The sequence below is a fragment of the Burkholderiales bacterium genome, assembly GCA_036262035.1.
Taxonomy (GTDB): Bacteria; Pseudomonadota; Gammaproteobacteria; order Burkholderiales; family SG8-41; genus JAQGMV01.
This window is the reverse complement of record DATAJS010000001.1, coordinates 230,687-280,867: the sequence shown is the minus strand read 5'-3', so window position 1 is coordinate 280,867 and position 50,181 is coordinate 230,687. Positions and strand designations below refer to the sequence as shown.

The window sequence follows — 50,181 nt, the reverse complement described above, 5'->3', positions numbered from 1 at the left end:
GCTGCTTGCAAGTGACGGGCGGTTGAACGAGTCGAGCTGGTGCGGCGAGTTCGCAGCGCCGTCCTTGTCGGGCGTCGCAGGGTTCCGATGCCGCAGCGGCAGCGCAGGCAGCGGCGCGAGGAGGGCGGGAAGGGTGTGGGGATGCGGCGACAGGTGTGGGGATGAAGCGAAACTAAAGGGCGGCGTCAGTGATCCGCCCGCACCCGATCGGTCGGCCGACTAATCCTTGCACGCGAACACGGAGCACCACGCGCGCTTCATGCCGCCCATGAAGCCGCTCTCCGCCGCTTCGCCTTCGCTTGCGGCGCCGTTCTTCGGCACCGGGCTTTCGGAAGGCTTAGCCTCCACCTGCTGCGGCGTGGGCATCGTCGAAGGATCCCAGCCTCCGCCGAGCGCCCGCACGAGCTGAACGCTCGCCGCGAGCCGGCGGCTCTGCAGGTCGACCGCGGTGCGCTCGCTCGTGAGCGCTGTCGTCTGCGCCGTGAGCACATTGAGATAGCTCACGATGCCCGACTTGTACTGGTTGAGCGCGAGCTCCACCGAGCGCCGCGCGCCGGCGAGCGCTTCGTTCTGCACGGTCGATTCTTCTTCCAGGATGCGCAAGCTCGCGAGGTTGTCCTCGACTTCCTGGAAGCTCGTGAGCACGGTCTGGCGATATGCGGCGACGGTCTCGTCGTACAGCGCGACCTGCTGCTGCACGCGCGCGCGGCGCGCGCCGCCGTCGAAGAGCGTTTGCGCGAGCGCGGCGCCGAGCGACCAGAAGCGCGCGGGCGTGGAGAAGAGATCCCCGATCGTCGAGCTCGCGAAGCCCGCGGAGCCCGACAGCGTGATCGTCGGGAAGTACGCCGCCTGCGCGACGCCGATCTGCGCGTTCGCCGCCGCGACGCGTCTCTCCGCGGCGGAGATGTCGGGACGGCGCTCGAGCAGCTCCGACGGCAGGCCCAGCGGCACGCGCGGCGGCGCGATGCCGTCGAGCGGCGCGCGCGGGAGGTTGAGCTCGGCCGGGGGCTTGCCGACCAGCACCGCGATCGCATGCTCGAGCTGCGCGCGCTGCACGCCGACGTCGATCGCCTGCGCCTGGGTCTGGCGCACCTGCGTCTCCGCCTGCACCACGTCGACGCGCGCGACCACGCCCGCGTCGTAGCGGTTCTGCGTGAGCTTGAGCGAGTCTTCGAACGCTTTCACGCTCGCCTGGAGCAGGCGCTGCTGCGAGTCGACCGCGCGCAGCGCGAAATACGACTGCGCGAGGTCGGCCTGGAGCGAAAGCCTCGTCGCTTCGATGTCCGCGGCCGAAGCCTGTGCGCCGGCCGCCTGCGCTTCGACGCTGCGGGCGATGCGGCCCCACAGGTCGGGCTCCCACGACGCGTTCACGCCGATGCGGTGCGCGTTCTGCGCGCCGCGCGAGCCGATCTCGCCGCTGCCGCCTTGTCCGGCTTTGGCGCGCGTGCTCGTCGCGTTGAGATCGAAGAGCGGGAAGTATTCCGAGCGCGCCTGCGCGACGAGCGCGCGCGCCTGGCGATAGCGCGCCTCGGCCTGCGCGAGCGTCTGGTTCGATACGCTCACCTGCGACACCAGGTCGTTCAGCACCGGATCGCGGTAGGTCTCCCACCAGTTGCCGCGCAGCGCCTGGTCCTGCGGCTGGGCGCTCTTCCAGCCGGGCGGCGCTTCCTTGTACTCGGCGGACACCGGCGCTTTCGGGCGCGCGAAGTCGGGGCCGAGGAGCTTGCATCCGGGGATGAGGACGAGCGCGCTCGCGCTGAGTGCAATGACAAAACGGTTCATCTGATTTCGAGCGTCTCGGGGTTGCTTCGTCGCATTGCGCCTCGCAATGACGTCAGGTGGCGTGCGCGGGCGTGAGCGCGCGGCGGTCGCCGCGGCGCTTGGCCCACAGCCGCGCGCGGTCGAGGTAGAGGTAGACGACCGGCGTCGTGTACAGCGTGAGGAGCTGCGACAGCGCGAGGCCGCCGACGATGGCGATGCCGAGCGGACGGCGCAGCTCCGAGCCTTCGCCGAAGCCGATCGCCAGCGGCAGCGCGCCGAGCGCCGCGGCCATCGTGGTCATCATGATCGGGCGGAAGCGCATGACCGCCGCGCGATAGATCGATTCGCGCGAGGAGATGCCTTCGGTGCGCTCGAGCTCCAGCGCGAAGTCGATCATCATGATCGCGTTCTTCTTGACGATGCCGATCAGCAGGATGACGCCGATCATCGCGATGATCGTGAACTCGGTGTTGAAGAGCAGCAGCGCGAGCAGGGCGCCCACGCCCGCCGACGGCAGCGTCGAGAGGATGGTGATCGGGTGTATGAGGCTCTCGTACAGGATGCCGAGCACCAGATAGATCGTCACCAGCGCGAGCAGGATGAGGATCGGCTGGTTCTTCAGCGACTGCTCGAAGACGCGCGCCGTCCCCTGGAAGTTCGCATGGATCGTCGTCGGCACGCCGATGCGGGCGAGCTCCTGCATCACCGCCTCGCGCGCCTGCGAGAGCGAAACGCCTTCGGTCAGGTTGAACGACACCGTGGTCGCGGGGAACAGGCCCTGGTGCGGCACCGACAGCGGCGTGTTGGTCATCTCGTAATGGCTGATCGCCGACAGCGGCACCTGCCCGCCGTTCGGCAGCACGATGTAGATGCTTTTCAGCGCCTCGGGGCTCTGCCAGTACTCGGGCGCTGCCTCCATGACGACGCGGTACTGGTTCAGCGGGTTGTAAATCGTCGACACCTGCCGCTGCCCGAAAGCGTTGTTGAGCGCCGCATCGATCATGCGCGGCGTGATGCCGAGCCGCGACGCGGTGTCGCGGTCGATGACGAGGCTCGTCTGCAGACCCTTGTCCTGCTGGTCGGTCGAGACGTCGGCGAGCTCGGGCAGGCCCGCGAGCGCGCGGCGCACGCGAGGCTCCCAGCGCCTCAGCTCCTCGAGATCGTCGGCGAGCATGGTGAACTGCCACTGCGCCTGGCCCTGACGGCCGCCGATGCGGAAATCCTGCGCGGCGGTGAGAAAGAGGTTCGCGCCCGGCTCGCGCTCGAGCTGGCGGCGCAGCCTTGCGATCACCTGGTCCGCGGTGACGTAGTCGCGATCGGCGCGGGATTTCAGCGTCACGAACATGCTGCCGCTGTTGCGCGCGCCGCCGAAGCCGCCGCCGCCGCCGGTCGACGCGCCCACGAGCTCGACCGCGGGATCGGCGCGCACCACTTCGACGAAGCGGTTGAGCTTCTCGCGCATCGCCTGGAACGAGATGCTCTGGTCGCCGCGGATGAAGCCGAAGAGCCTTCCGGTATCCTGCTGCGGGAAGAAGCCCTTGGGCACGATGGTGTAGAGCCAGACGTTCAGGCCGATCGTGACGAAGAGCGTGATCAGGATCAGCAGCGAGTGCCGCAGCGACCACGCGAGCGACTTTTCGTATCCGCGCAGGAACCAGTTGAAGACGCGCTCCGCGCCGCGGTCGAAGCGCCCGCGCGCCTTCTCCTGCTTCGGGCGCAGGAGCTGCGCGCACATCATCGGCGTCGTGGTGAGCGAGACGAGCAGCGAGATCAGGATCGCGCCCGACAGCACCATCGCGAACTCGCGGAAATAGCGGCCGACGACGCCGCCCATCAGCAGGATGGGGATGAAGACCGCGATGAGCGAGAGGCTCATCGAGATCACGGTGAAGCCCACCTCGCGCGTGCCTTCGAGCGCGGCCCGCCACTTCGGCACGCCGGCTTCGAGCTTGCGCGAGACGTTCTCGAGCACGACGATCGCGTCGTCGACGACGAAGCCCGTCGCCACGGTGAGCGCCATCAGCGAGAGGTTGTTGAGGCTGTAGCCGCAGAGGTACATCACCCCGAAGGTTCCGAGCAGCGACACCGGCACCGCCACGCTCGGGATCAGGGTCGCGCGCACGTTCCTCAGGAACAGGAACACCACGAGGATGACCAGGCCGATCGAGATCACCAGGGTGCGCTCGACCTCGTGCACCGAGCCGCGGATCGTCGGCGTGCGGTCGAGCGCGACCTGAAGGTCGATCGCATTCGGGATCGACGAGCGCAGCTCGGGCAGCAGCGCGCGCACCCGGTCGACCGTCTCGATGATGTTGGCGTTCGGCTGGCGCGAGAGCGTGATGAGCACCGACGGCCGCCCGTTGAACGAGCCGGCGTTGCGCAGGTCCTGCACCGAGTCGACGACCTCGGCGATGTCGCTCATGCGCACCGGCGAGCCGTTGCGGTAGCTGATGATGAGCGGGATGTAGTCGGCCGCTTTCTTCGCCTGGTCGTTGGCGCCGATCCACCAGCGCTCCTGGTCGTTCTCCAGGAAGCCTTTCGGGCGGTTGACGTTGGTCGCGGTGATCGCGGTGCGCACGTCCTCGAAGGCGATGCCGTACTTCTGGAGCGCGAGCGGATTGAGCTCGACGCGCACCGCGGGCAGCGAGCTGCCGCCGACCGAGACCTGCCCGATCCCTTCGATCTGTGCGAGCTTCTGCGCGAGCACGGTCGCCGCGACGTCGTACATCTGCCCCTGCGTCATCGTCTTCGACGTGAGCGCCAGGATCAGGATGGGCTGGTCGGCGGGGTTGACCTTGCGGTAGGTCGGGTTGTTCGGAAGGCTCGTCGGCAGCAGCGCGCGCGACGCGTTGATCGCCGCCTGCACGTCGCGCGCGGCGCCGTTGATGTCGCGGTTCAGATCGAACTGAAGCACGACGCGCGAGGAGCCGAGCGAGCTCGACGAGGTGATCTCGTTGACGCCGGCGATGCGTCCGAGCGCGCGCTCGAGCGGCGTGGCGACGGTCGCGGCCATCGTTTCCGGGCTCGCGCCGGGGAGGTTGGCGGTGACCGAGATCGTCGGCAGGTCCACCTGCGGCAGCGGCGAGACCGGCAGCAGGTTGAAGCCGATGATGCCGGCGAGCGCGATGCCGATGGTCAGCAGCGTCGTCGCGACCGGGCGCTCGATAAAAGGCCGGCTGATGTTCACGGCCGCGCCTCCTCAGCCGCGCCGCCGATCCCGTGCGCCGCCAGCTTCGCGCGCGTGCGCCGCGACAGCCGGTCGAAATAGAGATAGATCACCGGCGTGGTGAAGAGCGTGAGCACCTGGCTCACGAGCAGGCCCCCGACCATGGTGAGACCGAGCGGATGGCGAAGCTCCGAGCCGACGCCGGTGCCGAGCATGAGCGGCAGGGCGGCGAGCAGCGCCGCCATGGTGGTCATCAGGATCGGACGGAAGCGCAGCAGGCACGCCTGGAAGATCGCCTCGCGCGGGCTCTTGCCCTCGTGGCGCTCGGCGTCGAGCGCGAAGTCGATCATCATGATCGCGTTCTTCTTGACGATGCCGATCAGGAGAATGATGCCGATCACCGCGACGATGCCCAGATCGTTGCCCGACAGCAGCAGGGCGAGCAGCGCGCCGACGCCTGCGGTCGGCAGGGTCGACAGGATCGTGATCGGGTGGATGTAGCTCTCGTACAGCACGCCCAGCACGATGTACATCGTCACGATCGCCGCGAGGATGAGGAGCAGGGTGTTGGTGAGCGAGCTCTGGAACGCCGCGGCGGCACCCTGGAAACGCGTGCGCACGCTCGGCGGTGCGCCGAGCGAGGCTTCGGCTTCGCGGATCGCCTTGGTCGCTTCCCCGAGCGAGACGCCTTTCGCGAGATTGAACGAGATCGTCGCCGACGGGAACTGGCCGAGATGGTTGATCACGAGCGGCGCGGCGCGCTCGGTGATGCGTGCGATCGAGGACAGCCGCACCGGCTCGGGCGGTTGCGAGGTGACCGTGGTCGAGCCCGCGCCGGTCTGGGTCGTGCTCGACGAGCCGCTCGGCACCACGTAGATGTGATTGAGCGCGTCGGGGCTCGCGCGGAACTGCGGCTGCACTTCGAGCACCACGCGATACTGGTTCGACGCGGTGTAGATGGTCGAGATCAGGCGCTGGCCGAACGCGTTGTACAGCGCGTTGTCGATCGCGGCGGTGGTCACGCCCAGCCGGCTCGCGGTGGCGCGGTCGATGTCGACGTACGCCTGCAGCCCCTGGTCCATGAGGTCGCTCGCGACGTCGGCGAGCTGGGGGAGCGTGTGCAGCTTCTCCACGATGCGCGGCACCCACGTCGAGAGCTCGTCGGGATTGGCGGACTCCACGGTGAACTGGTACTGGGTGCGCGACACGCGGCTCTCGATCGTGAGGTCCTGCACCGGCTGCATGTACAGCGTGATGCCTTCGAGCCTGGCGAGCCGCGTCTGGAGCCTCCGGATGACGTCGGTCGCATGGTCCTTGCGGTTTTCGTGCGGCTTCAGGTTGATCAGCATGCGGCCGCTGTTGAGCGTCACGTTGGTGCCGTCGACGCCGATGAACGACGAGACGCTCTCGACCGCCGGGTCTTCTAGCACGGCTTGCGCGACCGCCTGCTGGCGCTGCGACATCGCGGCGAACGAGATCGACTGCTCGGCTTCGGTGATGCCCTGGATGACGCCGGTGTCCTGCACCGGGAAGAACCCCTTGGGCACGAAGATGTAGAGGAGCACCGTCGCCGCCAGGGTCACGACCCAGACGAGCAACGTCGCCGCCTGCCGGTCGAGCACCCACTCCAGCATCTGCCCGTAGCGCGCGATCACGCGGTCGAACCATTCCTGGCTCTTGTGATAGAAGCGGCTCTGCTTGTCGGGCGGCGTGTGCTTGAGGAGCCGGGCCGACATCATCGGCGTCAGCGTGAGCGACACCAGCGCCGAGATGAGGATCGACACCGCGAGCGTGATCGAGAACTCGCGGAACAGCCGCCCGACCACGTCGCCCATGAAGAGCAGCGGGATCAGCACCGCGATCAGCGAGATCGTCAGCGAGATGATGGTGAAGCCGATCTGCGCCGAGCCCTTGAGCGCCGCTTCGAGCGGCGTATCGCCTTCCTCGACGTAGCGCGAGATGTTCTCGATCATCACGATCGCGTCGTCGACCACGAAGCCGGTCGCGATGACGAGCGCCATCAGCGTGAGGTTGTTGATCGAGAAGTCGGCGAGATACATCACCGCGAAGGTGCCGACCAGCGACACCGGCACCGCGATGCTCGGGATGATCGTGCCCGACACCGTGCGCAGGAAGAGGAAGATCACCAGCACGACCAGCGCGATGGCGAGCATCAGCTCGAACTGCACGTCGTGCACCGAGGCGCGGATGGTCACCGTGCGATCGGTGAGCAGCGTGAGCTCGGCGGCCGCGGGCAGCGTGGACTGGAGCTGGGGCAGCAGCTCCTTGATGCGCTCGACCACCTGGATCACGTTGGCGCCGGGCTGGCGCTGCACGTTCACGACGAGGCCGGGGGTGGCGTTCGCCCACGCCGCGAGGTGCGCGTTTTCCGGTCCCTCGATCACCTCCGCGACGTCGGAGAGGCGGATCGGCGCGCCGTTGCGGTACGCGATGACCAGCGACCTGTATTCCTCCGGCGAGCGGAGCTGATCGTTGGCGTCGATGGTGGAGGCGCGCGCCGGCCCGTCGAAGCTGCCTTTCGCCTGGTTGACGTTGGCGTTGCTCACCGCGGTGCGCAGCTCTTCGAGCCCGAGGTTGTACGCGGCGAGGGCGCGCGGGTTGACGCGCACGCGCACCGCGGGGCGCTGCCCGCCCGAGAGCGACACGAGGCCCACGCCCGGCAGCTGGGCGATCTTCTGCGCGATGCGCGTGTCGACGAGGTTCTGGAGCTGCGTCATCGGCATCGAGCGCGACGTCACCGCCAGCGTGAGGATCGGCGTGTCGGCCGGGTTGACCTTGCTGTAGGTCGGCGGCGTCGGCAGATCGGTCGGCAGCAGGTTCGATCCCGCGTTGATCGCCGCCTGCACCTGCTGCTCGGCGACGTCGAGCTTCATCGACAGGCTGAACTGCAGCGTGATCACCGACGCGCCGCCGGAGCTCGTCGAGGACATCTGCTGCAGGCCCGGCATCTGCCCGAACTGGCGCTCGAGCGGCGCGGTGATGGTGGACGTGACCACGTCGGGGCTCGCGCCGGGGTAGAGCGTCACGACCTGTATCGTCGGGTAATCGACCTCGGGCAGCGCGGACAGCGGCAGCACGCGATACGCGACGAGGCCCGCGAGCAGGATCGCGAGCATGAACAGCGACGTCGCGACCGGCCGCAGGATGAAGATGCGGGAAGGGTTCATCGACCGTGCGTCACGGGATCGCTTCGGCGTTCCTGCCGGAGCCGCCTCGCGATGACGTCATTGCGAGGAGCGCCAGCGACGAAGCAATCTCGACACGGTCGGTCACTGCTGGCGCTCCCGCTCCTCCTGCCGCTTCCTGCGGAACTCGGCCTTCTCCGCGTCCGATTTCTTCGCCCACTCGGCCCTGCGCCGCTCGCGTTCCTCGTCGGTTTCGCCTTCGCGTCTTCTGCGGCCTTCGCCCTTGCGCGCGCCGTCGCCTTCCGCGGCGGGCGCTGCCGCGGGCGGTTTCGGCGCCGGGGCGGCGGCTTCGCCTTTCGCGCCTTCGGCGCTCTTCGCGGGCGGTGCGGCTTCGCCGCTCGGCTGGGCTTCGCCTTTACCCTTGCCTTTGCCCTTACCTTTGCCTCGCTCCGGACGTGGCGTGCGGTCCGCGATCTCGACGCGCGCGCCTTCGCGCAGGCGGTCGGCGCCGTCGGTGACGACGCTCTCGCCGACCTCGACGCCCGATTCGATCGCGACGAGCTCGCCGGAGGTCGGGCCGAGCTTCACCGGACGCACGGTCGCGGTGTTGTCGGGCTTGATGACGTAGACGAACGTGCCCTGGTTGCCGCGCTGCACCGCCGCGCCCGGTATGACCGTCGTGCCCTGCATCGTGTCGACGAGCATGCGCGCGTTGACGAACTGGTTGGGGAAGAGCGCGAAGTCGTCGTTCGCGAAGCGCGCGCGCAGCTTGACCGTGCCGGTCGCGGTGTCGATCTGGTTGTCGATCGTCATCAACTGGCCTTGCGCGAGCTTCGTCTTGTCGGCGCGGTCCCAGCCTTCGACCGGCAGCTTCTCGCCGGACTTCAAGCGGCGCATCACGCTGGACACCACGTCTTCCGGCAGCGTGAACATCACGCTGATCGGCTGGAGCTGGGTGATGACGACGAGGCCGTTGGTGTCGCTCGCGCGCACGATGTTGCCCGGGTCGACCTGGCGCAGGCCGATGCGGCCGGCGATCGGCGCGGTGACGCGCGAGTAGGTGAGCTGGAGCTTCGCGCTCTCGACCGCGCCCTGGTCGGCCTTGATCTGCGCTTCGTACTGCCGCACCAGCGACGCCTGCGTATCGAGCTGCTGCTTGGCGATCGAGTCCTGCGCGAACAGCGTCTTGTAGCGCTCGAGGTCGGTCATCGCGTTCTTGAGCAGCGCCTGGTCCTTGGCGAGCTGGCCTTCGGCCTGCGTGAGCTGGACCTGGAACGGCCGAGGGTCGATCTCGGCGAGGAGCTGTCCCGCCCTCACCGACTGGCCTTCCTGGAACAGCACCCGGATGAGCTGGCCGTCGACGCGGCTCCTCACGGTGACCGTCGCGAGCGGCGTCACGGTGCCGAGGCCGGTGAGATACACGGGGATGTCGGCGGTGCGCGCGGGCGCTGCGAGGATGGGCACGGGACGGTTGCTCTGGCCTTTGCCTTTGCCTTTACCTTTGCCTTTGCCTTTTCCTTCTGTCGCGGCTTCGGGCGGTGGCGGCGTTCGCAGGTAGAAATACCAGTACGACGCGCCGGCGGTGATCAGGACGAGGACCGCGACGATGATCCAGGTGACCCTGCGGTCGCGTCGTGTCGGTTGAAGCAGCGCGTCGAGCGGCTCGTCGCGCCGCGCGCTCTCGACCGCGTCGTCGAGCGTTCGATGCTGGGAATCGGGATTGTCGGCCATGCGTGGGTGGTCTTATTCGACGCTCAAACGGTCCGGCGCAAGTAGCACGAGGCGTGCCGCGAATGACGTGCAATTATCCACATCCGGCCTCGCACGGCGCGTCGGTTTTTTGTAATGGATTGTAAAAGACGCGAACCTTACCACCGACGAGACGCGAGCGAGACGGACTCGTGCACTCACGCAGGGTCCGACTCCGGCTTTATCGGGGTCAGACCCTGGTTTGCCAGCTGCCGAGCGTATGGACGCGCTCGTCCTGCAGACGATCGTCGGGCATGGGCAGAGATGACGCACGTTCGATGACGCCCGGCGCGACGGCGGCGAGTCCCGCGCGCGTATCGGCATCCTCCGCCGCGCCGCGCAGGCGCCCGGCATCCGCCGCGATGGCCGATCCCGCTTCGAGCGCGAGATAGACGCGGCCGCTGGCCGCATCGGCGAAGCTCACGCGCCGGAAGCGCGCGACGCATTCGCGCAGGAACGCGAGATTGTTCTCCGGCGCGAGCAGGGACTCGTCCCTGAAGAGATCGTCCGGCGCCCTCGCGTTGATGTCGACGCGCCGGTAACGCTCGACGTCGAGCAGGCATTGCACGCTGAAGATCGTGAGCCGGTCGTTCCAGCCGAAAGCCACCGTGCGCGGAGGCTCGCCGAGCGGCACGGTGTTGTCGAGGAATTCGAAGTGCACGCGCTTGTCGGTGCGCTCGATCCACGTGAAGAAGAGCTCGGGCATGCCCGAGTACGCTTCGACCCCGTGCGCGAGCGTGTCGTCGACCGCCTTGTAACGGCCGACTTCGAGCCCGCGGTTCCACGCGCGCTCCACCAGCGAAGCGGGCGGCGTGATCATGAAGAAGAGATAGACGATCTGCCCGAAGCGCGTGAGCAGGTTGCTGCCCGCGACGTCCGAATCGGGCGCGAAGCTGTCGAAGCGGAAGCGGTCGATCAGCAGGTGCGACATGCCGCCGCGCGTCGCCTTGCGCGCCATGTAGTGGTCCAGCTTGCGGTCGATCACCTGGAGCTCGTCGCCGGTGAACGCGCCGGCGTACTTGTAGTGCACGCCGAGGCTCGCGTAATCGAGGAGCTGCTTCCTCCAGATGTCGGGGCTGATCAGCGCGAAGTCCTGCCAGTCGGTGCCGATCTCGCCGGCGAGGCGCCGCTGCAGCGGCCGTATCGTGCTCTTGCCCGACGCCGACGCGCCCTTGGTGTTCATGACGACGGGGCGCTCCTGGCGCGGCAGCACGCGTAAAGCGCGCTCGCGGACCGCATCGGCGAGCCAGGGATCGAGCGTGCGTCCGATCTCTTCGGCGGCGTGCTCGTTCAGCGCGAGGGTGAGCGCGACCGCGGCGAGCAGGTCGGGCGTTCCCCACAACCGGCCGTGCTTCGCGATCACCGCCGAGACGGTGCGCGCGACCGCGCGCAGCGCCGCGCGGCGCACGCCGTCGGCGGCGTGTGCTTCGCGCTCCCATCTCGCGATGGCTTCGCGCGGCTGCGTCGACTCGAAGGCGGCGCCGAGCTCGGCGGTGACGATCGCCGCCAGCTTCCCGCGGCACGCGGCGTAGACCGCCGTGACCTCGTCCAGGCGCGGCTCGATGTATCCGGCGAGCACGTCGCGCACGATCGCGCGGAAGTTGATGCCGAGGTCTTCGATCTTCTCGCCGTCGGGCACGGTGAGGTCCGCGCTGACGCGGATCAGGAGCTCGTGCAGCGCGAGGCGCTCGGGGCGGAACGCGACGAGCTCGATGTAGTCGAGTCCCGTGAAGCCGCGCAGCTCGTGCGCCTCCTCGTAGCGCGTGTACGAGCTTTCGCGCCGGAACACCGTGCACAGATGGCGCAGCCGGCGCGGCACCGGTGACTCGATCCCGGGGTCCCACGGGCCGGAGGATGTGGCGTCGTTCATCGCGCGGCACGATTGTAGAGGTATGCTACGAACACCGCCTGCCGGCCACTATTCCGCATGTTGAGCCGCGTTACCTATCCGTGCATCGCCGTGTTGACGTGCGCGCTCGTGGCGTTGCCGCGTACGAGCGGTGCCGGGCTCGATACCGTTCGCATCGACGCCTGCCGCGGCGCCAAGTGCGCGATGAGCGGTGCGAACGGGTCGACCGCGGTGGAGGTGGCCGTCCGGGCGCCGGCCCACGCGGGGCGCATGCTGGACCTCAAGGTGTACCACGCCGCGACCTACGAGATCGTGTACTACGACACCGCCGAAGCGCCGCCCTCCGGCGCTTTCACGTTCCGCATCCCGCTGCGCAGCCTGCGCCCGGGGAGCTACACCTTCACGGTCGGACCGAGATACGGCGAGGTCCTCGCCCTCGGAGCGTTGAACGACGCCGCCCCCGGCCTGTTGCCTCCGGTTCCGGCGTGGCCCGCGCAGGACAGCCGCGTCTCAGAATAGCTTCACCTTCATCGATTTCACCTGCTGCTCGACCTCGACGTATTCCTTCGCGAGCTGCGCCCTGAACTCATCGGGCGTGAGCTTCTCGCCGGGCTGGGCGCCTTCGGCCGTGAGCTTCTGCACCATCTGCGGCGAGCGCATGCCTTCGCTGACCACCTTGTTGATCGCGTTGACGATCGGCCTGGGCGTGCCCGCGGGGGCGAAGAGGTTGTAGCTGTTGACGATCTTGAACCCGGGCAGGCCCTGCTCGGCGATCGTCGGCACGTCGGGCAGGGCGGCCACGCGCGTGAGGCCCATGACGCCGAGCGCTCTCACCTTGCCGGTCTTCATCGCGGCGGTCGCCGAGATCGCGCTCGCGGGCACCATGTGCACTTCGCCGCCCATGGTGCCGACCAGCGCCGGCGCGGTCCCCTTGTACGGCACGTGAACGAAGTTCGCGCCGGTGAGCATCGCCATGCGCTCCATGCCGATGTGCACCATCGTGCCCACGCCCGAGCTGCCGTAGGAGAGCGGCTTCTGCTTCGACAGCGCGACGAGCTCTTTCACGTTCTTCGCGGGCAGCGACGGGTTGACCACGAGGATGTAGGGCTGCGAAGTCATGATCACGATCGGCTCGAACGCCTTGCGGATGTCGAACGTGACGCGCTTCATCGCGCCCAGGAGCATGATCGTGTCGGTCGCCGACAGGAGGGTGTAGCCGTCGGGCGGCGCCTGCGCGCCGAGCTCGGTCGCGATGACGGTGCCGCCGCCGGAACGATTGTCGACGACGACGGTCTGTCCGAGCCTGTCGGCGATCATCTGTCCCGCGGCGCGCGTGATCGTGTCGTTGCCCGCACCCGGCGCGACGGGGCAGATCAGGCGGATGGGGCGCAGCGGGTAGTTGGCGGGCTTGTCCTGTGCATGAGCAGCCAGGCTCGCGAGCGCCAGCCCGACCGAAACGCACAACGACTTTTGCAACGGGTGCATCACTACTCCTCGGTTCGTTATCGTTGTCTTCGATTGTAGGGGGTATGCTCGTAGGGTGCGTGGTAACGCACCGCAAAAGGCGCGGTGCGCTCGCGCGCACGCTACGGGATAAACATCAGCGAATGTTCCGGTATTTACAATCCCGCATCCGCGGCACCGCCAGCACCGGCCCGGGCACGCCGCCGCCGGGGCTGGTCGCGTTCTACCGGCACTTCGCGCTCCAGACGAAGCAGTGGTACGGGCTCATGTTCGTCACGAGCCTCGCGGTCGCGCTGGTCGACACCGTCATACCGCTCTTCATCGGCAAGCTCGTGTCGCTGATGGAAGCGCCCGACCGCATGGGCGCGCTGCACGAGAACGCGTTCATCCTCGGCGGCATGGTCGTGCTCATCCTCTTCGTGCGGCCGCTCATCGTGCTGACCGACGTCGCGATCCGCCAGAACGCGCTGCTGCCGGGCGTGACGAGCATGATCCGCTGGCAGAGCCACTGGCACGTGGTGCGCCAGAACCTGCCGTTCTTCCAGAACGATTTCGCCGGGCGCATCGCCAGCCGCGTCATGCAGACCGCGAACGCGCTGCGCGAATCGGTGATGTCGAGCATCCGCGGCGTGTTCTACATCGCCGCGTACGGCGTGTCGGCGCTCGCGCTGATGGCGGTGTCCGACTGGCGTCTCGCGGTGCCGACGCTGCTGTGGTTCATCGGTTACGGCTTCTTCCTGCGCTATTTCGTGCCACGGATGCGCGACCTCGCCAAGACGAGCTCGGAAGCGCGCTCGCACGTGCTCGGCCGCATCGTCGACAGCTACACCAACATCCACACGGTCAAGCTCTTCGCGCGCCTGGCGGACGAAGACGCGTACGTGCGCGAGGTGATCGACGAGCACCAGGACGCGATGGGCGCGCACATGCGCGTCATCTCGCAGTTCATGTTCTGGCTCGCTCTGATGAACGCGGGATTGCTCACGTCGACCGCGGCGATCGGCATCTGGCTGTGGGCGACCGGGGCGGTGAGCGCGGGCGTGGTCGCGACCGCGCTGCCGCTCGCGTGGCAGATCGCCAACGTCGCGGGCTGGGTGAGCTGGGAAGTGACCGGCATCTTCGAGAACATCGGCGTGGTGCAGGAAGGGATGCAGACCATCGCGGTGCCGCTCACCGGCGTCGACCGCGCCGACGCAGTCGACCTGAACGTCACCCGGGGCGAAGTGCGCTTCGAGGACGTGTTCTTCAGCTACGGGCGCAGCGACCAGCAGGCGGTGCTCGACGACCTGAACATCACCATCAGGCCGGGTGAGCGTGTCGGGCTCGTCGGACGCTCGGGCGCGGGCAAGTCGACGCTGGTCAACCTGCTGCTGCGCTTCTACGAGCCCGAGCGCGGCCGCATCACGATCGACGGCCAGGACCTCGCGGGCGTGACGCAGGAGAGCCTGCGCGCCGCGATCGGCATGGTGACCCAGGACACCTCGCTGTTGCACCGCTCGATCGCAGCGAACATCCGTTACGGCCGCCCTGATGCGACCGACGCGGAAGTGGAAATGGCGGCGAAGCGCGCGCATGCGCACGAGTTCGTCACCGGCCTGCGCGACTGGAGGGACCGCACCGGGTACGACGCGCACGTCGGCGAGCGCGGCGTGAAGCTCTCGGGCGGGCAGCGCCAGCGCATCGCGATCGCGCGCGTCGTGCTCAAGAACGCGCCGATCCTCGTGCTCGACGAAGCGACCTCCGCGCTCGACAGCGAGGCCGAGCTCGCGATCCAGGAGCAGCTCAAGGACTTGATGGAAGGCAAGACCGTGATCGCGATCGCGCACCGCCTGTCGACGATCGCGCGCATGGATCGCCTCATCGTGCTCGAGCAGGGACGCATCGTCGAGGAAGGCTCGCACGAAGACCTGCTCGGTGCGGGCGGGCATTACGCGCGGCTGTGGCGGCACCAGTCGGGCGGCTTCCTCGCGCCGGACATCACGGTCGAGGAGACCGAAACCGAGCTGCCGGATGAATCCAAACCCGACGAAGCGCACGCCGAGCCGATGGCCGAGGCGGGGACCGACGATGCGCCGGTGGTGACGAAAGCGTAGGGTGCGTGCTAACGCACCGCAAAACGGCGAGGTGCGCTTGCGCACACCCTACGAATAGCGGGTTGGCAGCGGGACGCCGAGCTTTTCGGAATAAGGCCGCAGCGCCGCGATGATCTGCGGCTTGAGGACGACACCTTCTTGGAGCTGTTTCCGCCGAAGCTCCAGCCCGCGCTCGCCGGGCAGGCGCACGCGCTCCACGCCTTTCGCGGGCGGGTTGGAGCGGCACGCTGCGGCGATCCAGTCCATCTGCTCCTGGAACGCGGGAAGGCCGCTGAAAGCCTCGGGATCGAGCACCTGGACGAAGATCGTGCCGCCCATGCGCGGGCCCGGATCGGAGCGGCCGTGCCCCGCGAGACCGGCGGTGAGCGCTTCGACGATCAGCGACAGGCCGTAACCCTTGTGGCCCGCGTCCTTGCCGCCGACCGGCAGGATCGTCCCGGTGCGCGGCGCAGCGAGCACCGTGGGGTCGTCGGTCGGCTCGCCGGTCTCGTCCATGAGCCATTGGGCGTGCAGCTTCTTCCCTTCCTTCTGAAGACGGCCGGTGAGGCTGTTGGTCGTCAGCGAGGTCGAGACGTCGATCAGGATCGGATCGCCTCCGGTCGGTATGCCCATCGCGACCGGGCTCGGCGAGAACAGCGCGCGCGTGCCGCCGAACGGCGCGACGCTCGAGCCCGCGGGCGCGGAGGTGTAGAGGAGCAGCGCGAGCCCCTGTTCGGCGACGCGGCGCGCGTATACCGCGAGGCATGCGATGTGATAGCTCTTGCGGATGCTGACGCTGCCGGTGCCGTAGAGCTTCGCGCGCTTCCCGGCTTCCTCGATCGCTCGCAGCACGAGCCACGGACCGGGCAGGCGATGGCCGTCCCACGCGAGCACCGCGGGGCGGTCGTTGAGGACCGTCGGCTCGCCTTCCAGCGTCATGAGGCCCTGCTCGATGTGCGCGAGATAGCCGGGCAGCAGCTCGAGCCCGTGGGTGTCGTGACCGAGGAGGTCGGCTTCGACAAGTACGCTGGCCACGTCGGTCGCACGATCGCGCGGCATCTTGGCGGCTATGAGGAGATTCTCTGCGTAGGTGGTGAGCGCTTCGGCGTCGAAGCGCTGGGCGGGAAAAGAGCTGTCGTTTGCCACCGGTGATCCTTGCGAGTCGGGACGCCGATGGTACCCGCAAACCGCGGCTGGTCGACGAGCGGATTCCCCTCCCCTTCAGGGGGAGGGCTAGGGTGGGGGTGGTCCTGCTTTACGCCGCTCTAATGCGCTTGGCCAATCATCACGCCGTGCGCCGCATCACCCTCGGCCTTCCCGCCCGACTCGTCGCCGCTGCTAGCGCTTGAGCTGCGCAGCGGTTCTCCCGCGACGCTCGTCAAGGGCGGCGACTGCGGAACAGACGCGACGCAAAGTCGCGTCGTCCCGGACGCGTGCGCGATAGCGCGCGCGATCCGGGATCCATCTTGACTTTCGAGACCTCAAAGCTTCGTCCTTGCCGAGCGTCGCGGAGGCGTACTTCGTCTGATTGGGCGGGAAGGCCATGGGCGATACGGCGGTTGCGCTGGCAAGAAGTGAGGGCAGTGTCGTCGTAGTCCCGTTGTCGGCGAGGAGCGGTCAGTCCGCGCGCAGACTTGCCCCCGTCGCCTTGAGAATCTCAATGAAACGCCGGGCCGCCGGCGAGAGGTAGCTGTCCTGCCGATAAGCGACAGCGACGCGGCGAACCCAGTCGCTGTGTTTGATCGGCAAGATCTTAAGACGTAGTCGCGTTGCGACTTCCTGAACGTTCGGCTTGACGGCGATCCCGAGCAGATCGGACCGCGCCACTGTTCGGAGTCTCGACATCACGAGGTCGGAAACGAGCGAAATACGGGGCGCAGGTAAGCCGCGTTCGGCAAACGCGTCGCGCAACACCTGCAACGGTCCGAAGGCGCCCGATGCCGAGGCCGCTGCTGCCCACCGCTCGTGCGCGAGATCCTGCAGCGTGATCGAGTTGCGCTTGGTCAGCCGGTGATTGGCGGCGCAGTAGACGACGAATTCGTCCTCCCGAAACCACTCCATCGCGACGTCCGCTTGTGAGAGCTTGCGAGTGTGCGTAATTGCGATGTCCAGCTCGCCCGCGCGCAAGGCCGGCAACAGGGCGTCATTGTCGAACACGGCGACGTTGACCGTAATCTTGGGCCCTTCCATTAAAAGTTGGCTGCAGGCTTCCGGCAGGCCCACGTCAGCGTTCGAGGGGCTCGCGCCGATGCGAAGGTGCCCCGCGCGTCCGTGCGCGAGATCGGCCACCTCACGAGCGAGATCATCGCGCGCGAGACGTAGCTTGCCCGCATGCGAAAGGAGCGCGGCGCCTACTGCCGTGAGCTCGACGCCTTTAGGTGTGCGTCTCACCAGCTTGGCCTGAGCGGATTTCTCGAGACGGCGCAGGCTCATGCTCAATGCAGGTTGGCCGAGTCCCAAGGCCTCCGCGGCGCGTCCGAGATGCCCGTGCTGCGCCACCACGGTGAAATACTCGATGTCTCGCAGGTCCATACTATCAACGGTATTGATGGAGATTTAATTCTCACACAATTGCGTGAATCGTGTTGAGCGCTCACCATCGATGCGCAACTTTCAACCACGAGCGATAGGGACCAAAGCCATGCGCCCGATGAGGCATGCTGCACCAGTGTTGCTGCTTGCGGCCATGCCGTTGGCGGCCGCTTGCGCCGCCGCGCAGACTTACCCGGCAAAACCGGTGCGCATCATCACCGGCGGAAGCGGCACTTTCCACGACATCGTGACGAGACAACTCGGCCAGCGTCTGACCGAGCGCTGGGGCCAACCGGTGGTGGTCGAGAATCAGGGTGCGGCCGCTTTGACCGTCGGCACCGGCATGGCGGCGAGAGCGACGCCCGACGGCTATACGCTAGTCATGTCCGACCGTTCCGCGCTCGCCGTTGCGCCCCACCTTTACAGGAGCATTCCCTATCACCCCGTCCGCGACTTCTCGCCGATAACGCTCGCGGCACTGACGCCCACGTTGCTGGTCGCGCACCCTTCCGTGCCGGCCGCCACGCTCCACGAATTCCTCGCATTTGCGAAAGCTGAGCCGCGTGAGATCCATTTCGCTACAGCCGGTCCGGGTACCAACAATCACATCGCAATGGAGTTGCTGAAGCAAGCGGCCGGCGTAAACGCCGCGCCGATTCATTACAAAGGCGGTGGTGCATCGACGCACGCGATCGTGAGCGGCGAGGTGAAGATGGGTTTCGGCGCCTTGCCCAGCATGCTGCCTCACGTGAAGGCGGGGCGAGTCAAAGCATACGCCGTCACCGGCAGCGAGCGGTTCCCGGGGGTGCCCGACATTCCGACCGCAGCGGAATCGGGCCTGCGGGGGTTCGAGCTCGAGTTCTGGATCGGCCTGCTCGCCCCCGCCCGTACGCCGCCGGCTCTGGTAGCGAGACTGAATCACGACATCACAGAAGTCCTGCGGACGCCCGCGATGCACACGACGCTGCTGACGCAGGGCGCGAGAGCTGCGCCCGCGGCGCCCGGCGAGTTTGCGGCTTACATCGCCACTGAATCGGAAAAGATGAAGCGGCTCATCGATCGCACCGGCATGCGCGCTGAGTAACGGGAGCATGACATGAGCGACAGGCTTGAAACTTTGAAGGCCGATCTGGAGAGCTTCGGCGAAGCGCACGACGCCGCGACAGCCGCGCGGAACCGGCGCATGTTCAACATCACGCGTGATACCGGCCAATTGCTGGCGATACTCGTGCGCGCGACGGCCGCACGGCGCGTTCTGGAAATCGGCACGTCGAACGGCTACTCCACACTCTGGCTTGCAGAGGCCGCAAAGGCAATCGAGGGATCGGTGACGACCGTGGAGGTCGACGCTTACAAGATAAAGCTCGCGTCCACCAATTTCGCGCGATCCGGGCTTGCATCGTTCATCACCCAAGTCCACGAAGATGCCGGCCGTTTCCTGAACGCAAGCGAGGAAGGCGCATACGACCTGGTCTTTCTGGACTCGGAACGCTCAGAGTACACGCGCTGGTGGCATAAGCTGCGTCGCGTTCTGCGCCCAGGCGGCTTACTCGTGGTCGATAACGCCACGTCTCACGTGGAGGAACTTGCTCCCTTGCGCGAACTGATGATGGCCGACGGTGACTTTGCAGGTTGCCTGATACCGATAGGCAAAGGCGAATACGTCGCCGTCAGGACATCGACGTAGCGGGCTCCGTAGCCGGCGACACAAGAGGTTCTTGATTCAGTTTGGGACTATTGCTGAGCCGCTGCAATCGGCCAAGAGCGGCTATTCAAACGTATGGCACTGGTCCTTCGCGACCGGACATCCATGGCGTAACCTGAAAGCATTAGCTTCGTCCGAGCGCATCAGGGATAAGGTATGACCAAGGCTATCGCAACCCGTTTGTTGGAGCAGGGTATGACTGCGGATGCAGCGAGACAGACTGAATCGATGCTGCGGAATGTTATCGAATCAAGCAAGGCCGATGTGGCGGAGGGGCGTTGCACTTCCGAACAGGCCTACCATGAGATCGAGACGAGGCTACGCGACTTCGGGTTGTCGATGCACGACCTATTCGACTATCCGCCTACGGATGTCTGGGAGAAAGGTTATCAGCTAATTACGTCCGCGATCAGCGAGTGTCGCGAGCGCGGCGATATACCGACCGGCCACTTCTGGGTTATCGACGAGATAGGTGAAGAGAAGGCGCATGGCGTCATCGTGGCGGACTTCGCCCAGGCGACCGAGAAGCTGTTAGGAGCACTGCAAGAGCTTCTCCGTGAGCATCTTCCAGAGTGGTTCATCGTCATCTCCTCAGAGCATCCATCGGCTGACTATCGGATCTACGTGCGCGCCGCGGAAATCACGCGCGAACCGCTGAGCTGACGAGGAATCTCCGAGGACGGCTTTGGGTCGCTTGCGGAACTTCAACGTCCCGTGTCTTACCGCAGCGCAACCGCCGTATCGCCCATGGCCTTCCCGCCCAATCAGACGAAGTACGCCTCCGCGACGCTCGTCAAGGGCGGGGTTTCGACGAGGACTGTCGAGCTTCCCCGGTGGTTACAAGCACGATGCTCTTGCCGAGTTAAGGGGCGGTTGATCGAAGTCGAGCCGGTGCGCGAGTTCCGCAGTCGCCGCCCTTGACGAGCGTCGCGGGGGAACCGCTGCTCGCTGCGGCTGCGCATGCAGACGCAGGGGAGCAGCGGCGACGAGTCGGGCGGGAAGGCCGTGGGTGATGCGGCGCACGGTGTGATGATCAGGCGCCGTCGTTGGGCGGCGGTTTCGGCGCCGGCAAAGACGGCGCTCGATATCAGCGCCAGGCTAAGGCGAGATGAATGCGATACTCAGGATCTTGGAGGACGCGACGATATCCGCGCGGTAGGGAGAGAACGTCGTCGCGAGGCGCGCGTCAGCGCGACCTCGCGATCTCGTCGTTCGCAACGGGATTGCTTCGTCGCTGTCGCTCCTCGCAATGACCAGGGAAGAACATGCCATTCGACGAACACGCCTCGGGCGTCTATACCATCGCCGCCACACCGTTCCATGCGGACGGCAGGCTCGATCTCGAATCGGTCGATCGGCTCACCGATTTCTATGTCGAACGCGGCGTCACCGGCATGACCGTGCTCGGCGTGATGGGCGAGGCGCCCAAGCTCGACGCGGACGAGTCGATCGAGCTCGTGAAGCGGTACGTCAAGCGCGCCGGGAACTTGGCCGTAATCGTCGGCGTGACCTCGCCCGGTTTCGCGGGCATGCGCAAGCTCGCGCGCGACGCGATGGAGGCGGGCGCGCAGGGCGTGATGATCGCGCCCCCGTCGACGCTGCGGACCGACGATTCGATCGTGGCCTATTACAAACAGGCGGCCGAAGCGATCGGCGCGGACGTGCCTTTCGCGCTGCAGGACTATCCGCTGGCGTTCAGCGTGGTGATGACGCCCGCGGTGCTAAAGCGCATCGTCACCGAGATTCCGTCGTGCAAGATGCTCAAGATCGAGGACTGGCCCAGCCTCGAAAAGCTCAGCGCGATCCGCAAGCTGGAACGCGAAGGCATGCGCAGGGTGTCGATCCTTACCGGCAATGGCGGCGTGTTCGTGAACTACGAGCTCGAGCGCGGAGCCGACGGCGCGATGTGCGGCTATGCCTTCCCGGAGATGCTCGTCGAGCTGGTGAAGCTCTCCAAAGCCGGCGAGCGCGACCGCGCGCACGATCTCTTCGACGCGCACCTGCCGCTGATCCGCTACGAGCAGCAGCCGGGCGTGGGCCTCGCGGTGCGTAAATACATCCTCAAAAAGCGCGGGGCGCTCGCCTCCGATGCGCAGCGCGCACCGGCGTCGCCGCTGAGCGAGACCGCGCGCGCGGAAGTCGACTACCTGCTGGCGAGGCTCGCGCGGCGCTGATGACGTACGATGCCATCGTCGTCGGCATCGGCGGCATGGGCAGCGCCGCGTTGTACCACCTCGCACGGCGCGGCTTGCGCGTGCTCGGCATCGAGCGCTTCGACGTGCCGCACGAGCTCGGCTCGTCGCACGGCGAGAGCCGCATCATCCGGCTCGCGTATTCCGAAGATCCTCGCTATGTACCGCTGCTGCGCAGCTCCTACACGCTATGGCGCGAGCTCGAGGCCGAGACGGGAGAGCAGCTCCTGATCATCACCGGCGGCGTCGACGCGGGGTCGGAAGACAGCGCGACGGTGCGCGGCTCGCTCGCCTCCTGCGCGCTGCACGATCTTCCGCACGAGCTTCTCGATGCCGCCGAGCTTGCGCGGCGCTTTCCGGGCTATCGCCTGCCCGGTGACAGGGTCGCGGTTTACCAGCCCGACGGCGGCTTCCTCAATCCCGAGCGCTGCGTCGCTGCGCATGCAGCCGCGGCGCAGAGGCTCCGCGCGACGCTGCGCACTCGCGAGCGCGTGCTGCGCTGGCACGCGGTCGACGCCGGTGTAGAGGTCGAGACCGAGCAGGGCCGCTATCGTGCTAAGAAACTCGTGATCTCCGCAGGACCGTGGGCGCGCACGCTGGTGCCGACACTCGACAAGCTCGCCGTTCCCGAGCGGCAAGTGATGCTGTGGACCAAGCCGTTGAAACCGGAATACTTCGGGTGCAGCGCGTTCCCGGTGTTCAACATGGAAGCACCCGAAGGGCGCTTCTACGGCTATCCGATCTACGGCGCCATCCCGGGATTCAAGATCGGCAAGTACCACCATCGGCGCGAGCGCATCGGCGATCTCGAGCGGATGGACCGCGCGGTCGGCACCGAAGATGAAGAGACGCTACGCGAAGGGATACGCCGCTACTTCCCCGACGCCGACGGCCCGGCGCTCGCGATGAAGCCGTGCATCTTCACCAACTCGCCCGACGAGCACTTCATCCTCGACGTGCTGCCCGATCACCCGAACGTCGCGGTCGCGGCCGGATTCTCGGGACACGGCTTCAAGTTCTGCAGCGTCGTCGGCGAGATCATGGCCGACCTCGCCGTCGACGGCGCGACGAAGCACGACATCGCCCTGTTCAGGCTCGCGCGCTTCGCCTGATCAGACCGCGCGCTTCTCCTTCAACGCCGCGATCGCGGCGGCGTCGTAGCCGAGGTCCTTGAGGATCTCGTCGGTGTGCTCCCCCGGCTCGGGCGTGTGCTTGAGCTTTTCGGGCTGCGGGTAGCGCGAGAGGTGGATCGGCTGGCCGACCACTTTCTGCGGCCCGTACACCGGATGGTCGATGGGCGTCGCGATCTTCAGGTGCTGCACCTGCGGATCGGCGAACGTCTTGTCGATCGTGTTGATCGGGCCGCACGGCACGCCGACCTTGTTGAGCGTCTCCACCCAGTGCGCGTTGGTGTTGCCGCGGATGATCTCTCCGATCTTCGCGAGAATCTCCTTGCGGTGCTTGCCGCGGTCGGCGGTGGTCGCGTACTTCGGATTGGTGAGGAGGTCTTCGGCTTTCGCCGCCTTGCAGAACTGCGCCCACAGGTTGTCGCCGGTCGCCGCGACGTTGATGTAGCCGTCGGACGTCTGGAACATGCCGGTGCCCGAAGCGGTGGGGTGGCTGTTGCCTTCCTGTCCCGCGACTTCGCCCGCGATGAGATAGCGCGCGGCCTGGAAGTCGAGCATGTAGATCTGCGCTTCGATGAGCGAGGTCGAGACCCACTGGCCTTCGCCGCTGCGCTCGCGCTCGAGCAGCGCGAGCACGAGGCCGTTGGCAAGCAGCAGGCCGGCGGAGGTGTCGTTGATCGCAATGCCCACGCGCACCGGACCCTGTCCGGGATGACCGGTGATCGACATCAGCCCGCCCATGCCTTGCGCGATCTGGTCGACGCCCGGCCGGCCTTCGTACGGGCCGTCCTGCCCGAAGCCCGAGATGCTGCCGTAGACGATGCGCGGATTCACTTTCTTCACCGACTCGTAATCGATGCCGAGCTTGAACTTCACGGTCGACTTGAAGTTCTCGACGACGACGTCGGCGGTCTTCACCAGATCGAAGAAGATCTTCAGGCCTTCTTGCGACTTGAGGTTGAGCGTGAGGCTGCGCTTGTTGCGATGGAGGTTCTGGAAATCGGGGCCGCTGCGCTTGCTGCCGGTGGCGTCGCCGGCGGCGCCGCCGGGCGGCTCGATCTTGATCACGTCCGCGCCCCAGTCGGCGAGCTGGCGCACCGCGGTCGGGCCCGCGCGATGCGCGGTGAGGTCGATGACTTTGAAACCGGTGAGGGGGAGGCGGGTGGTCATGGTCTATGCTTTCGTGAAGGACTCGTGCGAATGATCGCACAAGGAGGAGACATGGAACGCAAACGCGTCAACTCGAGCCGCATCCGCTCGGCCGGATACGACGCTCAGAAACAGGTGCTGGAGATCGAGTTCGGCGACGGCAGGATCGTGAGCTACCGCGGCGTCTCCGCGGAAGTTCACCGGCAGTTCGTGAATGCGCCGTCGCCGGTGAGCTTCTACGAGGACAAGATCGCGGAGAACTATCCCGAGACGCGGGTGAGGTGAGTTACTTCTTGGCGCGTCCTTTGGGCGACCAGCGGTAAGCCTTTTCGCACGCGCCGCCCATCAGCATGGCGCGCTCGCTGTCGCTCAGGCGGTTGGTCTCCAGGAAAGGCTTCGTGGCCTGCTCGTAATTGCACACCGCGAACGCGCGCGTCCAGTCGGAGCCCCACAGGCAGCGCTCGAAACCCCACGCGTCGAACACGCGCTGCAGCGGGTCCCAGATGTCCGGGTAGGGATACGGCTCTTTGGACAGCGTGCACGCGCCGCTCACCTTGATCACCGCGTTCTGCCGCTTCGCGAGGTCGAGCACCTTCGGCAGGTCGGCCCACGGCTCGGCCGGGGCCGGCGGCGTGCGCGGCTGCATGAGCCCGAGGTGGTCGATGATGAAGCGCGTGTCGGGATGGCGGTCGACGAGTGCGATGCCCGCGTCGATGTTGCCCCAGCACAGCATGTTGAGCGGGAAATCGTGGCGCACCGCTTCCTTGCAGATGCGGTCGAGTCCGGGATCGCCGGGCTGATGCTTGCCGTCCCTGGCCAGCATGATGCGGATGGCGACCGTGCCGGGCGTCTTCTTCCAGTCGGCGATGACGTCCGCCACCGCGGGGTCCGCCGGATCCACCGGCTTGATGATCGCGAAGCGGTCGCCGTGCTTCTTCTGCACTTCGACCGCATAGCTGCCGTCGTAGCGGTACATCGCGAACGCCGAGATGAAGATCGCGCCGTCGATGCCGAGCTTGTCCATCTCCGCGATCATCTCGTCGCCGGTGACGTGGGCCGGCCAGTTCGGCGTCGAGGCCCAGGGGCGTTGCGGCGTGTTCGCCTCGTAGGCGTGGACTTGGGAGTCGATGATGGGCATGTTTCTCTTCTCTCAAAATAAACCGGGGTCTGACCCCGGTGAACCTGGGGTCAGACCCCGAGAATGATCGGGTCTGACCGATGAAACCGGTCAGACCCCCACGTTATTCCTTCTGGCCTTCGAGCAACAGCTGCACGACCTGCGGCGTGACCGCTTCCGCGGCCGCGTCGAGCTGCTCGTCCGTCAGGTTCGCGATCGGGTGCGGCATCGCGATGAAACGGAAATCCGGCAGGCCCCAGGATTTAGCCATGGCCGCGCCGGTCGCCTTGAACACGTCGGTGATGATCGAAGCCGACGGAATGCCGTGTTGTTCGAACACGATGCTGTCGAGGACACTCCCCGACGAGCACGACCCTCAGTCGCCGACGCCGGCGACGATGATGTCGCACGACGCCTTGTACTCGTCGACGATCTCGGTGTGAGGCGCCGCGCCCGAGCTCTTCTTCCTCTTGATCAGGTGCGCTTTCGCGCCGTGCTTCTCTTCGAGGATGTTCGCGATGCGCAGCAGGATCGCGTCCGAGTTGTGCTTGGTGTTGTCGACGAGGCCGATGGTCAGGCCTTCGAGCGTTCCCGGGCGCGGTGCATACGCGATGCGCCGTGGGTTCACTTCGGTGGTTGGGTCGAGGATCTGGACTGCCATGCTGACCTCCTTTCGTTGATCGTCATTCCCGACGCGCGTCAGCGCGGTCGGGAATCCATCTTGACGTTCGAAAAATGGATCCCCGCCTGCGCGGGGCTGACGGTGGTCAAGGAACTCGAATCTCTTTGGTCACACTCTGCGACCCCGCTTTCCCGCCCCAGCCGGGGATGAACGCGGACTGCACGCCCGCCATGCCGCCGGCGGCGAACACGAGCAGGTCCTGCGGTGTTTCCACGATCGCCATCATGTTCTTCTCGTCGTCGGCCGCCGGCTCGCCGGCTTTCATGTGCAGGCGCTTCAGCTCCGCGACCGAGATCTTGGCGTGCTCGAAGACGTAGCGCTGCACGTCCTCGCGCGCCCAGCCGGCTTTCTTCATGATGGCCTGGTGCTCGGCCGGGAAGACCATCGCGTACTGCGGCTGCCGGCCCGAGCCCGCGGACACTTTCATGTGCGCGCACGCGGTGTCGAGCAGTCCTTCGGGCTTCGCGCTCAACTGGTTCGAATACTGGTGCGGCGCGAGCGCGGCGAAGACGGTCACCGCGCTCTGATCGGCCTTGAAGCCGCGCGTGGTGTGGAACGGCGGCCACGGGCTGCTGTCGGTCTCGTTTTCGGCGATGCAGAACGAGTACTTGCCGCCGTGCCCGAGCGAGCTGCGATCGAGCGTGCCCGGCAGGGTCCCGATGACATTGCGCATCGTGAGGCGGATCGCGCGGCCGATCGTCGCGTTCGCGCGCCAGCCCGGACCGAAGAGGTTGTCACCCGAGTTGATCTCGAGCTTCTTCGCGATGGGTCCGTTCACCACCATGAACACCGCCGAGCCGCCGGTGCTGGTCGCGGGACCGTGGTAGCCGTAGAGCGGATCGCCGATCGCTTCGATCGCGGCGGCGACGACCGGCATGTATTCGGCCTTGCAGCCGGCCATCACTGCGTTGATCGCGACTTTCTCGGCAGTCACCGAGACCTGGCGGTTCTCGATGAACGCAAGCTGCTTGTCCGGCTCCAGTCCCGCGGCTTCGAGCATCGCGCTGACGAGGCCCGGCGTGGGCGGCACGACCGGCAGGCCGTCGGTCCAGCCGTTGGTGTAGCAGAGCTCCATCGCGCCTGCGATGTCCTGCGCGGTGTGCTTGCGTGACTTCAGCTCCGTTGCCATTGCTTCCCCCTATGCGGCCTGTGCTTCGCCGGTGGCGTTCTCGAATTCGTACGGGACGTCGATGCTCGTCGCGCGGCGAAGCTCGCGCGGATGCTGCGAATCGTCGAAAGCGACGCCGCGATGCATCGTCGCGAGGTTGTCCCAGATCACGAGGTCGCCAGGGCGCCAGTCGTGGCTGTAGACGAGGTGGGGCTGCGTCGCGAGCGCCATCAGCTCCCAGATGAGGAGACGGCCTTCGGGTACCGGCCAGTCGATCACCTTGAATGCGTGCGAGGCGACGTACACCGACTTGCGTCCGGTGCGCGGGTTGACGCGGACGATCGGGTGGATCGCGCCTTTCAATGCTTCCTGCTCCGCCGCCGAGAACTCGAAGCCCAGGGTCTGGCGCGAATACGCGATCGAGTGGTGCGCGTGCAGCGCTTCGATCGTCTTCTTCATCGCGTGGTCGAGCGCGTCGTACGCCGCACGCATGTCGGCGAACTGGGTGTCGTTGCGCACCGGCGGGATGTTGACGGCGAACAGCGCCGAGTAGCGGCCGGCCGGATCCTGGAACGAGCCGTCGGTGTGCCACAGGCGGTTGGCGAGCGAGTACTGGCGCTTGCGGTCCTCGCGCGGCAGGATCTTGCCGTCGGAATCGACGTTCGAGATGTCGCCGAGCGGAACGTCGCCGAGGCGGTTCTTCATCAGCGCCGAGATGCCGGTCTTGGTGTGCATGTGACCGTCGAGGCGCTTCACGAAGTCCACCTGCTCCTGCATGGTGAACTTCTGGTCGCGGAACACCAGCACGGCGTGCTCGTCCATGCCCGCGCGGATCGCAGCGAGCGTGTCGCGGTCGCGCACCTCGCGCAGGTCGATCGGACCGACCTCGGCCGCGAAGAGCGGGTGGAGCTTTTTGAAGGTTATCGACATGTGGACTCCTCCTGCGTCGAAAGATCGAAAGTAGCACAGAGCAGCGGCCGTCGCGAGGCGCGCGGCGATTGATCGACGGCTGCGGGGCGGGCTAGCATCGCTTGCCCGCGGAAAAGACAAGGATGGAGGTGAGCCGTGCCGTTCTACACGAGAGGCGACGCCCGAATTTATTACGAAGAAGCCGGATCCGGTTTTCCCCTGTTCATCATCTACGGCGGGGGACTGAATTCCAGAGTCTCCTATCCCAACGGTCCGTTCGACGCGGTGGCCGAGTTCAAGTCCGAATACCGCTGCATCACCATGGACCTGCGCAACGCGAACGGCGGCCAGTCCACCGGACCGCTCGATTTCGAGCACCCCTGGGACGCGCACACCGACGATCAGCTCGGGCTGCTCGATCACCTCGGGGTCGACAAGTTTCTCGTGATGGGATTCTGCATCGGCAATCCGCTGATCTGGAACATCATGAAGCGCGCGCCGGGACGCATCGTCGCCGCGGTGCCGGCGCAGCCGAGCGGGGTCGATCCCGAGCTTCCGGACTTCTTCATCAAGAACAATCTCGCGAAGTGGGCGCCGGGTCTGCTCGCCAGCCGGCCGGACATCAGCATGGAGATGGTCCAGCGCTATCTGAACGCGATGTACAAGGGCGTCGATTTCGTGCTCACGGTGTCACGCGACTTCGTGCGCAATTGCCGGACGCCGTTACTCTGCCTGCCCGACAACGTTCCGGCTCACCCGTACAAGACCGCCATGGAGATGGTGCACCTCGCGCCGAACTCGCAGGTGAGCCTGTTTCCGTGGAAGGACTCGAAGGAGAACATCGCGCTGGCGGTGCGGCACGTGCGCACCTTCCTGCGGGCGAATTGTCCGGCGGGCTGACGCCCGTGCGTCACGCCTACGCAGGCGTAGCCTGCGTTCGTTCTCCGGCCGGCAGGCTGCCGAAGGCAGCCGCGTCGCTAGGCTCCTCGCGATGACAGCCGCTACACCGTAGCGGCTGTCAGCTTTCCGGCGGCATCGGCCGCGAACTCGCCGCTGGCTGCGCCTTCGACCTCTCCGCTCTTAAGCCAGCTCTCGGTCGCGCGATAGAGCAGGTGCCGGCCGCGCTCGAGCTGCATGAAGTGCGACGCGCACGCGACACGGATGAAGAGCTTCTGCGGCGCGCCGAGGCCGTGCCAGGCCTCGATGCGTTTCGCGTAGTTGTCGTATTCGCCGAGCAGCATCAGCGTCGGTGCGCGGATCGCTGCGAGATTGCGCTTCCAGCCGAAGTTCATGCGGTTGGGCGCGCGCATGATGCCGCGGCCGTCGGCGGCCCAGCGCGCGCCGATCTCGTCCAGTTGCATGAGCTCGCGCCACATCGCGTTCGGCACCTCGGGATCTTCGAGCTGGCCTTCGCATTTGACGTGGTCCTGCCAGCGGCGGTGCAGCAGGAACTCGCGCGTTTGCAGGATCGACGGCGCGCCGGGCTCGGGCATCTCTTTCGGCGGTTCGTCGGTCGGGAAGAACGGCGCGGGACCGAACAGCACGAGCTTGTCGACCTTGTCGGGGTGCAGCGCCGCGATGCCGCCCGCGCGCGGCGCGCCGGTCGACCAGCCGACGAGGCTCACCTTGTCGACGCCGCGCAGCTTCATGACGAAATCGATCGCGGTCTCGAGCTCGTCCCATTCGCTCCTGCTCGACACCAGCTTGTACGGAAAGCGGGCAGGCGAGCGCTCCTTCAGCACGTGCGGGATGAGCTCGGGCTGGAACTCCGGATCGACGTTGCACGGATCGTCCATGAGCGGCCGCGGGCTCGGGCCGTAACCGGTGTGCGACATCGCGAAGACGTCGAAGCCCGCGCGCGCCATCGCCGCCATGAAGCTGTAGTCGCGATACTGGAGGTCGTAGGCGACGGTCGAGGGCGCGAAGCCGCCGTGCACCATCAGCACGACGTGAGGCTTGCCGCCCGGCGCGATCGTCGCCGCCAATGCGCGCTCGCGGATGAACAGGGCGACCGTCTGCCCTCGCGTGGCGGGCACGGTGGAGACGTGCGGGATGAAGCGGTCGGTGGTGACGAGGTCGCTCATGAAGGTCGTCCGTATGTTGGTCGTTGCTCGGCGGGAACGCCGATACTATAACGGCCGAAGAACGACGGAGGAGCCACACATGCGTCTCGTTGCAACGATGGCGGCGTGCGCGTTCGCGACATGTGCAGGAGCGGCCGACAACTTCCCGATCAGGCCCTTGCGGCTCATCGTGCCGGTGCCGCCGGGCGGAGGCGCGGATTTCGTCGCGCGCGGTTACGCACAGCTGTTGACCCAATCGCTCGGGCAGCAGGTCGTCGTCGACAACCGCGGCGGCGCCGCCGGCATCATCGCGATGGAAGCGGTGGCGAAGGCCGCGCCCGACGGCTACACGCTGATTCAGACGAACATCTCGACCGTTTCGATCAACCCGTTCATCTATTCCAAGCTGCCGTACGACGCGATGCGCGATTTCGCGCCGGTGTCGATCACGACGTTGAATCCGCTGGTGCTCGTCGTGCATCCCGGGGTGCCGGTGAAGACGGTGAAGGAGCTGATCGCGTACGCGAAGCAGAAGCCGAACGAGATTTCGTATGCTTCTTTGGGCAGCGGGAGCATCCAGCACCTCGCGGGCCACGTCTTCTCGAAGGAAGCGGGCATCCGGATCGTGCACGTGCCGTACAAAGGCGCCGCGCCGGCGACGGTGGACTTGCTCGCGCGCCAGGTGCACATGGCGTTCAGCGGCGTGGGCACGGTCGCGGCGCACGTCAAGGCGGGGCGCCTGCGCGCGCTGGCGGTGACCGGCTCGAAGCACGTCGACGTGTTCGAAGGCACGCCGACGCTCAAGGAAGCGGGCGCGCCCGACGTTCAGATGTGGCTATGGAACGGCATCCTCGCGCCGGCGCGCACGCCCGCGCCGGTGGTGAAGCGTCTCAATGCCGACATCGTGAAAGCCGCGAAGTCCCAGGAGCTGATCTCGATGATGGCGACGCAGGGCACCTCGCCGACGAGCAGCACGGTCGAAGAGTTCGCGAAGTTCATCCGCGAAGAGCAGGCGAGGTTCGCGAAGATCGTGAAAGAGTCGGGAGCGAGGGCGGACTAGAAAGTCAAGATGGATCCCCGCCTTCGCGGGGACGACGCTGTCGCGTCGAATGGATCCTGGCCTTCGCCAGGATGACGCTTTCGCGTCGAATGGATCCCCGCCTGCGCGGGGGTGACGCCTCTTCGCCATAGCCGACGCGGATGACGCCTGCTTCGCCATTCCCGACGCGGATGACGCCACTTCGTCATTCCCGACCGCGCGGCAGCGCGAAGCGATCGGGAATCCATTCTGACGTTTAGGTCTTGTACGACGCGTCCTGCTTGTCGAGCATCCGCAGCATCGCCTTCCACTCCACCTTCTGCGGCTTGTAGGACAGCTTCGCGAACTGCGCCGCGGTCTTCTGCGCGACCTCATCGGGCGGGACGTTGAGCTTGGCGCAGCCGCCCATCGCCGCGACCTGCGCCTGGCACGCGCGCTCGAGGTAATACATGTAATCGAACGCTTCGGCGATCGACGCGCCGCACGTGAGGAGCCCGTGGTTGCGCAGGATCATCGCCTTGTGCTCGCCGAGATCGCGGACGAGCCGCGCCTGCTCGTCGAGCTCCAATGCCAAGCCCTCGTAGTCGTGATAGCCGAGGCGGCCGGTGAAGCGCATCGCGTGCTGCGACAGGGGCAGCAGCCCGGCTTGCTGCGCCGACACCGCGATGCCGGCCTGGGTGTGCGTGTGCATGACGCACTCGACGTCGGCGCGCGCGCGATGCACGGCGCTGTGGATCACGTAGCCCGCGCGGTTGATGCCGTTGCCCGTCGGGTCGTCGACGATATCGCCGTCGAGCGTGACTTTCACCAGCGTCGACGCGCCGATCTCGTCCCACAAGAGGCCGAAGGCGTTGATGAGGAAGTGATGCTCGGGACCCGGCACGCGCGCCGAGATGTGCGTGTAGATGAGGTCGGTCATGCGAAAGTGCGCGGCGAGCCGATAGCATGCGGCGAGATTGACGCGCGTTTCCCATTCCTCCGCGCTCACGCGATCCTTCACCGCGGGCGCAAGCTTCAGCACTTCGGCGCTCATCGCATTCTCCTCGTCGGTCCAGGCGCAAGCTTCGCCGCGGGACGCAACGCGGTCAAGCGCTCGCATATACTCGTCGCGTAGCACGCCGGAATATTTCCCAGGGGGCCGGATGCTGTCGCGCGTGAGGAGTGCCGTCTTCGCGATGCTCGTCGCGGCCTGCGCGATCGCGGCGTGCGGTAAGCACGAGCCGGCTTCCGTGCCCGCGCCGCCGCCCGCCGCCAAGCAAGCGCCGCCGTCGACGCCTCCGCCGCCCCCGGCCGACAAGCCCGCCGAGGCCAAGCCGCCCGCGCCTCCGCCCGCACCCGCAGCCGCCGCGCCGCCGCCGATCGGCACCATCGATTCGCTCGAAGGCGAAGTGAGGCTCACTCGCGCCGGCACCGCGCGCGCCGCGCAGGCGGGCATGGCCCTCGAGCCCGGCGATGCGCTGCAGACCGGCGTGCAGTCGTGGGCGCTGCTCGCGATGGCCGACGGCGCGAGCGTCACGATCCGGCCCGCCACCCGCATGAAGATCGACGCTTATCGCTACGCCCCCGACGGACCGCCCGCGGAGAACACCGCCACCTGGTCGCTCGTCAAAGGCGCGCTGCGCTCGATCACCGGCCTCGTCGGCAAGCGCAACCCGGCCGGTTATTCGGTCGTCACGCCGACCGCGACGATCGGCATCCGCGGCACCGATCACGAGCCCGCGTACTACCCGCCGCCCGCACCGGGCGAGCGGGCGGAGCACCCGCCGGGCACGTACGACAAGGTGAACTCGGGCGAATCGGTCATCCGCTCGCCGCGCGGCAACGTGCCGGTGCGGCGGGGACAGACCGCTTTCGCCAACGCCGACGCGAAAGCGAAGCCGCAGATCCTGGCACGGCCGCCGGCGTTCTATCAGCGCCAGGCCGAGGTCGACCGCCGGGTCGTGTTGAGGCGCGAGCAGTTCCACCGCCAGTACGACCAGGAGCAGCAGAAGCGCGCCGAGCAGCAGAAGAAAGCCGAGGCCCGCAAGTCGGATCAGCAGAGGAAGGCCGACGAGAGGAAAGCCGAGCCGAGACGGGCGCCCGAGAAGAAGGCGGCTGAGAAGAAGGCCGACGACCGCAAGGCCAGGCAGGCCGACAAGGCGTCGCTGCCGCCCGGCGTCGCCGACCGGATCAGGAACATGCAGCGCGGCGACAAGGCGACACCGGCCGAGCCCGGCCGGCGCGAGGCGCAGCCCGCGCAGAAATCGCAGCAGACGGGACCCCAGCGCGCCCAGCAGCCCGCACAGCCGCGGAGCGCCCAGCCCGAGCGGCCGTCAGCGCAACGGCAACAAGCGCAGCAGCGTCCTCAGCGCGAGGGCCAGCCGCAGCGGCCGCAACCCCAGCGCGAGGCTCAGCAGCCGCAGCGGCCGCAGCCACAGCGGCCGGAAGCGAGACAGAACGAGAGGCAACAGCGGAAAGGCGAGGAGGGGAAGCGCTGACCGTATACTCTGCGGCTTGCGGCAGGCGCCTCGGAGGTTACTTGCGGAGCGTCTGGCGGAAGGCGTGGTAGACGGCGTAGCAGACCGGGACGACCAGGCCGCCCGGCACCACCGCGATCAGCAGCAGCGTGAGGGCCCCACGGGGCGCGGCGGCGGCGGTCATTGCGCGGTTGAGGTAGGCGGCGGCGGTTTTCATTTCTCTCGTTGCGACGTGTTGTTGATGTTGACGGGCGAAGTATGCAAGTTAACGTCGGCTGACCATCGTTACCATTCCACAGTCGCGATAGGCCGTGTGGGTGATTTGCACTCACTATACGGTTGCGCCAGCCGCATGGATGTGCCTAAACGCACGCGTCGATACAAACAATGAGGAGGATGGATTTGAAGCGTTTCACGAAAGCGGCCGCGCTCGCGCTGGCGACGATCGCAGCAGGGGCGGCCCACGCGCAGAGCTACCCGACGAAACCGGTGCGCATCATGGTCGGCTACACGCCCGGCGGCGGCGTGGACACGACCGCGCGCATGGTGGGGCAGGCGCTGGGGGAGCTCTGGGGCAGCCCGGTGGTCATCGAGAACCGGCCGGGCGCGGCGGGTAACGTCGCCACGGAAGTCACCGCGAAAGCGCCGCCCGACGGCTATACCCTCGTCCTCTGCAACATCGGCTCGCACGCGGTCACGCCCGCGCGCTTCGCCAGGCGGCTCACTTACGACCCGATCCGCGATTTCGCGTTTCCCTCGATGATCGGCGGCGTGCCCAACATCTTCATGGTCCATCCGTCGATGCCGACCAAGACGCTCAAACAGTTCATCGCCTATGCCAAGGCCAACCCGGGCAAGGTGAACTACGGCTCGTCGGGGGTGGGCGCCTCGCCGCACCTCTCGATCGAGCTCCTGCGCCTGATGACCGGGATCAACATCGTCCACGTGCCGTACAAGGGCGCGGCGGCCGCGCTGACCGACGTCATGAGCGGCCACATCGAGGCGTCGGTCGGCAACCTCGCCGGCGCCCCGCTCGCGGCGGCGAAGAACGGCCGGGTGCGCGCGCTCGGCATCACGTCGGCGAAGCGCAACAAGCAGCTTCCGGACGTGCCGACGTTCGCCGAATCGGGCGTCACCGGCTACGATGTCACCGGCTGGTACGGCATCTGTACCCAGTCCAGGGTGCCGCAGGCGATCCAGGCCAAGCTGACCGCCGATCTCCACAAGATCCTCGCGGGCCCGCTCAAGGCGAAGCTCGAAGACCAGGGCGTCGAGGTGACCCCGACCACGCCGGAGCAGTTCCAGGCGCACGTCAAAGCCGAGATCGAGAAGTGGACGAAGGTGGTGGCGGCGGCGAAGCTGGAGAGTGAGTAAAAGTGACGAGAAAAGATGACGGATAAAGCAGTGACGGATAGAACGGTGACGAGTGCCGTTGCCGCTGTGTCCTCACCGCCTCATCCGTCACCGCTTCACCCGTCACTTTTTATCAATAACGAGTAAATCACCATGCCCCTGACCATCCTCTACCCCGACAGCCGCTCCGACCCGCTCGACATCGAACGCGAGGTCGCGGGGCCGGACGTCGAGCTGATCAACGCGCGCAAGGCGAAGTTCGAGGACATCGACCCCCAGGACTGGGAGCGCGCGGACGCGGTGATCGTGCGCTTCATGCCGATCGACGCGAAAGTGATCGCGGCGATGAAGAAAGCGAAGATCGTCGTGCGCAACGGCGTGGGCTTCGACGTCATCGACCTGAAGGCGACGGGCGAAGCCGGCATTCCCGCGTGCAACGTCCCCGACTATGGCACCACCGAGGTCGCCGACAGCGCGATCGCGATGATGCTCGCGTTCGCGCGCGGCACGGTCGCGTTCAACGAGGCGCTGCGCGCCGACCTGACGGCGTGGACGCACATGCACAACGTCACTGCCAAGCGTCTGCGCGGTGCGACCTTCGGCGTGATCGGTCTCGGACGCATCGGCACGGCAGCGGCGTTGCGTGCGCGCGCATTCGGGATGAACGTCGCGTTCTACGATCCGCAGCTTCCGAACGGCGCGGAGCTGTCGTTCGGCTTCCATCGCGCGCGAACGCTGGAGGAACTGCTCGGCATGTCCGACGTGGTGAGCATCCACACGCCGCTGCATGAAGGGACGCGGCGCCTGATCGATGCGAAAGCGGTCGCGGCGATGAAGCAGGGCGCCTATCTCATCAGCACCGCGCGCGGCGAGATCTGCGATACCGCTGCGGTCGTCGAAGGCCTGAAGAGCGGCAAGCTCGGCGCGGTCGGCCTCGACGTGCTGCCCAAGGAGCCCGGCACGACCGGCGATCCTTTCGTCGCCGCATGGCAGGCCAACGAGCCCTGGATCCGCGGCCGCGCGCTGCTCGGCCCGCATGCGGCGTTCTACAGCCCCGACTCGAACCGCGACCTGCGGAGGAAGGCGCTGGAGACGGCGCTGTTCTACCTGCGCGACGGGGTGTTGGGGAATTGCGTGAATGCGGAGTATTTGAAGAACCCGCGGAAGTAACTCGTGGGATGCGTGGTAACGCACCGCAAAAAGCGCGGTGCGCTCGCGCGCACCCTACGGTCAAGCCGTCACTCGCCCTTGATTCCCGCCTTCTGAATCACGTCCCGCCACTTCTCCAGATCGCGCCGCACCGCGGCCGCGGCGTCTTCCGGTGAGCTCGCGACGATCTCTGCGCCTTCGCCCTTGAGGCGGGCGAGGACGTCGGGGCTCTGCAGAGCCTTCAGCGATTCGCGGTTGAGGCGCGCGACGATGTCTTTCGGCGTCGCGCCGGGCACCATGAACATGTGGCCGCCGACGTCCTCGAAGCCGGCGACCCCGCTCTCGGTGACGGTCTCGACGTTCGGCAGGAGCGGGGAGCGCCTGGGGCCGCTCACCGCGACCGCGCGCATCTTGCCCGACTGCACCGGCGGCAGCACCGCGATCATGTTGAACAGCCCGGTCTGCACGTGTCCGGCCATGAGGTCGGTCAGCGCGGGCCCCGTGCCCTTGTACGGGATGTGCACGATCGGCGCGCCGGTCTTGAGCTTCCACAGCTCCATCGCGAGCTGCGGTCCCGTTCCCAGACCGCCCGAGCCGTAGTTGAGCTGGTTCGGCCGCGCTTTGGCCAGCGTCACGAGATCCTTCGCGGTCTTCGCCGGCAGCGACGGGTGCACCACGAGCAGGTACGGCGCGCCCGCGAGGATCGACACCGGCGTCAAATCCTTGCGCGGGTCGTACGGCAGCTTCGCGTACAGGTTCGCGGTGATCGTGTAAGTCGCAAGCGCGACGAGCACCATCGTGTGACCGTCGGGCGGCGACTTGGCGACGATGTCCAGACCGATCGTGCCGCCTGCGCCGGTGCGGTTGTCGACGACGACCGATTGCCCCAGCGAAGGCGACATCGCCTGCGCCATGGTGCGTGCGAGGATGTCGCTCGGCCCTCCGGGAGCCAGCGGCACGACGAGACGGATGGGTTTGGTGGGGTACTGCTGGGCGGACGCCGCCGCGGCGAACGCGAATGCCGCGGCGGCCAGGGTCGATGCTTCGGGCTTCATGCGATCAGGTCCCCCGTCCCCAGAGGCCGCAGTAGCGGCGCGCGACCATCGGGATGGCCGCGGCATAGCCGGGCCAGCCCTCCCACTTCGCCATCGAAAACTCTTTTTCGACCGGCTCCCAGCACTTGCCGTTGCGCGCCTGCTCCTTGATCGTCGCCGAAGCTTCCTGGAGGAAGCTCAGCGTCGTCGCGACGTCCTGCTTCGTCCCGAGGCGCCCGCCGGGCGCGCCGGGATGACCGGGAATCAGCCTGTCCCAGTCCATGACCAGCACTTTCTTCAACGTGTCCTCCCATTCGATGGGATACGAGTCGATCATCGCGCGTCCCGGCACCGAGCCGACCGGGATCAGGTCCACCGCGAAGATAACCCGTTCCTTGGGCAATCGCATGATCAGCGTCGAGTCCGAGTGGTTCGGGCCGAGATAGTGCAGCTCGAGCTCGGTGCCGCCGAGCTTGATCGACGTCGTCTTCGAGATCGTGCGGTCGGGCAGCGGCGTGTACGGATCCTGCAGCACCGCGAGGCGCTCTTTCGCGCGCTGGTGCGCGATGATCGTCGCCCCGGCGTCCTTGAACGGCTTGCCCCCGGCGATGTGATCGAAGTGATGATGGCTGTAGATGAGGTACTTGATCGGCGCGCTGGTGACCTTCCTGATCTCGTCCACGTACACCTGCGATGCGTTGCGGTTGGCGTAGCTGATGGGATCGGTCGCGATGACGCCGTCTTTCGTCACCACGAACATCGACTGTGCGTTGCCGTAACGGAAGATGTAGACGTTGTCGGTGCCTTCGACCTGCTTCGTCTCGTAAGGAGCGGGCGCCTGTGCGGAAGCGGCAAGCGTGACGGCGGCCAGGGTCGCTGCGAGTGCCGCGATGGTTCGTATCTTCATGGCATCTCCTTCCTTGTGGACACGCGTGGGCGGACGGTTCTCGTTGTTGTGGGAGAACGGTATTCCCGGCCCCTGTATTCCGCAACATGGACTGAATCGAAAATCCGGGTCAGAGTCAGATTCGGGAATGTGACTCTGACCCGGATTTCTTCTACCCTCCGGGGGTCAGGGAGGACGATTGTGAATACGACAACAAAGCAGGAAGCGGACGCGGTTGCGCAGGGCGATCAGCTCACCATACGAACCGTGGCGGCGGGCGGTCAGCCGCAGGCGGCGGGGCCGCGGGTGCTCCAGCGCATGCTCTCGCTCGAGGACTTCGAGGCCGAGGCGCGCGGGTTCCTGCCGCGGCCGATCTTCGGCTACATCTCGGGCGGCTCGGAGACCAACGCCAGCCTGCGCGGCAACCGTGAGGCTTTCGCGGACTACGGCTTCATGCCGCGGGTGCTCGTCAGCACGCGCGGCCGCAATCAGAAGCGCAGCGTCCTCGGCCGCACCTACGACCTGCCGTTCGGCTTCCCGCCGATGGGCGGCACCTCGCTCGCCGCTTACGATGGCGACAATCTCCTGGCGAGCGTCGCGGCGGACCTCAACATCCCGATGATCCAGAGCGGCGCTTCGCTCACCCGTCTGGAAGAAGTGAAAGAGAAAGGCCGCACCGCGTGGTTCCAGGCTTATCTGCCGGGCGAGGCCGAGATCATCGTCCCGCTCGTCGAGCGTGCGCAGAACGCGGGTTTCGAGACGCTGGTGCTGACCGTCGACGTGCCGGTCATGGCGAACCGCGAGAACAACGTGAGGAACGGCTACAGCACGCCGCTGCGTCCCACGCCGCGCATGATCTGGGACTGCTCGATCCGGCCGCGCTGGCTCTTCGGCACGTTCCTGCGCACGATCATGAAGCGCGGCATGCCGCACCTCGAGAACATGGGCGACCAGCGCGTGCCGATCATGTCGCGCACCGCCGAGCGCCGCCGCCACCTGCGCGACGGCCTCGCGTGGGAGCACCTCGAGCTCATGCGCAAGATGTGGAAGGGCAAGCTCGTGATCAAGGGCGTGCTGGCGCGGCAGGACGTCAGAATCGCGCGCGAGAGCGGCGCCGACGGCATCATGATCTCCAACCACGGCGGACGTCAGCTCGACGGCGCGATCGCGCCGCTGCGCGCGCTGCCCGGCGCGGTCGCGGAGAAGGGCAACATGTCGATCATGCTGGACAGCGGCGTGCGCCGCGGCACCGACGTCTTGAAAGCGCTCGCGCTGGGCGCCGACTTCGTCTTCGTCGGCCGTCCGTTCCTCTATGCCGCGTCGATCGCCGGCGAGCCCGGCGTGCGCCACGCGGTCAAGCTCCTGCGCGAGGAGATCGACCGGAACATGGCGATGCTGGGCATCTCGTCGCTCGATCAGATGACGAAAGACCTGCTCGTTCCCAGCAGAGGCGAGCTTTTGTAAAAACCAAAAGCAAGAAGCATCAACACGGAGGACACGGTGGTCCACGGAGGGCACGGAGGAAGACGCATCGGTCGCCATGCCTTGTCCTCTCATGCTGTCCACCCGCTGCATTCCTCCGTGTCCTCCGTGTTCCTCCGTGCCCTCCGTGTTAAAGCTTTGGACCTTTAGCTTTTAGTTTCCCAAAGCGTCATCTTGGGAATCCGCCACGCGGTGAATGCGCCGAGCGCTGCGACCACCGACGCGACGAGGAACGCGCGGTGGAACGCGGTGATCACCTGATGCATGTCGAGCGCGTCCGCCTGCTGGAGCAGCGAATGGCGGTCGACGTTCGGGATCATCGCGAACACCAGCGCGCCGAATAGCGCCGCGCCCGCGGCGCCTCCGGTCGAGCGCGAGAGCGACGACGTCGCCGACGCCGCGGCGAGCTTGTCGCGGCCCGCGACCGTCTGCACCACCACCTGGTTCACCGGCATCACGCTGCCGAGCCCCAGCCCCGTGATGAAACCCAGCACGACGATCAGCGGCACGCTCGGCGGCAGCAGTCCGAGCAGCAGCAGTCCCATGCTCGTGCACGACATCCCCGCGACGGGTATCGCATGACCTTTGCCGCTGCGGCGCATGACGCGCGCCGCAAGCATCGCGGCGGTCACCTGCCCGGCCGTCACCGGCAAGAGCAGAAGGCCGGAAGCCTGAGCGCTCATGCGGTGGCCGAGCTGAAGGTAGATCGGCAGGAAGAAGATCACCGAGAACATGCACGCGGCGAAGATCGTCACGAGGATAGCCGACAGCCTGATCGTCCTGATCCGGAAGAGCTCGACCGGAAAGAACGGCGCCGGATGGCGGCGCTCGTGCCGGACGAGCGCTGCGAGGGACGCGATCGCGGTCGCCGCGAGGCCGAAGCTCGGCGCCGACGACCACGCGAAGCGATGACCGCCGGAGGTGAGCCAGAACAGCAGGCTCACGCAGCCGACCGCGAAGAAGATGTGTCCGGGGATGTCGGTGCCGCCGGCCTTGCGCGGATGCTTCTCGCCCGGCGGCAGCTTGCTCAGGCGCCACGCGGCGAACGCGGCGAGCGGGATGTTCGCGACGAAGAGCCATCGCCAGCTCACGTGGCTCACCACGACGCCGCCGATGACCGGGCCGCCCATGCTCGCGGTCGCGAACATGAGCGCGAAGTAACCCTGGAACTTCACGCGCTCCACCGGCGGGATCAGCTCGCCGATCAGCGCGTGCGACAGCATCATCAGCCCGCCGCCGCCGAGTCCCTGCACCACGCGCGCCGCGACGAGCTGCGGCATGGTCTGCGCCGACGCGCACGCGATCGACCCCAGCGCGAAGACGCCGAGCGCCCACAGCAGCATCTCGCGCTTGCCGAGCTGGTCGCCGAGCCGTCCGTACACCGGCACGATCGTCGCCGCGGCAAGCAGGTACGCCACCGCGATCCACGAGCTGTCGCGCAAGCCGCCGAGGCTCGCCGCGATCGCCGGCGTCGCGGTCGCGAGCAGCGTCTGGTCGACCGCCGCCATCAGCATCGGCAGGAAGACCGCGACGAAGATGTTGAGGAATTCCTCGCGCGTGACGCCGCCGGGCGCGCGTTTGCGCGTCGAGGCGGCGGCTACGGGCTCGGGCTTGTTCATAAGGAAGGCGAAGGATACAAGCCCCGTGCCGGTAACGCAGCCTGCAAGATCAAAAGCTTCGACACGGAGGACACGGAGGGCACGGAGGAACACGGAGGAAAACCGAGGCAAGTCGGTCGCTACGCATCGCGCCGTCGTGCTCGACAACCCGTTGCTTCCCTCCGTGCCCTCCGTGTTCCTCCGTGCCCTCCGTGTTAATGCTTTTGATTTTGACGCGCGAGAAACTCGTCGACGATCTCGAGAAAGCCCGCCGGGTCCTCGTCGCTGGGGTAATGGCCGAGCCCCGGCATCGTCACGATCTCGACCTGCGGCAGCGCCGCCTTCAGCTCGTCCTGCGTGTGTTGCGGCACGATGGTGCTCGCGCCGCCGAGGATGTAGACGATCGGCGCGCGGATCTTCTTCACCGTGTCCCAGAGCTCGGTCGGCACGAAGCCTTTGAGGATCGCCGGGTCGCGCTTCCACACCACGCGGCCGTCCTCGCGCTCGCGCGCCGCGTGCTCGACGAGATTGCGCGCGACCGACTCCAGCCAGCGCGGATTGTCGGTACGCACTTTCGCGAGCAGCTCTTCGCGCGAGGCCCAGCCGTTCTCTTCGAGGCCCATGCGGTTGGCGCGGCGGTTGGAGATCTCCTTCGGCCGCTCCGGGCCGACGTCCTCGACGATGACCGCGCGCACGAGCTCTGGACGGCGCCCGGCGATCATCTGCGCGACGCGCCCGCCGGTCGAGGTGCCCCACAGCACCACGTCTTTCAGACCGAGCCTGTCGATCAATCCTTCGACGTCGCGGACGTAATCCTCGACCAGGTAGTTGCCGCCCGCGTCCCGGCCCGAATCGCCGTGGCCGCGCAGATCGATCGAAAGCACGCGGTAGCGGTCCGCGAAATGCGGCGCGAGATGATCGAACGCGTGTGCGCAGCGCGCGATGCCGTGCAGCAGCACGAGCGGCGGGGCGCCCGCATCGCCCCATTCGAGGTAATGGATGCGCATGTCATCGAGGTCGATGCGGCGGGAAGTCATCGAAAGCTCCGGTGCGGTGGACGGCGCGAGGGTAGCATGTTGCCCATGCAGGTAAGAGCGCTTCTGCAGGCGATCGCGCTCTACGAGAGCATGGAGTTCCGAACCTACGGCACCGAGCGGGGATTTCTTCTCGTCGCAGGCGAGCTCCACGACGAGCACCAGATGGTGTGTCCGGTAACGAGCCTCAGCGGTCCTTGGGCTCGATCCGCGTAGCCGCCACCACCTGCCGCAGCGGCTCGCCCTGGCGCACCGACGAGCGCGGCGCGCGGTCGAGCGGGAAGAGCGCCGCGATGAGCGCGAGCGTCGCGAGCAGCATGAAATGCGGGCCGAACATCCAGAAGACGAGCGGCACCGAGTAGAAGAACGAGCGCAGGCCGACGAGATAGAAGAACCCGGCGCGGTTCAGATACGCGGCGACGAGTCCGGGCGACGCGGCGTTGACCGCACGGCCCGGGGGAATGCTGATCATGTAGCCGACGTGGTTGTAGAAGCGCACCGCCATCGAGAAGCAGAAGAACGCGACGAAGAAGTCGAGCAGCAGCGCAACGACTTTGACCGCGGTGATCTCGGCGCCGGTCGCGCCGCCGACGTTGAGCGCGTGGAGTATCCCCGAGTTGTTCTCCGCCGAGCCGGAGAGCGTAAGCGCGCCCACGAGCAGCAGGATCGCCGTCGAGGCCATGAAGCTCGAGGCCATCACCGAGTTGCGCAGCGTCTGCACCGCGAGCACGTCGGGCTTCTCGCTCGACATCACCATGTCGACCCACGAATTGCGCGCGACGACGTTGACCGCGTGCACGGTGTAGAGCGGGTCGCGCTGCTGCCGCTTGCGGAGATAGAGCTGATACGCGACGAGCATCGCGATCGAGGCGAGGAACGCGAAGAAGTCGACCACGATGCCTCCGGGATTCACGGCAGCCGCAGCGTGCCGCCCGCGGGCGTCTGCAGCGGCTCGCGGGGAATGGACTGAGCGGCGCGCTGGCGCTCCATCTCGAACTGCTGGAGTTGCAGCGCGCGCTCCTGGTTGAAGACCTCGCGCTGCGCGCGCAGGTGCGCGTCTCCCACGCCCGGCGGCAGCGCTTCCGCCTCACGGCGCAGGCGCTCGTCGCGATTGATCTGGTGCTGCTCGAGCTGCTGCTGCCGCAGGCGCTGATCGAGGTCGAGCTGATCGAGCCGGCGCTGGTCGGAAGGCGGCAGATCGTAGCGGCGCGAACGCATGCTCTGCTGGAGATTCAGGTTGAGCGCGTCCTGCTGCTGGCGCAACTGAAGCTCGCGGCGCCCGCTTTGCGCTTGCGCGGCGCCGCACGTGGTCAGCGCCGACACCACGACGATGAGAAAGGTTCGCAGCATGTCCGGTGACCCGTGCAAAAAGCGTTCGCGCAGCGGCACGTGCGTTGCCTGAATTCTAGGTCGTTCAACTCCAGGAGAGAACCAGATGGCCAAGACCAGACAACCCGATGCGAATCGCGATCCGATCACCGGCGCGCCGGGCGCGCACCCCGTCGGCACCGGTGTAGGCGCGGCGGTCGGCGGCATGGCCGCGGGCGCGGCCGCAGGCACGGTGGCTGCCGGCCCCGTCGGCACGCTCGTCGGCAGCGCTGCCGGTGCGATCGCCGGCGGCCTCGCCGGCAAGGCGGTCGCGGAGCATTTCGACCCGACGATCGAAGATACGTATTGGCGGGACAACTTCCAGACCCAGCCGTATTACCAGAGCGGCATGAGCTACGACGACTACGGGCCGGCGTATCGCATGGGCTGGGAATCGCGCGTGGAGCACAAGGGCCGCCGCTGGGAAGACGTCGAGTCCGACATGGGCAAGCGCTGGGAAGGCGTGCGCGGCAAGTCGCGCCTGGGCTGGGAGCACGGCAAGCACGCCGCGCGCGCAGCGTGGGACCGCGTCGAGCGCGCGATGCCCGGCGATTGGGACAAGGACGGGAAGTGACGCGGTGATGAAGTGACGAAAAGCCCCGCTTAGGCGGGGTTTTTTTAAGGCGAATTGAACCGCAGAGGACGCAGAGGAAACCCTCGTTTGTCATTGCGAGGAGCAACGCGACGAAGCAATCCCGTTGCGAACGGAAGCCCGTGCGTCACGAGATCGCCACGGCGCTTCGCGCCTCGCGATGACATCTTTGCCTTTCCTCCGCGTCCTCTGCGGTAAATAACGCCTTTGACGTTTTTCAGGGCTTCCCGCTGCACGCAGACCAGGTGTAGCCTACCGCGAGCGTGACCGACCTGCCGGCAGAGCAGGAGCACGGGAGCTCAGCACACACAAGGAGGGAACCCGATGCTCGCGCGTTCGCTGCTGCCCGCTGCCGCCCTGCTCCTCGCATCCCACGCCTACGCCGCCCAAGATCCTGTCGCTCTCGCGGGCACCGTCTCGTCCGCCGAAGAGGGCGCGATGGAGGGCGTGCTCGTCAACGCGAAAAAGGCCGACTCGAACAGGACGGTGACCGTCGTCACCGACGCCAGCGGCCGTTACGAGTTTCCGGCGAAATATCTCGAGCCGGGCAAGTACACCATCGGCATACGCGCGGCCGGCTATGACCTGCCGGCGCAAGCGACGGCCGACGTGACCGGCAAGAGCGCGGCGTCGGCCGATCTCAAGCTGGTCAAGACCCGGAACCTCGCCGCGCAGCTTTCGAACGGCGAATGGCTGTACAGCGCGCCGGGCACCGCCGAGCAGAAGCGTCCGCTCCTGTCGTGCGTCGGCTGCCACACCCTCAACCGCATCACCATGTCCGCTCACAACGCCGACGGCTTCGTCGACACGATCAAGCGCATGGGCACGTATGCCAACCAGAGCACGTACATCCGGCCGCAGAAGCGGCTGACCGGCCGCGACACCGATCTCGTCGGCGAGGACCGCGAGAAGCTGCAGCGCGCACAGGCGGAATACTTCTCGACGATCAACCAGAGCGCCAAAGGCGGCAACGGCTGGACTTACGAGCTGAAGACCCTGCCGCGCCCGAGCGGCCGAGGCACGCGGGTCGTCATCACCGAGTGGGACCTCCCGCGTCCGACGATACAGCCGCACGACGTCATCGTGGACGCGAACGGCATCGCGTGGTACTGCGACTTCGGCGACCAGAAGATCGGAACGCTCGATCCCAAGACTGGAAAAGTCGTAGAGATCGCGTTGCCCGAGCTGAAGAAAGGCTCGCCGAACGGCTCGCTCTCCGCGCGCTTCGACCGCGACGGCAACATCTGGCTGGGCATGATGTACCAGGCGGCGATCGGCAAGTACGACCTGAAGTCGGGCAAGCTCGAAACGTGGGTGGCGCCGCCGCAGTGGAACCGCCCGAACACCCAGATCAACATGACCAGCCCGATGAACATGGGCGTCGACGGCAAGATCTGGGCGCAGAACAACGGCTTCGCAGGCGTGCACCGCATCGACCTCAGGACGGGTCAATGGGAAACGTGGGAGCCCTACAAGGCCGCGCCGGTCGGGCACAACATCTACGACGTCATCTCGGATTCGAAGAACAACGGCTGGTTCACCGACATCGGCCGCGAGACCATCGGCCGCATCGACGCGAAGACCGGCGAAGTGAAGCTCTATTCGACGCCGACGAAGTCGTCGGGTCCGCGGCGCGGGATGATGGATACGCAGGATCGCATCTGGTTCGCCCAGTACCGCGGCAACCGCATCGCGATGTTCGACACCCGGACCGAGCAGTTCAAGGAGTGGGCGGTGCCCTCGCCGTGGACGCAGCCTTACGACGTGGCGATCGACCGCAACGGCGAGGCGTGGACGGGCTCGATGCTGAACGACCGCATCGTGCGGCTCAACACCCAGTCCGGCCAGGCGGTCGAATACCTGCTGCCGCGCACGTCGGTCAACATCCGCCGCGTGTGGGTCGACAATTCGACCAACCCGGTGTCGTTCTGGGTCGGCAGCAACCACGGCGCGTCGATCATCCGCGTCGAGCCGCAGGACTAAGTCTCTAACGGCGTTTCAACCGCAGAGCACGCAGAGGCGCGCAGAGGAACATCGCATCGCCATTCCCGACCCGCGATCGCGGAAGCGATCGGGGATCCATTTTGACTTCGACGTTTCGAACATGGATTCCCGCCTGCGCGGGAATGACGATCTTTGATCGTCCTTTGCGTCCTTTGCGTCCTTGGCGGTCAATCGCTTTTGACGTTCGTCAGAAGCGATACTCCGGTCCCTCGACGTAGCGGAAGCGCTCGAGCGCATCGGGGCGCAACGTAAAACCCAGGCCCGGCCGGTCGGGGGCATGGACGGTGCCGTCGGGGCGCGGGTGGGCTGCCGAGCGCGGCGCCGATGCCTTTGAGCCCGCTGTCGGTCTCGACCACGATCAGCGTCGCGTCGCTCTTCACCTTGGTGCCTAGATCGGTGCGGTGCTGGCGCTCCTTAGGCACCGGGTCGGACATCGGGATTGCCCTGACGCTCTTGATCTTCATGGCTCTCCCCAGCCTGGTGCCCGGAGCGGCATCATCAACCGCCAAGGACGCAAAGGACGCAAAGGACGCAAAGGACGCAAAGGAAAGCGAAAGACGTTTCGACCGCAGAGGCGCCCCGGTCGTCATTCCCGCGCAGGCGGGAATCCACCTTCAGGCGGTCTCAACGCCAAAATGGGTCCCTGATCGCCTGCGCATACGCGGACGCGTCCGGGACGGCGCGGTGTGCTGGAGGCGCTGGGGGAGCGTGAGGTTGTAACTACTACTGCGCGGCGATGGAGCCACTGTCGCGGAGTTGCACGGCGTAACTGTGATTCTGGTCGAAGCCCTGTTCGGCCGCGTTCGCCATGCACGCCGGAAGCTCGTTGAAGCCCTGATCGGATGCTGCGATGACCTGGCCGCTCTCGTCGAAGTGGTACCAGCGCCACTCGTTGCGCAGCCCCTGATAGAAGCGCCACTTGTCCAACTGTAATTCCCCCGCAAAACCCCCGAAGCAGGCAAACCCGGTGCAATCATCGTGCCGACTTTTATGACAAGAGCGCCGTGCAAACCGTCGGATAATCGGCGCTTCCACTGTTCGAGACCATCGAGATGCCCGACTCCGCGCCCCACACTGTATACCTGAAGGACTACACGCCGTCCGCGTTTCTCATCTCCGACGTCGACCTCGACGTGGCGGTGTTCGACGACCACACGCGTGTCACGGCGACGCTCTCGGCACGCCGCAATCCGGCGTCGCGCGAAAGCAGCGCGCCACTCGTGCTCCACGGCGAGGCGCTCGTGCTCGAATCGGTCGCGTTGAACGGAAATACGCTGACCGCCGCCGAGTACACGCTCGCGCCCGAGCGGCTGACGATACGCGACGTGCCCGAGCAGTTCGTGCTCCGCACGATCGTGCGCATCGACCCCAAAGCGAACACCACGCTCTCGGGCTTTTACGCGTCGAAGGACGGTTACTTCACCCAGTGCGAGGCCGAAGGCTTCAGGCGCATCACCTATTTCATCGACCGCCCCGACGTGATGGCGCGCTACACCACGACGCTGCACGCGGACAAGTCGCGCTACCCGGTGCTGTTGTCGAACGGCAACCTCGTCGAATCCGCCGATGAAGACGACGGCCGCCATCGCGCGAAGTGGGTCGACCCGTTCCCCAAGCCCTCGTATCTCTTCGCGATGGTGGTCGCCAAGCTCGACCTCCTCGAGGACACCTTCGTCACGCGGTCCGGGAAGAAGGCGAAGCTCATGATCTACGTCGAGCCCGGCAAGCTCGACCAGTCGGGGTTCGCGATGCAGGCGCTGAAGAACTCGATGAAGTGGGACGAGGACGTCTTCGGCCTCGAGCTCGATCTCGACCAGTACATGATCGTCGCGGTCGGCGACTTCAACATGGGTGCGATGGAGAACAAGGGCCTCAACGTCTTCAACACCAAGTACATCCTGGCGCGCCCCGACACCGCGACCGACATCGATTACCAGAACATCGACCGCGTGGTCGCGCACGAGTACTTCCACAACTGGACCGGCAACCGCGTGACGTGCCGCGACTGGTTCCAGCTTTCGCTCAAGGAAGGTCTCACCGTCTTTCGCGACCAGGAGTACGGCTCGGACATGTACTCGCGTTCGGTGGAGCGCATCCGCGAAGTGCGGTCCTTGCGCGCGCGGCAGTTTCCCGAGGACGCGGGGCCGATGGCGCATCCGGTCCGGCCGCAGTGCTACATGGAGATCAGCAACTTCTACACGGCGACGGTGTACGACAAGGGCGCCGAGGTGGTGCGCATGATCCACACGCTGATCGGCGCAGCGAATTTTCGCAAGGGGATGGACCTGTATTTCCAGCGCCACGACGGCCAGGCGGTGACGACCGACGATTTCGTGCAGGCGATGCAGGATGCGTCAGGCGTCGACCTCACGCAGTTCAGGCGCTGGTACGACCAGGCGGGGACGCCGACCGTGGAAGTCACCGACGCCTACGACGCCGCCGCGAAGCGCTACACGGTGACGCTGCGCCAATCGTGTCCGGCCACGCCGGGACAGCCCGACAAGAAACCGTTTCACATTCCCTTCGCGATGGGGCTCGTAGGCCCGGACGGGCGCGACGTCCCGCTGAAGCTCGAAGGCGATGGGGCGGCTCAGGCCGGCACGCGCGTGCTCTCGCTCACCGAAGCGGAGCAGCGCTACACCTTCGTCGATGTGCCCGCGCGGCCGGTGCCTTCGCTCGCGCGCGACTTCTCCGCGCCGGTGATCGTCAAGCACGATTACGACGAGCGCAGCCTCACCCATCTCATGGCGCACGACTCCGATCCGTTCAACCGCTGGGAAGCCGGCCAGCGCCTCGCGCAGCAGGTGATGCTCAAAGGCGTCGCGGACGTGCAGGCGGGACGGCCTTTCATCGCGCCCGAGTCGTTCGTCGATGCGTTCCGCGCGGTGCTCGCCGATTCGGCGCGCGATCCGGCGTTCGCCGCCGAAGCGCTGATCCTGCCCGGCGAGAGCTTCCTCGGCGAGCAGATGGAGGTCGTCGACCCGGATGCGATCCATACGGTGCGCACGGGCCTGGTGAAGCGGATCGCCGAGCTATTGAAGGACGAGTTGCTGGCGACCTATCGCGCGAACGCGGTCGAAGGGCATTACAGCCCCGATCCGGTGTCGGCGGGCAAGCGGTCGCTGCGCAACCTCTCGCTCGCCTATCTCATGGAGACCGGCACGAGCGAAGCGTGCGACCTCGTCTACCAACACTTCCAGGGCGCCGACAACATGACCGACTCGGTCGCGGCGCTCGCGGTGCTGGCCGATTTTCCGTGCGGCGAGCGCGACAAGGCGCTGGACGCTTTCTACACGCAGTGGAAAAACGAGCCGCTCGTGCTCGACAAGTGGCTGCGCGTGCAGGCGTTCTCGCGGCTGCCCGGCACGTTGTCCGAAGTAAAGCGCCTCACTTCGCATCCGGCGTTCGAGCTCAAGAACCCGAACAAGGTCTATGCTCTGATCGGCGCGTTCACCGCGAATCACGTGCGCTTCAACGCCGCCGACGGCAGCGGCTACGACTTCATCGCCGACCAGGTGATTGCGCTCGATCCCTTGAATCCGCAGATCGCCTCGCGCATCGCGCGCGCGTTCGACCGGTGGAAGAAGCTCGACGCGGGCCGTCAGGCGAAGGCGCGCGCGGCGCTCGAGCGGATACGCGACAGCGGCAAGCTCTCGAAGGATACGACCGAGATCGTCACGAAGGCTTTGCAGTAGATCGAAAGCCAATTAACCGCAAAGGACGCAAAGGACGCAAAGGAAAGGCAAAGGCTTTTTTTAAAGCAGAGGACGCAGAGGAAAAGCGTCGTCATTCCCGACCCGCGGCAGCGGAAGCGATCGGGAATCCATTTGACTTTCGCGCCCGCAACGCCCGTGTGCCAGCGTGTCGGCGCGCTTTACAGTCGAGGTCTTCCCCCATCCTCCCGCCGCTCAAAGATCGAGCATCGGCGTTTGAAATTTCCTCGACCCGCCTGATACATAGGCGCCGCAGCCCTAACGGCATCGCGCCCGCTGGTACGATCCGTGCTCCAGGCGCGCGGGTCGGCAAAATCACAAGATAACGAGGATCAGTAATGAAGGGTCATCTCCTGTCAGCCGCGGCCGCGGCTGTCCTTACCGTTGCGTCCATCAGTTCGGCTTCGGCCGGCTTCCAGAGCTTCGTCATCCGGAACGCCACCGTCTCCGGCAATCAGCCCACGATTCAGGTCAACAACACCTATCAGCCGGGTGCGACGGAATTCATCATTGCCGAAGGCGGGCAGAAGGCCGGTCTTGGTTCTTCGGACATCGACGGCCGCACGCTTGGCAGCATCGCCAGCGTCTCTATCGACCGCTTCGACGACCGCACGCGGTTTAGCATAGGAAGCGGTCCGTATGTCGCGCCCTATCTGAACTTCTGGATTACCGACGGGGCCGG

General features: G+C 66.6%; 42 protein-coding genes (1 of these 42 running past the window's edge). 18 read left to right on the top strand and 24 right to left on the bottom strand.

Annotated features, from left to right (window positions below; translation table 11 throughout):
- Positions 1-219: 219 nt before the first annotated feature.
- The 5 genes from VHP37_01115 to VHP37_01095 form a co-directional block, all read right to left on the bottom strand.
- Positions 220-1,782: an efflux transporter outer membrane subunit gene (locus VHP37_01115; protein HEX2824918.1), complete on the bottom strand. Its 1,563-nt coding sequence runs from the start codon at positions 1,780-1,782 to the stop codon at positions 220-222.
- Positions 1,783-1,834: 52 nt separating this feature from the next.
- Positions 1,835-4,948 carry a multidrug efflux RND transporter permease subunit gene (locus tag VHP37_01110; GenBank protein ID HEX2824917.1) on the bottom strand — a complete coding sequence of 1,038 codons (3,114 nt, stop codon included), beginning with the start codon at positions 4,946-4,948 and terminating at the stop codon, positions 1,835-1,837.
- Positions 4,945-8,115 (bottom strand): MdtB/MuxB family multidrug efflux RND transporter permease subunit, encoded by a 3,171-nt coding sequence (locus tag VHP37_01105; protein HEX2824916.1) that lies wholly within the window; start codon positions 8,113-8,115, stop codon positions 4,945-4,947. Before VHP37_01105 ends, VHP37_01110 begins: the two co-directional genes overlap by 4 nt.
- A 102-nt stretch (positions 8,116-8,217) precedes the next feature.
- Positions 8,218-9,804, bottom strand: coding sequence for an MdtA/MuxA family multidrug efflux RND transporter periplasmic adaptor subunit (locus VHP37_01100; protein HEX2824915.1), 1,587 nt, complete (start codon positions 9,802-9,804; stop codon positions 8,218-8,220).
- Positions 9,805-10,012: 208 nt separating this feature from the next.
- A complete protein-coding gene (locus VHP37_01095) occupies positions 10,013-11,692 on the bottom strand; it encodes a hypothetical protein (GenBank protein HEX2824914.1) in 1,680 nt (559 codons plus the stop codon).
- A 57-nt stretch (positions 11,693-11,749) separates the two neighbouring features.
- Here VHP37_01095 and VHP37_01090 point away from each other — a divergent pair, with 57 nt between their 5' ends.
- Complete coding sequence (locus VHP37_01090; protein HEX2824913.1) at positions 11,750-12,190, top strand: hypothetical protein; 441 nt, start codon at positions 11,750-11,752, stop codon at positions 12,188-12,190.
- Here the strand turns inward: VHP37_01090 and VHP37_01085 are convergent.
- Positions 12,182-13,156, bottom strand: a complete 975-nt coding sequence (locus VHP37_01085) for a tripartite tricarboxylate transporter substrate-binding protein (protein HEX2824912.1) — start codon at positions 13,154-13,156, stop codon at positions 12,182-12,184. The genes VHP37_01090 and VHP37_01085 overlap by 9 nt on opposite strands.
- Before the next feature lie 122 nt (positions 13,157-13,278).
- On the opposite strand from VHP37_01085, the gene VHP37_01080 reads away from it, so the two are divergent.
- The gene (locus VHP37_01080) at positions 13,279-15,228 is read left to right on the top strand and encodes an ABC transporter ATP-binding protein (protein ID HEX2824911.1); all 1,950 of its coding nucleotides are present in this window, start codon (positions 13,279-13,281) and stop codon (positions 15,226-15,228) included.
- A gap of 48 nt (positions 15,229-15,276) precedes the next feature.
- Here VHP37_01080 and VHP37_01075 read toward each other — a convergent pair whose 3' ends face one another.
- Positions 15,277-16,353 (bottom strand): Ldh family oxidoreductase, encoded by a 1,077-nt coding sequence (locus VHP37_01075; GenBank protein HEX2824910.1) that lies wholly within the window; start codon positions 16,351-16,353, stop codon positions 15,277-15,279.
- A gap of 471 nt (positions 16,354-16,824) precedes the next feature.
- The gene (locus VHP37_01070; protein HEX2824909.1) at positions 16,825-17,739 is read right to left on the bottom strand and encodes a LysR family transcriptional regulator; all 915 of its coding nucleotides are present in this window, start codon (positions 17,737-17,739) and stop codon (positions 16,825-16,827) included.
- A gap of 136 nt (positions 17,740-17,875) precedes the next feature.
- On the opposite strand from VHP37_01070, the gene VHP37_01065 reads away from it, so the two are divergent.
- The 5 genes from VHP37_01065 to solA all read left to right on the top strand — a co-directional run bounded on the left by VHP37_01065 (position 17,876) and on the right by solA (position 22,748).
- Complete coding sequence (locus VHP37_01065) at positions 17,876-18,823, top strand: tripartite tricarboxylate transporter substrate-binding protein (GenBank protein HEX2824908.1); 948 nt, start codon at positions 17,876-17,878, stop codon at positions 18,821-18,823.
- 12 nt (positions 18,824-18,835) lie between these two features.
- Positions 18,836-19,426 carry a class I SAM-dependent methyltransferase gene (locus tag VHP37_01060; protein ID HEX2824907.1) on the top strand — a complete coding sequence of 197 codons (591 nt, stop codon included), beginning with the start codon at positions 18,836-18,838 and terminating at the stop codon, positions 19,424-19,426.
- 174 nt (positions 19,427-19,600) lie between these two features.
- Positions 19,601-20,107 carry a hypothetical protein gene (locus VHP37_01055; protein HEX2824906.1) on the top strand — a complete coding sequence of 169 codons (507 nt, stop codon included), beginning with the start codon at positions 19,601-19,603 and terminating at the stop codon, positions 20,105-20,107.
- Positions 20,108-20,709: 602 nt separating this feature from the next.
- Positions 20,710-21,618, top strand: a complete 909-nt coding sequence (locus VHP37_01050) for a dihydrodipicolinate synthase family protein (protein ID HEX2824905.1) — start codon at positions 20,710-20,712, stop codon at positions 21,616-21,618.
- Entirely contained in the window at positions 21,618-22,748 is a 1,131-nt protein-coding gene (gene solA / locus VHP37_01045) for an N-methyl-L-tryptophan oxidase (GenBank protein ID HEX2824904.1), read from the top strand. Before VHP37_01050 ends, solA begins: the two co-directional genes overlap by 1 nt.
- Here the strand turns inward: solA and VHP37_01040 are convergent, their stop codons facing one another.
- Positions 22,749-23,933 carry a CaiB/BaiF CoA-transferase family protein gene (locus VHP37_01040; GenBank protein HEX2824903.1) on the bottom strand — a complete coding sequence of 395 codons (1,185 nt, stop codon included), beginning with the start codon at positions 23,931-23,933 and terminating at the stop codon, positions 22,749-22,751.
- 51 nt (positions 23,934-23,984) lie between these two features.
- Between VHP37_01040 and VHP37_01035 the strand changes: the two genes are divergently transcribed.
- Positions 23,985-24,197 (top strand): KTSC domain-containing protein, encoded by a 213-nt coding sequence (locus VHP37_01035; protein ID HEX2824902.1) that lies wholly within the window; start codon positions 23,985-23,987, stop codon positions 24,195-24,197.
- Position 24,198: 1 nt separating this feature from the next.
- Here the strand turns inward: VHP37_01035 and VHP37_01030 are convergent, their stop codons facing one another.
- The 5 genes from VHP37_01030 to VHP37_01010 form a co-directional block, all read right to left on the bottom strand.
- Positions 24,199-25,050: an amidohydrolase family protein gene (locus VHP37_01030; protein ID HEX2824901.1), complete on the bottom strand. Its 852-nt coding sequence runs from the start codon at positions 25,048-25,050 to the stop codon at positions 24,199-24,201.
- Between the two features lie 103 nt (positions 25,051-25,153).
- The gene (locus VHP37_01025; GenBank protein ID HEX2824900.1) at positions 25,154-25,369 is read right to left on the bottom strand and encodes a hypothetical protein; all 216 of its coding nucleotides are present in this window, start codon (positions 25,367-25,369) and stop codon (positions 25,154-25,156) included.
- 36 nt (positions 25,370-25,405) lie between these two features.
- The gene (locus tag VHP37_01020) at positions 25,406-25,690 is read right to left on the bottom strand and encodes a hypothetical protein (GenBank protein ID HEX2824899.1); all 285 of its coding nucleotides are present in this window, start codon (positions 25,688-25,690) and stop codon (positions 25,406-25,408) included.
- 106 nt (positions 25,691-25,796) lie between these two features.
- Positions 25,797-26,840: a hypothetical protein gene (locus VHP37_01015; protein ID HEX2824898.1), complete on the bottom strand. Its 1,044-nt coding sequence runs from the start codon at positions 26,838-26,840 to the stop codon at positions 25,797-25,799.
- Positions 26,841-26,849: 9 nt separating this feature from the next.
- The gene (locus VHP37_01010; GenBank protein HEX2824897.1) at positions 26,850-27,749 is read right to left on the bottom strand and encodes a TauD/TfdA family dioxygenase; all 900 of its coding nucleotides are present in this window, start codon (positions 27,747-27,749) and stop codon (positions 26,850-26,852) included.
- 135 nt (positions 27,750-27,884) lie between these two features.
- Here VHP37_01010 and VHP37_01005 point away from each other — a divergent pair, with 135 nt between their 5' ends.
- A complete protein-coding gene (locus VHP37_01005; protein ID HEX2824896.1) occupies positions 27,885-28,628 on the top strand; it encodes an alpha/beta hydrolase in 744 nt (247 codons plus the stop codon).
- A gap of 101 nt (positions 28,629-28,729) precedes the next feature.
- On the opposite strand, the gene VHP37_01000 is transcribed toward VHP37_01005, so the two are convergent.
- Positions 28,730-29,812 carry an alpha/beta fold hydrolase gene (locus VHP37_01000; protein HEX2824895.1) on the bottom strand — a complete coding sequence of 361 codons (1,083 nt, stop codon included), beginning with the start codon at positions 29,810-29,812 and terminating at the stop codon, positions 28,730-28,732.
- A gap of 79 nt (positions 29,813-29,891) precedes the next feature.
- Here VHP37_01000 and VHP37_00995 point away from each other — a divergent pair, with 79 nt between their 5' ends.
- A complete protein-coding gene (locus tag VHP37_00995) occupies positions 29,892-30,851 on the top strand; it encodes a tripartite tricarboxylate transporter substrate binding protein (protein ID HEX2824894.1) in 960 nt (319 codons plus the stop codon).
- A 235-nt stretch (positions 30,852-31,086) separates the two neighbouring features.
- Here the strand turns inward: VHP37_00995 and VHP37_00990 are convergent, their stop codons facing one another.
- Positions 31,087-31,863, bottom strand: a complete 777-nt coding sequence (locus tag VHP37_00990) for a class II aldolase/adducin family protein (protein HEX2824893.1) — start codon at positions 31,861-31,863, stop codon at positions 31,087-31,089.
- A 121-nt stretch (positions 31,864-31,984) separates the two neighbouring features.
- Between VHP37_00990 and VHP37_00985 the strand changes: the two genes are divergently transcribed.
- Positions 31,985-33,307, top strand: coding sequence for a FecR domain-containing protein (locus tag VHP37_00985; protein HEX2824892.1), 1,323 nt, complete (start codon positions 31,985-31,987; stop codon positions 33,305-33,307).
- Between the two features lie 37 nt (positions 33,308-33,344).
- On the opposite strand, the gene VHP37_00980 is transcribed toward VHP37_00985, so the two are convergent.
- The gene (locus VHP37_00980; protein ID HEX2824891.1) at positions 33,345-33,503 is read right to left on the bottom strand and encodes a hypothetical protein; all 159 of its coding nucleotides are present in this window, start codon (positions 33,501-33,503) and stop codon (positions 33,345-33,347) included.
- Between the two features lie 185 nt (positions 33,504-33,688).
- On the opposite strand from VHP37_00980, the gene VHP37_00975 reads away from it, so the two are divergent.
- Complete coding sequence (locus VHP37_00975; GenBank protein ID HEX2824890.1) at positions 33,689-34,660, top strand: tripartite tricarboxylate transporter substrate binding protein; 972 nt, start codon at positions 33,689-33,691, stop codon at positions 34,658-34,660.
- Between the two features lie 132 nt (positions 34,661-34,792).
- Complete coding sequence (locus VHP37_00970; GenBank protein ID HEX2824889.1) at positions 34,793-35,809, top strand: C-terminal binding protein; 1,017 nt, start codon at positions 34,793-34,795, stop codon at positions 35,807-35,809.
- A 68-nt stretch (positions 35,810-35,877) separates the two neighbouring features.
- Here the strand turns inward: VHP37_00970 and VHP37_00965 are convergent, their stop codons facing one another.
- Together VHP37_00965 and VHP37_00960 are read right to left on the bottom strand one after the other, a co-directional pair.
- On the bottom strand, positions 35,878-36,843 hold the full coding sequence (locus VHP37_00965) for a tripartite tricarboxylate transporter substrate binding protein (GenBank protein HEX2824888.1): 966 nt from the start codon (positions 36,841-36,843) through the stop codon (positions 35,878-35,880).
- 4 nt (positions 36,844-36,847) lie between these two features.
- Positions 36,848-37,729 (bottom strand): MBL fold metallo-hydrolase, encoded by an 882-nt coding sequence (locus VHP37_00960; protein ID HEX2824887.1) that lies wholly within the window; start codon positions 37,727-37,729, stop codon positions 36,848-36,850.
- A gap of 297 nt (positions 37,730-38,026) precedes the next feature.
- Here VHP37_00960 and VHP37_00955 point away from each other — a divergent pair, with 297 nt between their 5' ends.
- The gene (locus VHP37_00955; GenBank protein HEX2824886.1) at positions 38,027-39,172 is read left to right on the top strand and encodes an alpha-hydroxy acid oxidase; all 1,146 of its coding nucleotides are present in this window, start codon (positions 38,027-38,029) and stop codon (positions 39,170-39,172) included.
- A 164-nt stretch (positions 39,173-39,336) separates the two neighbouring features.
- Here the strand turns inward: VHP37_00955 and VHP37_00950 are convergent, their stop codons facing one another.
- From VHP37_00950 to VHP37_00935, 4 genes are all read right to left on the bottom strand, one after another.
- On the bottom strand, positions 39,337-40,809 hold the full coding sequence (locus VHP37_00950) for an MFS transporter (protein ID HEX2824885.1): 1,473 nt from the start codon (positions 40,807-40,809) through the stop codon (positions 39,337-39,339).
- Between the two features lie 194 nt (positions 40,810-41,003).
- Positions 41,004-41,825, bottom strand: coding sequence for an alpha/beta hydrolase (locus VHP37_00945; GenBank protein HEX2824884.1), 822 nt, complete (start codon positions 41,823-41,825; stop codon positions 41,004-41,006).
- A gap of 184 nt (positions 41,826-42,009) precedes the next feature.
- Positions 42,010-42,717 carry a DUF599 domain-containing protein gene (locus tag VHP37_00940; GenBank protein HEX2824883.1) on the bottom strand — a complete coding sequence of 236 codons (708 nt, stop codon included), beginning with the start codon at positions 42,715-42,717 and terminating at the stop codon, positions 42,010-42,012.
- 14 nt (positions 42,718-42,731) lie between these two features.
- Positions 42,732-43,172 (bottom strand): hypothetical protein, encoded by a 441-nt coding sequence (locus VHP37_00935; GenBank protein HEX2824882.1) that lies wholly within the window; start codon positions 43,170-43,172, stop codon positions 42,732-42,734.
- An 85-nt stretch (positions 43,173-43,257) separates the two neighbouring features.
- Between VHP37_00935 and VHP37_00930 the strand changes: the two genes are divergently transcribed.
- Positions 43,258-43,764: a hypothetical protein gene (locus tag VHP37_00930; GenBank protein ID HEX2824881.1), complete on the top strand. Its 507-nt coding sequence runs from the start codon at positions 43,258-43,260 to the stop codon at positions 43,762-43,764.
- A gap of 342 nt (positions 43,765-44,106) precedes the next feature.
- Positions 44,107-45,765, top strand: a complete 1,659-nt coding sequence (locus VHP37_00925; protein ID HEX2824880.1) for an SMP-30/gluconolactonase/LRE family protein — start codon at positions 44,107-44,109, stop codon at positions 45,763-45,765.
- A gap of 744 nt (positions 45,766-46,509) precedes the next feature.
- Here the strand turns inward: VHP37_00925 and VHP37_00920 are convergent.
- A complete protein-coding gene (locus VHP37_00920) occupies positions 46,510-46,713 on the bottom strand; it encodes a hypothetical protein (protein HEX2824879.1) in 204 nt (67 codons plus the stop codon).
- A 125-nt stretch (positions 46,714-46,838) separates the two neighbouring features.
- On the opposite strand from VHP37_00920, the gene pepN reads away from it, so the two are divergent.
- Together pepN and VHP37_00910 are read left to right on the top strand one after the other, a co-directional pair.
- The gene (pepN, locus tag VHP37_00915; protein HEX2824878.1) at positions 46,839-49,481 is read left to right on the top strand and encodes an aminopeptidase N; all 2,643 of its coding nucleotides are present in this window, start codon (positions 46,839-46,841) and stop codon (positions 49,479-49,481) included.
- Between the two features lie 356 nt (positions 49,482-49,837).
- Positions 49,838-50,181 carry the start of a PEP-CTERM sorting domain-containing protein gene (locus VHP37_00910; protein ID HEX2824877.1) on the top strand. It continues 445 nt past the right edge of the window, so only the first 344 of its 789 coding nucleotides appear in the window; it begins with the start codon at positions 49,838-49,840; its stop codon lies beyond the right edge, outside the window.

Bases quoted from the DNA above. Each gene is read 5' to 3' on its own strand.
- VHP37_01115 (HEX2824918.1), bottom strand. From the start codon at position 1,782: ATGAACCGTTTTGTCATTGCACTCAGCGCGAGCGCGCTCGTCCTCATC.
- VHP37_01105 (HEX2824916.1), bottom strand. From the start codon at position 8,115: ATGAACCCTTCCCGCATCTTCATCCTGCGGCCGGTCGCGACGTCGCTG.
- VHP37_01100 (HEX2824915.1), bottom strand. From the start codon at position 9,804: ATGGCCGACAATCCCGATTCCCAGCATCGAACGCTCGACGACGCGGTC.
- VHP37_01095 (HEX2824914.1), bottom strand. From the start codon at position 11,692: ATGAACGACGCCACATCCTCCGGCCCGTGGGACCCCGGGATCGAGTCA.
- VHP37_01090 (HEX2824913.1), top strand. From the start codon at position 11,750: ATGTTGAGCCGCGTTACCTATCCGTGCATCGCCGTGTTGACGTGCGCG.
- VHP37_01085 (HEX2824912.1), bottom strand. From the start codon at position 13,156: ATGCACCCGTTGCAAAAGTCGTTGTGCGTTTCGGTCGGGCTGGCGCTC.
- VHP37_01080 (HEX2824911.1), top strand. From the start codon at position 13,279: ATGTTCCGGTATTTACAATCCCGCATCCGCGGCACCGCCAGCACCGGC.
- VHP37_01070 (HEX2824909.1), bottom strand. From the start codon at position 17,739: ATGGACCTGCGAGACATCGAGTATTTCACCGTGGTGGCGCAGCACGGG.
- VHP37_01060 (HEX2824907.1), top strand. From the start codon at position 18,836: ATGAGCGACAGGCTTGAAACTTTGAAGGCCGATCTGGAGAGCTTCGGC.
- VHP37_01055 (HEX2824906.1), top strand. From the start codon at position 19,601: ATGACCAAGGCTATCGCAACCCGTTTGTTGGAGCAGGGTATGACTGCG.
- VHP37_01050 (HEX2824905.1), top strand. From the start codon at position 20,710: ATGCCATTCGACGAACACGCCTCGGGCGTCTATACCATCGCCGCCACA.
- solA (HEX2824904.1), top strand. From the start codon at position 21,618: ATGACGTACGATGCCATCGTCGTCGGCATCGGCGGCATGGGCAGCGCC.
- VHP37_01040 (HEX2824903.1), bottom strand. From the start codon at position 23,933: ATGACCACCCGCCTCCCCCTCACCGGTTTCAAAGTCATCGACCTCACC.
- VHP37_01035 (HEX2824902.1), top strand. From the start codon at position 23,985: ATGGAACGCAAACGCGTCAACTCGAGCCGCATCCGCTCGGCCGGATAC.
- VHP37_01030 (HEX2824901.1), bottom strand. From the start codon at position 25,050: ATGCCCATCATCGACTCCCAAGTCCACGCCTACGAGGCGAACACGCCG.
- VHP37_01020 (HEX2824899.1), bottom strand. From the start codon at position 25,690: ATGGCAGTCCAGATCCTCGACCCAACCACCGAAGTGAACCCACGGCGC.
- VHP37_01015 (HEX2824898.1), bottom strand. From the start codon at position 26,840: ATGGCAACGGAGCTGAAGTCACGCAAGCACACCGCGCAGGACATCGCA.
- VHP37_01010 (HEX2824897.1), bottom strand. From the start codon at position 27,749: ATGTCGATAACCTTCAAAAAGCTCCACCCGCTCTTCGCGGCCGAGGTC.
- VHP37_01000 (HEX2824895.1), bottom strand. From the start codon at position 29,812: ATGAGCGACCTCGTCACCACCGACCGCTTCATCCCGCACGTCTCCACC.
- VHP37_00995 (HEX2824894.1), top strand. From the start codon at position 29,892: ATGCGTCTCGTTGCAACGATGGCGGCGTGCGCGTTCGCGACATGTGCA.
- VHP37_00990 (HEX2824893.1), bottom strand. From the start codon at position 31,863: ATGAGCGCCGAAGTGCTGAAGCTTGCGCCCGCGGTGAAGGATCGCGTG.
- VHP37_00980 (HEX2824891.1), bottom strand. From the start codon at position 33,503: ATGAAAACCGCCGCCGCCTACCTCAACCGCGCAATGACCGCCGCCGCC.
- VHP37_00970 (HEX2824889.1), top strand. From the start codon at position 34,793: ATGCCCCTGACCATCCTCTACCCCGACAGCCGCTCCGACCCGCTCGAC.
- VHP37_00965 (HEX2824888.1), bottom strand. From the start codon at position 36,843: ATGAAGCCCGAAGCATCGACCCTGGCCGCCGCGGCATTCGCGTTCGCC.
- VHP37_00960 (HEX2824887.1), bottom strand. From the start codon at position 37,729: ATGAAGATACGAACCATCGCGGCACTCGCAGCGACCCTGGCCGCCGTC.
- VHP37_00955 (HEX2824886.1), top strand. From the start codon at position 38,027: ATGCTCTCGCTCGAGGACTTCGAGGCCGAGGCGCGCGGGTTCCTGCCG.
- VHP37_00950 (HEX2824885.1), bottom strand. From the start codon at position 40,809: ATGAACAAGCCCGAGCCCGTAGCCGCCGCCTCGACGCGCAAACGCGCG.
- VHP37_00945 (HEX2824884.1), bottom strand. From the start codon at position 41,825: ATGACTTCCCGCCGCATCGACCTCGATGACATGCGCATCCATTACCTC.
- VHP37_00935 (HEX2824882.1), bottom strand. From the start codon at position 43,172: ATGCTGCGAACCTTTCTCATCGTCGTGGTGTCGGCGCTGACCACGTGC.
- VHP37_00930 (HEX2824881.1), top strand. From the start codon at position 43,258: ATGGCCAAGACCAGACAACCCGATGCGAATCGCGATCCGATCACCGGC.
- VHP37_00925 (HEX2824880.1), top strand. From the start codon at position 44,107: ATGCTCGCGCGTTCGCTGCTGCCCGCTGCCGCCCTGCTCCTCGCATCC.
- pepN (HEX2824878.1), top strand. From the start codon at position 46,839: ATGCCCGACTCCGCGCCCCACACTGTATACCTGAAGGACTACACGCCG.